The 42988-nt window shown below is 40.0% G+C and carries 36 protein-coding genes; 23 read left to right on the forward strand and 13 right to left on the reverse strand.

Features of this window, described 5'->3' with window-relative positions; translation table 11 throughout:
* Positions 1-1094 (reverse strand): asparagine--tRNA ligase (gene asnS / locus ACRCA4_RS13540; RefSeq protein ID WP_433189645.1); only part of this gene is annotated, 1094 nt, incomplete at its 3' end.
* Between the two features lie 102 nt (positions 1095-1196).
* On the opposite strand from asnS, the gene ACRCA4_RS13545 reads away from it, so the two are divergent.
* Positions 1197-1568: a hypothetical protein gene (locus ACRCA4_RS13545; protein ID WP_433189648.1), complete on the forward strand. Its 372-nt coding sequence runs from the start codon at positions 1197-1199 to the stop codon at positions 1566-1568.
* Positions 1569-1591: 23 nt separating this feature from the next.
* Here the strand turns inward: ACRCA4_RS13545 and bioA are convergent, their stop codons facing one another.
* On the reverse strand, positions 1592-2863 hold the full coding sequence (gene bioA / locus ACRCA4_RS13550) for an adenosylmethionine--8-amino-7-oxononanoate transaminase (protein WP_433189651.1): 1272 nt from the start codon (positions 2861-2863) through the stop codon (positions 1592-1594).
* A gap of 106 nt (positions 2864-2969) precedes the next feature.
* Between bioA and bioB the strand changes: the two genes are divergently transcribed.
* From bioB to htpX, 5 genes are all read left to right on the forward strand, one after another.
* Positions 2970-4010 (forward strand): biotin synthase BioB, encoded by a 1041-nt coding sequence (bioB, locus tag ACRCA4_RS13555; RefSeq protein WP_433189654.1) that lies wholly within the window; start codon positions 2970-2972, stop codon positions 4008-4010.
* 61 nt (positions 4011-4071) lie between these two features.
* On the forward strand, positions 4072-5244 hold the full coding sequence (locus ACRCA4_RS13560; RefSeq protein ID WP_433189657.1) for an aminotransferase class I/II-fold pyridoxal phosphate-dependent enzyme: 1173 nt from the start codon (positions 4072-4074) through the stop codon (positions 5242-5244).
* Positions 5228-6070 (forward strand): malonyl-ACP O-methyltransferase BioC, encoded by an 843-nt coding sequence (bioC, locus tag ACRCA4_RS13565; protein WP_433189660.1) that lies wholly within the window; start codon positions 5228-5230, stop codon positions 6068-6070. The genes ACRCA4_RS13560 and bioC overlap by 17 nt, the downstream gene beginning before the upstream one ends.
* Positions 6070-6810 (forward strand): dethiobiotin synthase, encoded by a 741-nt coding sequence (gene bioD, locus ACRCA4_RS13570; protein WP_433189663.1) that lies wholly within the window; start codon positions 6070-6072, stop codon positions 6808-6810. The genes bioC and bioD overlap by 1 nt, the downstream gene beginning before the upstream one ends.
* Before the next feature lie 103 nt (positions 6811-6913).
* A complete protein-coding gene (gene htpX / locus ACRCA4_RS13575) occupies positions 6914-7777 on the forward strand; it encodes a protease HtpX (protein WP_433189665.1) in 864 nt (287 codons plus the stop codon).
* Positions 7778-7867: 90 nt separating this feature from the next.
* On the opposite strand, the gene ACRCA4_RS13580 is transcribed toward htpX, so the two are convergent.
* The gene (locus ACRCA4_RS13580; protein WP_433189668.1) at positions 7868-8212 is read right to left on the reverse strand and encodes a zinc ribbon domain-containing protein YjdM; all 345 of its coding nucleotides are present in this window, start codon (positions 8210-8212) and stop codon (positions 7868-7870) included.
* 328 nt (positions 8213-8540) lie between these two features.
* Here ACRCA4_RS13580 and ACRCA4_RS13585 point away from each other — a divergent pair, with 328 nt between their 5' ends.
* Together ACRCA4_RS13585 and ACRCA4_RS13590 are read left to right on the forward strand one after the other, a co-directional pair.
* The gene (locus ACRCA4_RS13585) at positions 8541-11807 is read left to right on the forward strand and encodes a S41 family peptidase (protein WP_433189671.1); all 3267 of its coding nucleotides are present in this window, start codon (positions 8541-8543) and stop codon (positions 11805-11807) included.
* A 190-nt stretch (positions 11808-11997) separates the two neighbouring features.
* On the forward strand, positions 11998-12246 hold the full coding sequence (locus ACRCA4_RS13590; protein ID WP_433189674.1) for a TIGR02647 family protein: 249 nt from the start codon (positions 11998-12000) through the stop codon (positions 12244-12246).
* Here the strand turns inward: ACRCA4_RS13590 and ACRCA4_RS13595 are convergent.
* The 4 genes from ACRCA4_RS13595 to ACRCA4_RS13610 all read right to left on the reverse strand — a co-directional run bounded on the left by ACRCA4_RS13595 (position 12211) and on the right by ACRCA4_RS13610 (position 18627).
* Positions 12211-14175, reverse strand: a complete 1965-nt coding sequence (locus ACRCA4_RS13595) for a transglutaminaseTgpA domain-containing protein (protein ID WP_433189677.1) — start codon at positions 14173-14175, stop codon at positions 12211-12213. The genes ACRCA4_RS13590 and ACRCA4_RS13595 overlap by 36 nt on opposite strands.
* Entirely contained in the window at positions 14169-15128 is a 960-nt protein-coding gene (locus tag ACRCA4_RS13600) for a DUF58 domain-containing protein (RefSeq protein ID WP_433189680.1), read from the reverse strand. Before ACRCA4_RS13600 ends, ACRCA4_RS13595 begins: the two co-directional genes overlap by 7 nt.
* The gene (locus ACRCA4_RS13605; protein WP_433189683.1) at positions 15116-16021 is read right to left on the reverse strand and encodes an AAA family ATPase; all 906 of its coding nucleotides are present in this window, start codon (positions 16019-16021) and stop codon (positions 15116-15118) included. The genes ACRCA4_RS13600 and ACRCA4_RS13605 overlap by 13 nt, the downstream gene beginning before the upstream one ends.
* Before the next feature lie 125 nt (positions 16022-16146).
* Positions 16147-18627 carry a S8 family serine peptidase gene (locus tag ACRCA4_RS13610; protein WP_433189686.1) on the reverse strand — a complete coding sequence of 827 codons (2481 nt, stop codon included), beginning with the start codon at positions 18625-18627 and terminating at the stop codon, positions 16147-16149.
* Positions 18628-18908: 281 nt separating this feature from the next.
* Here ACRCA4_RS13610 and ACRCA4_RS13615 point away from each other — a divergent pair, with 281 nt between their 5' ends.
* From ACRCA4_RS13615 to ACRCA4_RS13635, 5 genes are read left to right on the forward strand one after another with little or no spacing between them, the layout of a single operon-like run.
* On the forward strand, positions 18909-19304 hold the full coding sequence (locus ACRCA4_RS13615) for a curlin subunit CsgB (RefSeq protein ID WP_433189689.1): 396 nt from the start codon (positions 18909-18911) through the stop codon (positions 19302-19304).
* 22 nt (positions 19305-19326) lie between these two features.
* Positions 19327-20808 carry a hypothetical protein gene (locus tag ACRCA4_RS13620; RefSeq protein WP_433189692.1) on the forward strand — a complete coding sequence of 494 codons (1482 nt, stop codon included), beginning with the start codon at positions 19327-19329 and terminating at the stop codon, positions 20806-20808.
* A gap of 60 nt (positions 20809-20868) precedes the next feature.
* A complete protein-coding gene (locus tag ACRCA4_RS13625; protein WP_433189695.1) occupies positions 20869-21261 on the forward strand; it encodes a curli production assembly/transport protein CsgE in 393 nt (130 codons plus the stop codon).
* A 1-nt stretch (position 21262) separates the two neighbouring features.
* On the forward strand, positions 21263-21649 hold the full coding sequence (locus ACRCA4_RS13630) for a curli assembly protein CsgF (RefSeq protein ID WP_433189698.1): 387 nt from the start codon (positions 21263-21265) through the stop codon (positions 21647-21649).
* A 1-nt stretch (position 21650) separates the two neighbouring features.
* Positions 21651-22409: a CsgG/HfaB family protein gene (locus ACRCA4_RS13635; protein WP_433189701.1), complete on the forward strand. Its 759-nt coding sequence runs from the start codon at positions 21651-21653 to the stop codon at positions 22407-22409.
* A gap of 55 nt (positions 22410-22464) precedes the next feature.
* On the opposite strand, the gene ACRCA4_RS13640 is transcribed toward ACRCA4_RS13635, so the two are convergent.
* A complete protein-coding gene (locus tag ACRCA4_RS13640) occupies positions 22465-23103 on the reverse strand; it encodes a response regulator transcription factor (RefSeq protein WP_433189704.1) in 639 nt (212 codons plus the stop codon).
* Between the two features lie 139 nt (positions 23104-23242).
* On the opposite strand from ACRCA4_RS13640, the gene ACRCA4_RS13645 reads away from it, so the two are divergent.
* Both ACRCA4_RS13645 and ACRCA4_RS13650 read left to right on the forward strand, forming a co-directional pair.
* A complete protein-coding gene (locus tag ACRCA4_RS13645) occupies positions 23243-23713 on the forward strand; it encodes a low molecular weight protein-tyrosine-phosphatase (protein WP_433189707.1) in 471 nt (156 codons plus the stop codon).
* Between the two features lie 134 nt (positions 23714-23847).
* Positions 23848-25197 (forward strand): class II 3-deoxy-7-phosphoheptulonate synthase, encoded by a 1350-nt coding sequence (locus ACRCA4_RS13650; RefSeq protein ID WP_433189710.1) that lies wholly within the window; start codon positions 23848-23850, stop codon positions 25195-25197.
* A 105-nt stretch (positions 25198-25302) separates the two neighbouring features.
* Here the strand turns inward: ACRCA4_RS13650 and ppsR are convergent, their stop codons facing one another.
* The gene (ppsR, locus tag ACRCA4_RS13655) at positions 25303-26112 is read right to left on the reverse strand and encodes a posphoenolpyruvate synthetase regulatory kinase/phosphorylase PpsR (protein WP_433189713.1); all 810 of its coding nucleotides are present in this window, start codon (positions 26110-26112) and stop codon (positions 25303-25305) included.
* Positions 26113-26250: 138 nt separating this feature from the next.
* On the opposite strand from ppsR, the gene ppsA reads away from it, so the two are divergent.
* Positions 26251-28626 carry a phosphoenolpyruvate synthase gene (ppsA, locus tag ACRCA4_RS13660; protein ID WP_433189716.1) on the forward strand — a complete coding sequence of 792 codons (2376 nt, stop codon included), beginning with the start codon at positions 26251-26253 and terminating at the stop codon, positions 28624-28626.
* 36 nt (positions 28627-28662) lie between these two features.
* Here ppsA and zapA read toward each other — a convergent pair whose 3' ends face one another.
* The gene (gene zapA / locus ACRCA4_RS13665; protein ID WP_433189719.1) at positions 28663-28956 is read right to left on the reverse strand and encodes a cell division protein ZapA; all 294 of its coding nucleotides are present in this window, start codon (positions 28954-28956) and stop codon (positions 28663-28665) included.
* Positions 28946-29158, reverse strand: a complete 213-nt coding sequence (locus ACRCA4_RS13670; protein WP_433189722.1) for a hypothetical protein — start codon at positions 29156-29158, stop codon at positions 28946-28948. The genes zapA and ACRCA4_RS13670 overlap by 11 nt, the downstream gene beginning before the upstream one ends.
* A 207-nt stretch (positions 29159-29365) precedes the next feature.
* Between ACRCA4_RS13670 and ACRCA4_RS13675 the strand changes: the two genes are divergently transcribed.
* Positions 29366-30868, forward strand: a complete 1503-nt coding sequence (locus ACRCA4_RS13675; protein WP_433189724.1) for an alanine/glycine:cation symporter family protein — start codon at positions 29366-29368, stop codon at positions 30866-30868.
* Between the two features lie 62 nt (positions 30869-30930).
* On the opposite strand, the gene ACRCA4_RS13680 is transcribed toward ACRCA4_RS13675, so the two are convergent.
* Positions 30931-32778, reverse strand: coding sequence for an ABC transporter ATP-binding protein (locus ACRCA4_RS13680; RefSeq protein ID WP_433189727.1), 1848 nt, complete (start codon positions 32776-32778; stop codon positions 30931-30933).
* 199 nt (positions 32779-32977) lie between these two features.
* Here ACRCA4_RS13680 and ACRCA4_RS13685 point away from each other — a divergent pair, with 199 nt between their 5' ends.
* From ACRCA4_RS13685 to ydiJ, 4 genes are all read left to right on the forward strand, one after another.
* Positions 32978-34834 carry a cation:proton antiporter gene (locus ACRCA4_RS13685; RefSeq protein ID WP_433189730.1) on the forward strand — a complete coding sequence of 619 codons (1857 nt, stop codon included), beginning with the start codon at positions 32978-32980 and terminating at the stop codon, positions 34832-34834.
* Between the two features lie 143 nt (positions 34835-34977).
* Entirely contained in the window at positions 34978-35559 is a 582-nt protein-coding gene (ribA, locus tag ACRCA4_RS13690; RefSeq protein WP_433189734.1) for a GTP cyclohydrolase II, read from the forward strand.
* 64 nt (positions 35560-35623) lie between these two features.
* Positions 35624-36082 carry a DUF1456 family protein gene (locus ACRCA4_RS13695; protein WP_433189737.1) on the forward strand — a complete coding sequence of 153 codons (459 nt, stop codon included), beginning with the start codon at positions 35624-35626 and terminating at the stop codon, positions 36080-36082.
* Positions 36083-36149: 67 nt separating this feature from the next.
* Positions 36150-39188 carry a D-2-hydroxyglutarate dehydrogenase YdiJ gene (gene ydiJ, locus ACRCA4_RS13700; protein ID WP_433189740.1) on the forward strand — a complete coding sequence of 1013 codons (3039 nt, stop codon included), beginning with the start codon at positions 36150-36152 and terminating at the stop codon, positions 39186-39188.
* A 109-nt stretch (positions 39189-39297) separates the two neighbouring features.
* Here the strand turns inward: ydiJ and ACRCA4_RS13705 are convergent, their stop codons facing one another.
* Positions 39298-41859, reverse strand: coding sequence for a TonB-dependent receptor plug domain-containing protein (locus ACRCA4_RS13705; RefSeq protein ID WP_433189743.1), 2562 nt, complete (start codon positions 41857-41859; stop codon positions 39298-39300).
* Between the two features lie 202 nt (positions 41860-42061).
* Here ACRCA4_RS13705 and ACRCA4_RS13710 point away from each other — a divergent pair, with 202 nt between their 5' ends.
* Positions 42062-42619 (forward strand): GNAT family N-acetyltransferase, encoded by a 558-nt coding sequence (locus ACRCA4_RS13710; protein ID WP_433189746.1) that lies wholly within the window; start codon positions 42062-42064, stop codon positions 42617-42619.
* A gap of 57 nt (positions 42620-42676) precedes the next feature.
* A partial coding sequence (locus tag ACRCA4_RS13715) for a LysE family translocator (protein ID WP_433189749.1) occupies positions 42677-42988 on the forward strand: 312 nt, incomplete at its 3' end.

Genomic DNA, 42988 nt, shown 5'->3' on the forward strand with positions numbered 1-42988 from the left:
GCTTTAATGTCTTTAGGGTAGTTTTGCATGATAATTGGCGCGCCAACATGCTCTTCAGCTAAATAACGCTCATGCTCAGATTGTAAATCTACCCCCCATTCCACTGGATAGGTAAATTTCTTGCCACAGTTTTTCAAGATTTCAATGGCGTCGGTGTAGTCCATGCGAACAAATTCTGAGTCAACTAATTGCTGTAAACGGCTAATGGCTGTTTTATCGATGCGCTCAGCAAAAAAGGCCATATCATCAGCACGCTCGGTTAATACTGCTTTACACACATACTTCAACATATCTTCTGCTAATTGCGCGATATCTTTTAATTCAGCAAAGGCAATTTCTGGCTCTATCATCCAAAACTCAGCTAAGTGACGGCTGGTATTAGAGTTTTCAGCACGGAAAGTTGGGCCAAAGGTATAGATTTTTGACATGGCACAGGCATAGGTTTCACCGTTAAGTTGGCCTGATACCGTTAAAAAGGTTTCTTTACCAAAGAAGTCTTCACTGTAATCTACTGCGCCTTTGTCTGTACGAGGTAGGTTTTCCATATCTAACGTACTAACACGGAACATTTCACCTGCACCTTCTGCATCTGAGCCGGTAATAATAGGTGTGCTGATCCAGTAGTAGCCTTGCTCATGAAAAAAGCGATGCACCGCTTGTGCTAAGCAATGACGAACGCGAGTAACAGCACCGGTAATATTAGTCCGTGGCCGTAAATGAGCAAATTCACGTAAATATTCCATACTATGCCGCTTAGGCGCCATAGGGTAGGTTTCAGGGTTTTCTACCCAGCCCACAACTTCTACATTATTAGCTTGAACTTCAAAGGCTTGACCTTGGCCTTCAGACTCTGCAATAACGCCACTCACAATTACAGAGCATCCAGACGTTAAATGTTTAACTTCTTCGTTATAATTAGGTAATTCAGCAGGGACAACGGCTTGCACTGCATCAAAACAGCTACCATCGTGAATGGCTAAAAAAGAAATGCCCGCTTTAGAATCGCGGCGTGTGCGGATCCAGCCTTTAACGGTGATTTGCTCACCTGCGGCATAGCGGCCTGCTAAAACATCTTTAATCACGGCGTGGGTCATGCAACAAACTCCAAAAGGTGTAAACTTAGCTAATAAAAGGAAAGATGTAATGATACTTAGCCATACGCTGAACACAAGTAAAAGTTGAAAAGGATAGCAAATTTGAAACTGCATACGCTAGACAATAAACAACCAGAGCGCCGGCAAGGGCCGGATCTAGTGCATCGGCTTTTTACATGGCTAGCCATTGTGGGTTGGCTGGTGTTTATGGTGTGTTTAATTATTACTCATTATGCCAGTCCTGAAATGGACTCAGGTTTAGTGCGATATTGGCATATTGATATTAGAACCTATTGGCGGCCGACACTTACCGCTTGGCTAGAATGGTTATTATGGTGCTGCGTGCTTTTAAGTAGCGTTAGCCTAGTGCTTAATTGGTTTCGTTTAAAACGCCGCAGCGACCATCTTCATATTAATATCATTTTGTTGTTAGTAACCAGTCTTGGCTTTTTACTCTATATCAATAGACAATAATTCCAAGCTAGAACCAAAGAAGCTTATTCTAAAACCACAGCAGCCATAGCTGCGGTTAATTGACTTAACTGGGCTGAACTAATAATAAAAGAGGGCATAACATAAATTAAGTTATTAAAAGGCCGGATCCACACCCCTAATTCAACAAAGCGTTGTTGCAGTTTGGCAACATCTACCTTGTTAACCATTTCGATAACGCCTATAGCTCCGAGTACTCTTACCTCTTTTACTCCTGGGCCTTGTTTGCATTGGGCTAATTCAGCCTTAAGTTGCTGCTCTATGGCTGCTACCTGCTGTTGCCATTGACCTGTGGCAATAATATCTAAGCTCGCGCTAGCAACCGCGCAAGCTAATGGGTTAGCCATAAAAGTAGGGCCATGCATTAAGCCTTTTGCATCACTTAAGCTAATGCCATCTGCCACTTCATCACTGCATAAAGTGGCTGCAAGGGTTATATAGCCGCCACTTAGGGCTTTACCTACACACATAATATCGGGCTGAATTTGGCTATGTTCGCAAGCAAACAACTTACCGGTGCGGCCAAAGCCGGTGGCAATTTCATCGCAAATTAACAAAACCTGGTATTGATCACATAAAGCTCTGGCTGCTTTTAGGTATTCAGGATGATAAAAACGCATGCCACCATAACCTTGAACTATAGGTTCTAAAATTAAGGCGGCTATTTGCTGGTGCTCTTGTTGTAGTAATTGCTGCAACGGCTGCATGGCTTTGCTATCAAAACTGGCACCAAAGGCAGACTCAGGTGCGGGTAAAAAGTAATGTTGGGCGAGCACATCGTTAAACATGCCATGCATACCATCTACAGGATCACAAACGGCCATGGCGGCAAAGGTATCGCCATGGTAGCCCTTGCGCAGGCTAATGAGCTTTTGTTTACTTTTGTTGCCTTTACCTTGCCAATATTGCAAGGCCATTTTTATTGCTACTTCAACAGCAATAGAGCCGCTGTCGGCTAAAAACACCTTAGTTAAATTAGTTGGCACCATGGCTAAGAGGCGCTGACAAAGGTTAACCGCACTAGGATGAGTAATACCGCCAAACATAACATGAGCCATTTTGCTAAGTTGTTCTGTAACGGCAGCATTGAGTGCAGGGTGGTTATAACCATGCACGGCAGACCACCAAGACGCCGTGCCATCAACTAATTTTTGGCCATTTTCAAGTTCAAGCTCGCAGCCGTTAGCGGCAACCACAGGATAAACAGGAAGTGGATCTATCATAGAAGTGTAGGGATGCCAGATGTGTTCACGATCAAATGCTAGATTTATGCTCATTTATTAACCTGTAGTAAAGTTTTGCTTGCTTGTTAGATTGACAACGGGGCGACGGGCGCTAGACTAGCGAAAAATAATCATAACCTCAATCTTAATAGGGATTTTTATGACAGCTACCGTGCGCCATGACTGGACACTTGAGCAAGTTAATGCACTTTATGCTTTGCCATTTAACGATTTATTATTTCAAGCCCAAAACGTTCATCGGCAACATTTTAATGCCAATGAAGTGCAAATAAGCACTTTGTTATCAATTAAAACGGGTGCATGTGCAGAAGACTGTAAATATTGTCCGCAAAGTGGCCACTATAATACTGGCTTAGAGCGCGAGCGTTTAATTGAAGTTGAAAAAGTGCTGCAACAGGCACAAGCTGCTAAAGACCAAGGTGCAAGCCGTTTTTGCATGGGGGCAGCTTGGACTAACCCTAAACAACGCGATATGCCCTATATTATTGAAATGGTTCGCGGTGTTAAAGCCTTAGGTTTAGAAACCTGTATGACCTTAGGTATGTTAACCGACGAACAAGCCGGTACCTTAGCAGAAGCAGGCTTAGATTATTACAACCATAACTTAGATACTTCGCCTGAGTTTTATGGTGAAATAATTACTACTCGCACTTATCAAGATAGATTAGACACCTTGACGCATGTGCGTAATGCCGGCATGAAAGTATGTTGTGGCGGTATTTTAGGCATGGGCGAAACAGCCAATGATCGCTCGGCGTTATTAATGCAATTGGCTAATTTACCTGAGCACCCGCAAAGTGTGCCTATTAATATGTTAGTTAAAGTAGCAGGTACACCGCTTGAAAATGTTGAAGACTTAGATGATTTTGAGTTTATTCGTACTATAGCCGTTGCCCGTATTATGTTACCGCAAAGCCATGTTCGTTTATCTGCTGGTCGCTCTGGTATGAATGAACAGATGCAGGCTTTATGCTTTTTAGCCGGCGCTAACTCTATTTTTTATGGCGATAAGTTACTGACAACAGATAACCCAGAATCTGATGCCGATATGCAATTATTTAAAAAGTTAGGCATTAATCCTGAGCGTCGCCATGATGTCTCTGATGAGGCACATTCGCTAGCCTTAGCAGATGCCATTAAAGAGCAGCATACTGCGCCTTTATATCACGCGGCGAAATAAGATGTGGCTAAAGCCTATGTTAGAGACTGCACCGGGTCATTGTTATGGGTAATTGTTATAAGTGAAGATAAAACTAGAACAATTACAGCAGGCGTTATTACAGCGAGAGGCTTTACAACTTAAGCGAACGCCTGTCACCTTAGCACGCTATCAGGGCCGTATGCTGACTGTTGCCAGTAAAGATTATTTAAACTTTTCTGGCAATGATTACTTAGGCTTAGCCAATGATCCTAAAGTATTGCAAGCTTATGCCGAGGGTGCTTTGCAATATGGCGCTGGCAGTACCGGCTCGCCGCTAATTACGGGTCAACATAGTATTCATCAGCAGTTGAATGATAGCTTATGTGACTGGTTAGGCTTTGAACGCACCTTGTTATTTTCATCTGGCTTTGCTGCTAATCAAGCAATGTTAATGACACTAACAGACAAAGATGATCTATTGCTATTAGATAGATTAAGCCATGCCTCATTAATTGATGGCGCAATACACAGTGAGGCAAGCTTTAAGCGTTTTGGTCATAATGATCTTGCAGCCTTAACTAAGCTATTGCAGCGTTATAACAGTGATCAGCAAAATACTATGGTAGTCACCGAAGGTGTGTTTAGTATGGATGGTGATACGCCAGATTTAGCGGCAATGGTACAACTTTGTCAGGATTATAATGCGGGCTTACTACTCGACGACGCTCATGGTTTAGGCGTATTAGGTGATCAAGGTCGTGGCAGTGCGGCCGCGCAAGGGGTGGCGCCTTCAGCTTTATTTTGCACTATGGCTAATTTTGGTAAGGCCATAGGGGTAGGCGGGGCCTTTATTGGTGCTAGCAAAACGGTTATAGATTATTTAGAGCAGTTTGCACGTCATTATGTTTATAGTACCGCCTTATCTCCCGCGCTTTGTGCCGCTGTATTGGCTAGCGTGAATTTATGCCGAACTGAACAGTGGCGGCGAGATAAGCTGCAGCAAAACATCCGGTTATTTCGGCAGTTAGCGTCAGACTTACCACTATTACCATCTGACACGGCTATTCAAGCGCTAGTAATCGGCGATGCCCAACAGGCTGTACAATTAAGTGAAACGCTAAAGCAAGAGCAAATCTGGCTAAGTGCTATTAGGCCGCCAACCGTGGCTAAAGGAAGTGCTAGGTTACGCGTTACGCTTAGTTGTCAGCATAAAACCGCGGATATATATCAATTAACTACCTTATTAAGACAGCATTATGACCGCCTTGCCTAACCTTATTAATCAGCCCATTTTTAAAGACTCTGCTGTAACCTGTGCTGCTGAGCCTGCGCTTAAGCGCATAGCCCAGTCTTTTGGTAAAGCTAGAGATAGCTATATTGGTGCTGCACGATTACAGCAAAAAGTGGCTTTAGATGCATTGGCGCTTTTAGCAAAAACAAGCCAAGGCCATTTAGTCGATCTGGGTTGCGGCCCTGGCTGGTTGCACCCTAAATTAAGTGACTATTGTCAGCAGTTTAGCGCGGTAGATTTAAGCCCCGATATGCTAGCAAAAGCGGCTGAACTTGGGTTAGCTAAAGCTTATATTCAAGCAGATGCAGCAACATTGCCATTACAAAGTGCCAGCGTAGATAAGCTTTTCTCCAGCTTAATGCTGCAATGGTGTAAAGATCCTGCTAGCGTATTAGGGCAAATAAAGCGGGTGTTAAAGGCCAAAGGGCAATTTGTTATTACCACGCTCGTTGACGGCTCTTTGGCCGAATTACGCAGTGCTTTTGCTACGCTTGATAACAATAATCACGTTAATAACTTTATGCCCGCAGAGCAGCTTATACAGCTTTGTCAGGCGATTTCAGGAATAGACTGGCAGTTTAAGCAGCAAAGTTATCCGCTTTATTATCCCGATGTGTTAAGCCTAGCGCGAGAGCTTAAGTCACTAGGAGCCAACCAAGTACAAGGCAAAAAACGGTTAGGCCTAACTGGTAAACAGTATTGGCAGCAGCTTAGTCAAGCGTATGAACAGCATCGTACTAGCGAAGGATTAAAAGCCAGTTATCAGGTGCTTTTTATCCAAGGCCAACTTAATGACGAAGACAAGTAATGAATAAGACAGCATGTAAATCGGTATTTATTACCGCAACAGATACCGATGCGGGCAAAACCTTTGTTAGCAGCTTATTACTTCAAGGCATTAAGCAATTAAAGCACACAGCGATAGGGGTAAAGCCCATTGCTGCTGGCGCGAATGCGCAGGGCCAAAATAGTGACGCGGTTTTATTAAGACAACACTCTAGTTACGCGTTACCGAATGTGACTGAAGCAAACTTGGCTAATAAACACCCTTATGCTTGGTATAATCCAATCCTGTTACAACAACCTGTCGCGCCGCATTTAGCTGCACAATTAACGGGCCAACAGATAAACGAAACTGACTTAAACCAAGCCTTACAAAGCTGGCAACAGCAAGAGGTTGATCTTTGTGTTATTGAAGGCGCAGGTGGCTGGCTATTACCTCTGAATAAACAGCGTTATTTATCTGACTGGGTAGTGGAGCATAAGCTGCCAGTTATTCTTGTTATTGGCATGAAATTAGGCTGTTTAAACCATGCCATGTTAACAATAAGAGAAATTGAACGCAGTGGTTGTCATATTATTGGCTGGGTGGCAAATTGTGTTGATCCTGATATGCAGTTACTTGGCCAAAATGTCGATGATTTACAACAACGAATTGCTTACCCTTGCTTAGCCGTACTGCCTTGGTATTCTGCATCGGCTAGTACTCGTGCAGATAAAACCAACCAAGCCGTGAAGTTAGCTCAATCGGTATTGGCTTTAATGTAATTGCGTTATTTTATTTATTAACTTAGTTGCACAGCATTTGAAATTGCCTTGGTCGCCCTCATATTAGCCTTAGTCTTAGTTTTAACGTTATAAGGTAATAAACGTGAAAAGAATCTTTTTATTTTTACTCACTAACTTAGCTGTTATTGCTGTATTAAGTATTGTGCTTAATGTGGTCTTTAGCGTGTTAGGAGTTGATCGCAGTAGTATTAGTGGTTTATTAGTTTTTGCCGCGATATTTGGCTTTGGTGGCTCTTTTATTTCATTGGCTATTTCAAAGTGGATGGCCAAGCGCTCAACGGGTGCTGTGGTGATAGAGCAGCCTCGTAATGCCACCGAGCAATGGTTAATTAATACAGTTTCGCGTCAGGCTAAAGCGGCCAATATTGGTATGCCTGAAGTGGCAATTTATGACTCTCCAGAGATGAATGCCTTTGCCACGGGGATGAACCGAAATAATGCCTTAGTGGCAGTGAGTACTGGTTTATTACGCAGCATGAGACAAGATGAGGTAGAAGCCGTTTTAGCCCATGAAATTTCACACGTGGCGAATGGCGACATGGTAACCTTAACCCTGATCCAAGGTGTGGTGAATACCTTTGTTATTTTCTTCGCTCGCTTAATTGCCGGTATGCTCAATAATAATGGTAACAACAATAACCAAGGCGGTGGCTTTGCTTATTACGCTACGGTATTTGCATTAGAGATGGTGTTTGGTATTGCCGCGAGTATTATTGTTATGTGGTTTTCTCGTCAACGTGAGTACCGAGCTGATGCTGGCGCTGCTAGGTTAGAAGGGCCGCAAAAGATGATTGCAGCATTAGAGCGGCTAAAGCATAACTCTGAAAGTCACTTAGAAGGCAGCATGATGGCTTTTGGTATTGCCAGTGGTGGTAAAAAATCTGAGCTATTTTTAAGCCATCCACCATTAGAAAAGCGGATCGCAGCGTTAAAAAACACCGTTTAATTTAAAACGGGTTATTTAAGTTAGTTATAAACATAAAGGTTTGCCTTGCTAAGTAATGGCTAAGGCAAACTTTTAACTTATCCAGCCTTATTATTCTTGAACCTTACGAACAAACTCCGACTTTAAGCTCATTTGACCAAAGCCATCAATTTTACAATCGATATCATGATCAGCATCGACTAAACGTATATTTTTCACTTTAGTACCAATTTTAACTACAGATGATGAGCCTTTAACTTTTAAATCTTTAATTACAGTTACAGTATCGCCATCTTGTAATTCGTTACCTGCAGAATCGCGGATAACCTTAGAATCACTTGTGGACTCAGCTGCATCAGCTGACCATTCATGGGCGCATTCTGGGCAAATTAATAAAGCACCATCTTCATAGGTATATTCAGATCCGCATTTCGGGCAGGCTGGTAAAGTAGACATAATTAATTTCCTAATTAAAATATTGATTAAAAACAATCAATAAGCTAGTTAAACCGCCATTATACCCGATAGATCGCCATTTTAGTGGCTCTAATTGTATTGAATGGCAATTTTGTTACTGCAATAGCTTTAACTAAATTAAATTCTTTGCCAAACCTTTACTGTTTTATATCGGTAAGTATTGCAATGGGTATTAAATAAGCAGTTAACGTTTCTTAATTTACTTATTAGCAAGTTAATTGCGCTATTTATCTCTTTTTATTGGCCAATTTTGCCGATTCTGGTAACTTAAAACAGCATTACTACAATAAATATAAAAGAGGCGATTATGAAATTGCGATATTCTTTACTAAGTTCAGCCTTATTAGCTTGTCTTATGGGGACAACACAAGCGTCTGAAGGCTATTACCGCTCTCCGACTTTACATAACAACCAAATTATTTTTACTGCCGAGGGTGATTTATGGCAGGCCAGTACCGATAAAGCAGATGCCCGTCGCGTGACGAGCCATTTAGCCGAAGAAACCCAATCAATCATTTCTCCTGATGGTAAGCAGGTTGCTTTTGTTGCTAATTACGAAGGCGCCAATGAAATTTATATTATGCCTTTAGCCGGCGGCAGTGCGAAACGTCTAAGTTTTGAAAACAGCAATGTTCGCATCCAGCAATGGTTAAGCGACGGTCGAATCTTATATAGCACCGATAATGCTATTGGCCCAACTCACTATTGGGTATTAAAAACAATCGATCCTAATACTTTAACGCAAGAAAACATTCCACTTGCTGATGCTTCAGCAGGTAGTGTAGATGAAAAAAATAATCAGCTGTTTTTTACTCGCTTTGGTGTCTCTTTGTATGGCGATAATACAAAAGTGTACCGCGGTGGTGCCATGGGTGAATTATGGCGCTGGAAAATGGGCTCGCAACAAGAGGCTGTACTGTTAAGTAAAAACCACGAAGGCAATATTAGTCAGCCAATGTATTATGATAATCGGGTTTACTTTGTTAGTGATGCCGATGGTAATAGCAATATATGGTCAGTAGATGCCCAAGGAACAGAGTTTCGCCAGCATAGCTTTCATAAAGACTGGCGTATAGGAAGAGCCAGTTTATCTGAAGGCAAAATTGTCTACCAGTTAGGCGCTGATCTTCATTTACTTGACCTGAGTGATAACAGCAGTCAGCCAGTGACTATTAAATTAGCTTCCGATGCAGTTCAACAACGAGAGCGTTGGGTAGATAAACCGCTAAACTATTTAACCAGTGCGCAATTTCAAAGCCAAGCTAAAGATAGCCAATCTGTGGTTATTACTGCTCGCGGCCAAATAGTGATTAGTGCAACGGGTAAACGTCGCTTAATTCAGGTTGACACACCTACTAATAGCCGATCTCGTGAAGCTATATTAAGTAAAGATGGCAAATGGGTTTACGCCATTAATGACGCCAGTGGTGAAAACGAGGTTTGGCGTTTTGCTGCGGATGGTAGTAAAAATCATAGTCAACTAACTAAAAATGGCAGCGGACATCGTTGGCAGTTGTCATTATCGCCTGATGGTCGTTATATTGCTCATGATGATAAAGCCGGTGATTTATGGCTATTAGATGTTAATAACAATAAAAACACTAAAATTTATGAAGGCGGTATAGGTTTACATGGTTACTCTGATCTGGTGTGGTCAGCTGATAGCCAACTATTAACTTTCACTTTTAATCCGGCGGATGCTGATCGTTCTCGTGTTGGTTTATATAGTTTAGCAGATAAGAAATCGCAACTAATAACGTCTGATAAATATAACTCATTTTCACCCACCCTAAGCCCAGATGGTCTATGGCTATATTTTGTTTCACAACGTAGGTTTTCAGCGACACCAGGACATCCTTGGGGCGATCGAAATATGGGCCCTATGTTCGACAAACGTAATGAAGTTTTTGCTGTGAGTTTAAAGCAACAAGCTTGCTTCGCGTTCAGACCTGAGCAAGAAATAGAAAGTTGTAATGATGAAGCTGCACTAGAAAGCAAGAAAGGTAAAAAAAGCCAGTTAGTTGACTGGGACGGGATTACACAGCGACTATGGCAAGTGCCTATTAGTGCGGGGAACTATTATAAGTTAGCTTTAAATGATTCTAGATTATATATGCTAGAAAGTGCAGGGCGTGATAATAGTTTAAAACAAGTTGAACTAAGCCGTGCTGGAGCAAAAGTGTCTACTTATGCAGATAAGGTTGCAGATTACCAATTATCAGCAGATGGTAAGACGTTATTTTTGCGAAAGCCAACCCAAGGTGGTCATGCCGATATGTTGGTTGTTGACGCAGGTGCAAAACTGCCTACAGATCTTAAAAATAACCATTTAAATATAAACAGTTGGCAGTTAGCTTTAACACCAAAAGATGAATGGCAACAAATGTTTTTAGATGCTTGGCGTATGCATCGTGATTTCTTGTTTGATAAAGGAATGCGTGGGCTTGATTGGGAAGCAAGTAAAACTAAATATCAACCTTTGGTTGATCGAGTTAGTGACCGATACGAGTTAGACGATGTATTTGGTCAAATGATGGGTGAACTTAATGCCTTGCATTCACAAGTGCGCGGTGGAGAATACCGCAAGCCGGCTATAAAGCCGAAAATGGCGAATTTAGGCGCACAATTTGTATCGGATAAAGCTGGACTTAAGGTTGAACATATTTACCACTCTGATCCTGAAGTGTTAACCATGCTTTCTCCTTTAGCTAAGCCGGGTGTTAATATTAGTGAAGGTGATATTATCACTGCGGTAAATGGCTTAGAAATAAAAAATGAAGCTGATTTAGTAAAACAACTGCGCAACCAAGCGGGCAAACAAGTTTTACTCAATGTAAAACGTGGTAAAAAATCTTGGCAAACGGTTGTCATGCCAACAGATTATGATACGCATCTGCGTTATCAAGATTGGGTTTGGCATAACCAGCAAAAGGTTGTTAAACAAAGCAATAATGAATTTGGTTATTTACATTTGTATGCGATGGGTCCCAATGACATAGCAAATTTTGCTCGCGAGTTTTATGCAAACTATGACAAAAAAGGCTTAGTGATTGATGTAAGACGTAACCGTGGTGGCAATATCGATAGCTGGATTATCGAGAAGTTATTACGTAAAGCCTGGGCATTTTGGCAGCCTACTCAAGGTGGGGCTTATACCAATATGCAACAAACGTTCCGTGGCCATTTAGTTGTGTTAACCGATCAGCTTACTTACTCAGATGGCGAAACCTTCTCTGCCGGTGTTAAAACCCTAGGTTTAGGTCCATTAGTTGGTAAGCGTACATCAGGAGCTGGGGTTTGGTTAACTGGTCGTAATAGTTTAAGTGATAACGGTATGGCGCGAGTTGCTGAAACAGCTCAGTATTCCATGGATGGCAGCTGGATCATAGAAGGCTATGGTGTTAGTCCTGATATTGAGGTGAATAATATGCCTTATGCTACTTATCAAGGTGAAGATGCTCAGCTACAAGCGGCATTAGACTACTTAAATAAAAAGTTATTCCAACAGCCGATAACGCCGTTAAAGGCAACATTGCCAAAAACAGGCATAGCCAGCGAAGTAAAACCTCTTTAAACCTTATATATAATTAACAAAAGCCCAGTTATTATAATGATGACTGGGCTTTTTATATTGGCTAGCACTAATAGGTAGTTTAATGCCTTATACACATAATGATTTTATTTCGCTAAAAAGCTCAGTAAAGCTTTTCTTTGTCTTTAATGCAGACTATGGTGAAGATTCTAACTAAACGGGGATGAGCATTATGTCAATAACACCTGATTTAACAGCAGAAATTCGTATTCTTACACTTTATAATTTAGACAGCGCAATGGAAGGTTTGAAGGTACACCAAAATGCTGGCGCTGAAGCTCAACGAGCAGCGCAACGTTTATTTGAAAAAGGCCTAATTGATCAACCGGATGGTGGTTATTTAACTGAATTAGGTATTCATTGTGCTGAGCATATTCAAGCGGCTTTACGTATTTTGGACCATAGTAAAGAAACGGCGTAATTGCTTTTTATTGCGGCGCAAATATTGACCTAACGCTAAAAGTGCCGCTTTATCTTGTTGATATAAAGCCTTGTTATATAATTTAATAACAGGGCTTATTAATTCAGTATGTTGCGGTTGTTCTACACAGAGTTGCTCTAAATAACAACTAATTGAAGTTGAGCTAGCTTTACTTTGCCATAACATTGGCAATTGTTGGTGTATTAACTGAGTTGCTTCAGCATAAGATTGGCGCTGCTTTTTTTGCCATAAAGTAAAAATAAGCACAATAATAGTAATGCCAAGTAAGACGATACTAATTAAGATATGCCAAATATAGCGTTTTAAACTTTGCCAAATTTCCATTTGCTGCTCACTATCAAAGCCTAGCACCCAAACTGTCCAATAATAATCAATATGTCTAAATTGCTGGCGCATATCGTTTAACCAGCTTAGCTGCTGCCAGCCTGATAATAATAAGCGTTGCTGATCGTCAGAAAGAGCAGCGTTTAAATCTTCTAGTATTCGTTCAGGTGCTACGGCAGCGGTAGGATCAAAGCGATACCAGTGATTACCATCTAAATACTCAACCCAAGCGTGTGCTTCTCGTTGAGTAACTTGTAGGTAATTTTGCTCAGAGTACCAATTTCCCCCTTGATAGCCGCCAACAACCCGGGCTGCTATACCTACACTACGTAATAAGAAAGCACTTGCTGATGCATAATGGCTACAAAAACCGGTTTGGCTAGCAAATAAAAATTGATCAATACTATTGGGGCCTAATTTAGGCGGCGTTAAGCTATAAAAGTAGGCTTGTTGATTAAAGTGTTTTTCTAATGCTTTAACAAAAGCCACCGGACTTGGGTTTTGTTTATATAACTGTTTAGCAAAAGCGTGACTTTGCTGGTTTTCATTCGTGATAACAAGATTTCTGTTGCGCTCTGCTGCTGATAATAGTGTTATGGGGTTATCAATACTCGTTAACTGATAGCGTAATCGCTGGCTAACGATATTGTCTGCTTCAACTAATCCAGTTGATAAAATTTGCACTGGCCCTTGGCTTTGGATTGGGCTTGCTAGCGCAAAAACGCTTTGTTGCTGACTAGGCTCAGCAAAAATGCGGTACGTTATACTTGAGCTTTGCTCGGCTAAGTTGGCTAGCAATGGCTGTTTCGCTAGAGGTTGTATTTGCGCTGTTTTTTCATCAATGTGCCAACTGCGACCATCGAAGTGTTCATAAAGCTTAGCTCGCCAATACAACTTATCTTGGCTTGGTCGCTGTTGGTCAAATTCAACTCTAAATGCAAGGCTGTCATTTTGAACGAGTTGCTCGATACTACCTGGATCTAAGCTATCACTTAAGCCTGTAGTGGCCATATTGGCATTAGGGATTTGCCAAAAAGGGGCTAGTCTTGGAAACAAGATAAAGCTACCTAACCATATAGGGATAATAATTATCAGGCTATGTAATAAAGCTCTTTGTTGGATCTTAGCTTTGGCTGGTGCAAATAAATGATAGTGCAGATATAAATTGATGATGATTAAACCAAAGATCAAAAAAGTCATCAGCATGGACTGATGCAAAATAAAGCAGCTAGCTATTAAAAAATATTGTACCCAAACGAGTTGTTGTTGCTCTGTTGGCTTTTTAAGCACAAATAAACGACAACTTGCTGCAAGTAATAATATTTGCAGCATTAAGTTTAATGCGCCAGCATTGCGCGCATTCGCTAACAGGCCAATAAGTATTAATGCTGCTGCTATATTGGCCTGTAATAAGCTTACTTGAAATTTGGCCGTACTATTTTGGTACAAATAACAGCCTAAACCTAAACTAATAACAAGCATAAACCATAAAGGTAAGGCGCTACTGAGGATCAGTGTTAGCAAGAACAATAATAGACTAAAGCCTAGGGCTTGCTTGGATTTAAATGACAATGAACCTAACATCTAAATAACGCCAAATGTTGTAAACAACGCTGTAAATGTTGTGACCCTGCAGACGGAGGGTAATTAATAGCGGGAGACGTTAAGCCGTATAATTGACCATTGGCTTCTAAGGCAATTAATTGTTCACAGGCAAGGCTTAAGGCATGCTCCAGTGCTGCACCAGTTAAGTCGGGAATTGTTACCCATTTAGGATCATGCTGTTGAACAGGCTGACGTAACCTGACTATAGGTTTGCTGCTATCTTTGGCTAAACGTTTCCATAATATTTGGTTTAAGCTATCGCCGGTTTGATATTGACGCAGGTTCTGGCTAATTTCTGTTTCGAGTGGCTGCTGTGCATTATTCGTGTGGCCATCAGGAATGCTAGTTGCTTTAATAGGCTTAGGATACACCCAGTATTGTTGGGCTAAAGCAATGTAACTCCAACTGCGCCATAAACCAAAAGGGTAATGGCTACTTATTTTTAGCCTTGGCAAGGAAAATTGGCCACGAGCTATAGCTGCTGTAGTCATAGTTAACACAGAATCTTCCGGATCTATGCAATCTTTTTTCAGTTGCTCTGCCATTGTCATAAACTGAAATTGCAGCATATAACGCGGGATCTTAGTGTGGCAGTGAATAGCAATAACTAAGTCTTGCTGAACAAAACCTTCATTATTGTCACTACAGCTAAGAGTTAAACCATTAAGATTGCGAAATGATAAAACAATACTGATTAAAAAAAGGCTTAATAAAAAATAACAAACTAACAAAATTAAATTATTTTGATAGTTTGTACCTAATAAATAAAGTAACAGGCAAAGTAAAGCAAACCAAAAACCATATGCAGTTGGTAAAATAAAAATATATCGCTGTTTTAAACTCACGCGCTCTGCGCTAGGCTGTCGTTTATCTAACCAACGGCTTAGCCAAGACCAGTAATATGAGTATAATTTAGCTTTTAGATTAAACATGGTGTTTGTTGTAATAACTGCTGGCTAAGTACGAGTTCGCGAGCATCTGAGCTAGGGTTAAGTCTATGCTCGGCAATATAAGGAAACACTTGCTGTATATCATCTGCACTGACAAAGCTGCGTTCATTGATAAAAGCAAAAGCTTTTGCCGCACGCAAAATGGCTTTAGATGCTCTTGGTGATAAAGGATGTAAATCTGAGCGCTGACGGCTTGTTGTAACTAAAGCTAATAAATAGTCTATTAATGGGTCCGCTGCACTGACAGCATTGACTTGCTGTTGTAATAATCTTACTTGTTCAACACTAAGTTGCTCAGTTAATAAATTTAATGGTGAAGTGTTTTCTTGCTTTAATAACTGATGCTCTGACGCATGATCAGGAAAACCTAAAGATAATCGAAACATAAAGCGATCTAATTGTGACTCAGGCAGTGCTGATGTTCCAGTATGAAACAAAGGATTTTGGGTTGCTATAACAAAAAATGGCTTAGGTAAGGCTCGTGTTTCACCATCGATAGAGACTTGCTTTTCTTCCATCGCTTCAAGTAAGGCGCTTTGAGTTTTAGGGCTAGCTCGGTTAATTTCATCGGCGAGTAATACTTGGCTAAAGACAGGGCCAGCCTGAAATTTAAATTCATGTGACCGTGCATCATAAATGTTAATGCCAGTAAGATCGGCAGGTAATAAGTCACTTGTAAACTGGACACGCCGATAACTTAAACCAAAACTATTAGCTAAAGCATGGGCGAGGGTGGTTTTACCCATGCCGGGCAAGTCTTCTAATAATAAGTGGCCTTCAGCTAATAAACAGCATAAGGCAAGGCGAATTTGCTTAGGTTTACCTAGAATAACGCGATTTAAATTTTGCTCTACTTTGTGTAACTGTGCTAACACTTGCACTCCTTACAACCAAAACAATGTTGTTGATTTATCTATCCATAGTAACCCTGCCTAAATTTAGTGCAAGTATTAAAAAAGCGGCCTAAACCGCTTTTATTTAAGTTTAATCTAAGGTTATCTTAAAAGTTAACACTTAGCGCATTTGAACATAAATCAGTTCCTGCAGTACATAAGGTGTAGGTAACTGTAGTGGCTTGTGAATTAAAACGATCACGATAACGGCCATTGTTATCTAAGGTGTCGATTAACTGTCCATCACGATATAAATCAAGATTATCAGTAGCCCCTGTCCAACGTAAGTCTACGATTGTTGACCCCGTACGAGTACGAATTGAACGTTTTAAGCTTAGCTCTATTGCTGTTTCAGCTACAGACACTTGTTTTTCAATTGTATGGCTTAAACCGGTTTCATCTGTGGCAGTTAATGAGACTACATAGTCTCCGCTGTTTGCATAGGTATGGGTTGGGTTAGTTTCTGTCGAAACATTACCATCGCCAAAGTTCCAGCTAAGCTGAGCAATATCATTGTTTACATCTGTTGATAAGTCTGTGAAGCTTACTGCTAATCCTGAAGAGCCATAACTAAAGTCAGCTACGGGGGCAACATCATCTGGTTGTGTATCTCCATCTGGTAAAGCTGTCAGCGTTAATGACCAACTATTTAAGGTTCCAGTATCAGCAGCTGCACTATCTGAAACAAATAATGTCCAATCACCTTGCATTTGTTCATTATTAAAGGTGTCTAAAGCCCATGATTGAATAATGTCATCCGCAGATCCTCCAGTGCGGTTATGTAACGTATGCTCAGTGCCTGTTGGTGAGGTTAACTTTACAATTAAATCACCAGACCAAGTATGATTAATATTTACCCCTACTTCTGTAGCGAAAATCATACCAGCTAGCGGTACTGAAATTATACTTGTAATGCCATTAGTATTGCTATCAGGGATACTGATTGGCGTAGTATTTTCATAAGTTCTATCTTGTAAACCTTGCGGTAACACACTCAGACTAGCATTAACTGATTTAACTAATTCATTAGTCTCAATATCAGTACCTGTTATAGTGAAATTATAATCACCCCAAGCTGTATCAACAGCCGTATTAACTTGTAAAGTAACGCTGTCACCCGGCTCAGCCGTAGTGGCTGATAAGCTAACATCAGCTAAAGCAGGGTTTGTTTCAACATTTAATGCAACTTGACCGGTCCAGTCAGCAAGGTTACTAATGTCTAATGTATACTCAGCGGCTTCTCCGGCTATAATTTCTTGGTTACGCGGTGAAATGGTCAGTTTAAACGATGGAATAGGGTTAGCTTCAACGACTGAATTAGCTAAATTTAATCGTTTACCCGATACCGTTTTACCTGTAAGTGCCGTTAAGCTATCACCTGTTTCCATTAAGATTGTTTTAACTTCTGCAGGCGTAAGATCAGGATTAATTGACCATAGCAATGCGGCTGCACCAGCAACGTGAGGCGATGCCATAGACGTACCAGAGTAACTAGCATAACTATTACCTGGAATAGTTGATAAAATAGCTGAGCCTGGCGCACCAATATCAACGCTAACAGCTCCGTAATTAGAACCGCCGCCACTAAAAACAGACAATGTATCGTTACGATCTGTTGATGCAACTGAGATTATACCCTCTAGATCATACGCAGCAGGGTACATCGGCGTAGTATCTGCGTCATAGCCATCGTTACCCGACGCGGCTACGAATAAAATTCCTGCATCATTGCTTGTCTGAATGGCTGCACGCAAAGCCTCTGAGTAGCCACCGCCACCCCAAGAGTTATTGGTTGCTTTAACATCTACGCCATAATTAAGCTTAAGATCAGTAAAATAGTTTATACATTCAATGGCACCTGCGGTACTACCACCTTGTGGCCCTAAAAATTGACAAGGGATAATTGTAACATCCCAGTTGACGCCGGTAACACCGACACCATTATTACCTGAAGCACCAATGGTTCCAGCGACATGAGTACCATGTGAGCCGCTATCCATAGGGTCAAGCGAAGCATTGGTAGCTGAATAACCATAGGTGCTACCAGGATAATCGCCATTATTCACCCATCGATTATCAATAAGATCTGGGTGGTTATAATCCATACCGGTATCAATTACACCAATAATAACATTACTACTACCTGTTGAAAGATCCCAAGCCTCAACGGCTTTGATATCAGCACCGGCAGTACCACCATTTTGCCCTGTATTTTGCATTGCCCATAATTCATTAAAACGAGAATCATCTGGGGTAACAAGAGCATGAAGAGGATAGTTTGGTTCTGCAACTTCTACACTTGGGTTTAACGAAAGCTTTTTAATAAGCTCATCACGGTTTACTCCCTTTGGTATCATAACTTTGACAATACGACCATCAGCAACATAACGCATTTTCATGTCGCGACCTTGAGCATCTAGCTGACGTAAGCTTAGACCTTGATTATTAATCAGGTTTACACGTTGTTGTTTTGATACGCCAGGCTTAAACATGACTAAAATTGAATCTTCTGAAGAAGCCTTCGCAAGGCTTGAGCCCGATATCAAAGCAGCTGTAATGGCAATAGCTAACAGATTTTTACGTTTCATAATTATACCCACGGTTAATTTAAGGTTAACTTTTATTTTTTTTGTTGCGTTATTATGGATAGCACAAATATTAAATAATGGTAAATATTTTGTTTTTTACAATCTTTAAATTTAACATTAATTTATTTATCACACCTTCATTATGTGTAGGTTATTGTTATTAAAGTAAAATGTGTTTTTATTGAAAATTGGTTAGTTTACAAATAGCCCATTTGTACTATTGTAAGTTTTTAAATCTGCTTTAGCCTAAAGTGGTAACTTAATTGATAAGGGGTTGTAATTTGCGTGTTGCCAAATGGTGTACATTGATTTTCTTGATGTTTTCAAGTGCAGTGTTTGCAGATATTTCTATTCAATTAACGGCGTTAATTGAACGACACGCTTTAGCAAATAACGTAGACGTTACTCAATTAGGTGATTTTAATGTTGCCGATGTCACGCAGTCGGGAAATGGTCATTATGCTGTTTTGCTACAACAAGGGGTCTTAAACACGCTGATTTTGCAACAGCAAGGTTTAGGAAATCGGGCTGAAATTCGCCAGTACGGTAGTAGTAATTCGGCGCAGATTATGCAAAACGGCACTGATAATTTAATTCGACTTGAGCAGTGGGGCAATCAGCAGTTCTCTATAGAGCAGTCTGGTATAGGTGCTGAAATTTCAATTCTTCAATACTAATAATAAATTAGGATAACCTTATATGAACATTGCGATTCCACGAAAACATATTTTAAGTTTAGCTATCACCATGATTGTCAGTGGCTCAGTTTTAGCGCAAGAGAATGAAGTCATGATTAACCAAACCTCTGTTGTTGGCGCTTTAGAGGGTAATACTGCACAGGTAATACAAAGTGGTGAGATTGGTTATGTGGCCGTTGTTCAATTTGGCATATTGAATGAAAGTAATGTCCAGCAAAATGGTGTTTGGTTAGAGGCTTATAACTTTGTAAATGGTCAAAGTAATATAACGAATATTGAGCAGCTAGAAGACTGGCATATTTCTTTTATTGATATTGTTGGTGATAGCAATAATGCGCAGACAAATCAAACCGGCTTTTACAATACAACGGAAGCAGTTATTAACGGCACTGACAATAACTTAGCCTCTGTACAAGCAGGAGAGTTTCATCAAGCCTTTATAGACTTATCCGGCAATGGTAATAGCGTTGCAATAGATCAGCTAGGTAACTCAAGCTGGAGTAAAGTAGATTTCTTTGGTAATGATAATAGTTTTATCAGCTTTCAAACAGGCGATAACCATGAATCAGGTTTATTTGAGTTAAACGGTGATCGTAATAGTTTTGAAGCTGAGCAACTAGGCAATGCTAACGTTGGTGGTGCAATAGGCCTGATAGGCAATGATAACAGTTTCTATATCTATCAAGATGGCAGCTCAAACGTATTTATTGCCAATAATATCACTGGTGATAATAACCTTGTGGATGTAATGCAAAATGGCAACGCTAATCAGTTTTTACTTGACCCACTTCAAGGTAATCAAAATTTATTGTTAGTTGAACAAAATGGTGACAATAACCTAGTGTCAATACCAGCGGGTTTAGTGGGTAATGATAATCAAATCGATACATTACAAACAGGCAATAATAATACAGCACAGCTTATGACAGAGGGTGACTTTCATAATGTTCAAGTTCAGCAAATTGGTGATAACAACCAAAGTGAGACCTTGTTAATTGGTTATAGTAACCAAGGTATTATTTATAGCGCAGGTAACGATAACAGTGCGGTGATTGTTATTGATGGCCAGAATAACCTTGTTGAGGGCGAACAGCTTGGTGATTCTAATATAGGCGAAGTAGCAATTATCGGTGTTGAAAATGAGGTTATCTACTTCCAAGCTGGTAATGATAACAACTTACTTATTACCAGTGATATCCCAGTTAACGCTAATAATATCAACATAGAACAGCAAGGTGATATTAACTTAGTTGATATTTTAGTCGCCGGAAATGCTAATACTTTAGACATTTTACAAAGTGGCTCAGGTAACTTTGTCGCCGGTGATAGTGGTTATTTTGCAATAGCAGGTGACAATGGCCAAGTTGCAATATTACAGCAAGGCAATGATAACTTAGTACTAGGTGGTCAATACGGTTCAACTAATATCATGTCTGTTACTCAAGTTGGTGATTATAACACAGCGACAGTAGTACAAAATTAGTGGTTATAGCAGCTCACAAGTTAAACATTAACAACTGAGCTGCTTTTTTTGGAACTGTCCATGAAGTTAATTGGCATTACATTTATTATCTTTTGCTCAGTTGCCCTTCGTGCAGCTGATATAGAGCTAGGCGGCCTAGTGCTAGATCGTACTATTTCTCGTTTTGGTAAAGACTTCTCTTTTTATTACTCTGGTTACTGGCGCGATATGCCAGCTACAGAAGGCGTAACTGTGGTTATTTATGAGCAAGTTTATCCGCAAGCCGGTACCGTTTTATGGGTTGAAATGAATCAGATTAAAATTTATCAAACTTATTTCGGTCGCCGCTATAACGATGTAAAGAAAATGGCAGAACAAGCTGTTTTATTGAGTATTAACGAGTTAGCTAATATTGAAACTAAAAAAATGCTTGAGCAGCCAACAACTGACCCATTATCAAAGGATATTCACTAATATGAAACTACCAATAATGTTTCTGTTGTTAGGTTGCTTTAGTGTGACTGCAACAGAATTGGTTTATACCCCCATCAACCCAAGCTTTGGTGGTAATGCATTAAATGGCAATTTTTTACTGCAAAAGGCACAAAGTCAAAATAGTCACACTGCTGATAAAGTGGGTTTGAGTTTTGTTGAAAAATTTCAGGATGCATTAGAGCGGAATATTATTAACTCGCTTACCCGCCGTATTGCCGATGGTGAATTAGTGGAAGGTATTTATAATACTGGCGAGTTTATTGTTGAGGTTACATCAGGTGCTGACGGTGCTGTTGTTGTGCATATTACAAATATTAATACCGGTGAAGTAACCATAATTACCATACCTTCACTTGGCGGGGGGTAAAATGAAACGGTTTTTATTAACTTTAAGTAGCATTGTTGTACTTTCTGGTTGTTCATTACTCCCTAAACCTGAAATTAATATTACTGCAGCCCAAATCGATATGGTAAGCCCTGTTATGCAAGAGCTACAAAAACAGAGTAAACCTCGTTCTCCTATACCCGTTTCTGTTTATGCTTTTAGAGATCAAACTGGGCAGTATAAACCACAAGCTAATGTTTCAAGTTTTTCTACTGCGGTGACGCAAGGTGCAACCTCTGTATTAACCCAGATTTTGCTTGAAAGTGGTTGGTTTGCACCATTAGAGCGTGAAGGCTTACAAAACTTACTGACGGAACGAAAAATACATGGCGCTAATAAAAATAACCCGGAATTACCGACGTTAAATCAAGCTAGGATCTTGTTTGAAGGCGGTATTATTGGTTATGAAACGAACTTAAGTACTGGCGGTATTGGTGCAGAGTATTTTGGCATTGGTTTTTCTGAGCTATATAGGGAAGATCAGGTAAGTGTCTATTTACGCGCTGTTGATGTGCACACCGGCCAGGTATTAATGTCCGTATCGAGCAATAAAAAAGTGTTTTCCCAAGAATTACGAGCGGGGTTATTTCGCTATGTATCATTAAACCGTTTAGCCGAAGCAGAAGGCGGCTACTCGACAAATGAGCCGGTACAATATTGTGTTAAACAGGCAATGGAAGCTGCTGTAGTTGAATTAATTGTACAAGGGCAGCAGCGAGGATATTGGCGAGCTGATAATTAAATTAATTAATAAGATTAAAAAATACAATTTATCACTACGCTGCTGCTTTGGTTTATTATTGAATACAACGCAGCAGCTCAACTCTGTTACGGGCATTGGTTTTACGAAAAATAGAAGACATATGTGCTTTTACGGTGTGGGCACTAATATTTAAATTTTCAGCAATTTCTTTATTTCGAGCGCCTTTTGCCACTAGCTCGACAATACGTTTTTCTTGTTTTGTTAACGTTTCTATATCAGAGGCGATTAACTGCTGCTGTTCTTTAAAGCGCTGCTGTGCAAGTAGGGTGTCAATAGATTCAGACATGACGGCTCTTGAATAATACAGTTGGCCACTCATCATAGTATTAATAGCGATTAATACCCGTTCAGGTTGCTCATCACGGAAAATAATGCCTCTAATTCCGGTATTGATGATCATCATAGGGTCGGTAACAATACGATTAGCTTGGTATAAGAATAAAGCTGCTTTATCTATATATAAGGCTAATTCAATGGGTAGACCAGATTCATTTATATTGTTGGATCCTATATCGGGATAAGCAACTAGCACCCCAGACTTTAACAGGTCAGAGTTTAAAGCTGTAGACGTAGTGACTTGCTGGGTAAGAATACCTTTAGATTGTGCTAATGAAGTTATATTTTGTTGCTGCTCGGTTTCCGAAATGATTAAAAGCTTATTAAACTTATCCATAAGTTCTACCTCTGAATACAACAAATTTTATATTAGTTAATGTAATTTATTTCTTATACTGTACCCTAGGTAACTGTATAGCAATAGCTTAATATTTTGTTTTTTAATAGGCTTTATTTTAAAAGATATTTGGAAGGTCATGATAAAAAAAGTACTTTTTGTATGTTTAGGTAATATTTGTCGCTCACCTACAGCCCATGCGGTGATGAGGGCTAAAGCGAATTTAGCTCAAATAAATATTGAAATTGACTCAGCTGGTACTAGTGGTTCTCATCGTGCTGAAGCCCCTGATAGCCGAAGTGTTCGTGAAGGCGAAAAACTAGGTTATGACTTTTCCAAAATATACTCAAGGCCCGTAGTCGAGGCTGATTTTGCTTATTACGATTTAATTTTAGCCATGGATCTGGATAATTTTGCTGTATTACAAAAACGCTGTCCTGAAGTGCATAAGCATAAGATCCAACTCTTTATGCAATACCATCCTAAGTTCGCTACAAATAAAGAAGTGCCAGATCCATATTATGGCGGTGCGCGAGGCTTTAGTTTAGTTTTAGACTTAATTGAAACCGGTTGTGAAGGCTTGTGTCAGTTTCTAAAACAAAGTAGCTAATAGAGGCTTGAATAATAACATCTAGCCATTAATAATATTTTTTTCAAAATGAGCATTTTTAATCTGGATTATGATTGAATTTACATCCAGAAGTCTATAACGTTCTATATAAGTTAACTAATAGGAATACCATAGTGAGTACTTGGACGCCGCACAGCTGGCGTAGTTTTCCGATCCAACAACAACCAAGTTACCAGGATCAGGAACTGCTACAAAAAGTTGAACAGCAACTGCATAGATATCCGCCACTAGTTTTTGCTCAAGAATCGCGTGAACTCTATAAGCAACTTGGCCAAGTGGCTGATGGCAAAGGTTTTTTATTACAAGGCGGCGATTGCGCCGAGAGTTTTAATGCTTTTAATGCGCCTAAAATACGTGACACTTTTAAAGTGTTATTACAAATGGCAGTGGTGTTAACCTTTGCTGGCAGTTTACCTGTTGTAAAAGTGGCACGGTTAGCCGGCCAATATGCGAAACCTCGTTCAAGTGATTTTGAAACGATTAATGGTGTGTCGTTGCCCAGTTATCGTGGTGATATTGTCAATAGCTTTGAATTTACCGAGGCTGCTCGTGAGCCCGATCCTAATCGATTAACTACGGCTTACCATCATTCTGCATCAACATTAAATTTATTACGAGCTTTCGCTCAGGGGGGCTTAGCTGATTTACATCAGGTTAGTAAATGGAATATGGGTTTTGTTGAATCTAACCCGCTTAAAGATCGCTACCATGATGTTGCCCAGCGAGTGCAGGAATCTTTACGCTTTATGGAAGTTTGCGGAATAAGCGCACAAACATCGCCGTCAATTCGTGAAACACAGATTTATACTTCACATGAAGCGCTTTTGTTAAATTATGAAGAAGCATTAACTCGTCGGGACTCTCTAACGGGTGATTGGTATGACTGTTCTGCCCATATGGTATGGATAGGTGAAAGAACACGACAGCTGGATCATGCACATATTGAATTTTTCCGCGGTATACATAATCCTGTAGGCGTAAAAATAGGCCCTAATATTAAGCCGGATGATTTAATTCGTTTAATTGACAGTTTAAACCCAAATAATGCTGCGGGTCGTTTAACGTTAATTACTCGAATGGGGGCTGACAAACTGGCTGAAAAACTGCCCGCTTTGGTTCGCAGAGTCAAGCAAGAAGGCCGTAAAGTAGTATGGAGTTCAGATCCTATGCACGGCAACACGGTTAAAGCGAGCAATGATTATAAAACACGCGATTTTGAAGCTATTTTGCGCGAAATTCGAAATTTCTTTGCTGTACACAAAGCAGAAGGCACCCATGCTGGCGGTATACACTTAGAAATGACAGGGGAGCATGTCACTGAATGTACAGGCGGGGCTTATGGTTTAAGTGAAAGTGACTTAAGCCAGCGTTACTTTACCCAGTGCGATCCACGCTTAAATGCAGATCAAGTTTTAGAGTTAGCCTTTCTAATAGCTGATACATTACGTACGGCACGAAAGTAGACTAGTCTTTCTTAATCTAGGCTATTTTCAGGTATCTTGTCTCTTATAAAGTAACAGTCGCCATGCTTTAAGTCTAAATGGCGACTGTTTTAATGCAATACACCTTTATATTTTGCGACGTTTTAATCCAGTAATAGCCAGTATTTTTGCCGAAATTTCTTCTATTGATAAATGGGTTGAATTTAAAAAGGGTATTTGTTGCTGGCGATATAGGTTTTCAACTTCATTTAGTTCAATCTGGCACTGACGTAAAGAGGCATAACGGCTATTTGCTTTACGCTGCTCTCTTATTTGGCTTAATCTCTCTGGGGTAATTGTTAAACCAAACAGCTTAGATTTATTCCGTTGTAGGGCTGGGGGTAGGCGTAACTGATCCATATCTTCTTCAACAAAAGGGTAATTAGCAGCTTTAATACCAAATTGCAGCGCTAAATAAAGGCTAGTAGGGGTTTTACCTGAACGGCTTACACCAACTAATATCACATCGGCTTTATCATAATCTTTTACATTAGCACCATCGTCATTGGCTAAAGCATAATTAACTGCATCTATTCTAAAGTCATAGGTTTTTTCATGGATACTATGGGTTCTATGCGTTTTAGGAACAGGTGCTATACCTAATTCTCGTTGGATAGGTTCAACAAATGAATTGATAAAGTCATAACAAACGCCATCACTGCTATTAATTATGTTACGTAATTTGTCATCAACAAAGGTTTGAAAAATTAATGGCTTACTTCCTGTAGTTTTATAACGATCATTTATTCGTTGTTTAACTTGTTCTGCCATATCTAAGGTTTCAACAAAAGGAATAGTTACATGCTCAAATTCTGCAGGAAATAGAGTAAGTAAAGCATGTCCGAACACCTCTGCTGTGATAGCTGTACCATCTGAAATATAATAAGCGGTGCGCAAAATTGACTCCTAATTGTTGTTATAAACTTACATTTTAAATTATGGTTTTAATTAATGGCTAGCACAGTGTAAAATAACTACGCCATGTAATGCTTTTAGTAAGCTTACACGCCATACGACAAAAATTGGAGACGAACTGTGCAAGAATTTGTGATTTGGTATGAAAAACTTGGAATGCATGATGTAGACCAAGTAGGTGGAAAAAATGCGTCACTAGGTGAAATGATCAGTAACCTTGCTAATGCAGGGGTGCAAGTTCCTGGTGGTTTTGCTACAACCTCTTTTGCTTTTAATCAATTTCTTGAACAAAGTGGCGTTAATGAAAGGATTTACCAATTATTAGATGGTTTAGATGTTGATGATGTTAATGCCTTAGCTAAAGCGGGTGCGCAAATCCGACAGTGGGTTATTGACACACCTTTCCAGCCAGAATTAGAACACGCGATCCGCGAAGCTTATCAACAATTACACCCAGACTTAAATCAAGATGTTTCTTTTGCTGTTCGTTCTTCTGCAACAGCTGAAGATATGCCAGATGCATCTTTTGCAGGCCAACAAGAAACTTTCTTAAACGTCCGTGGCTATGATGCGGTGATTGTTGCCATTAAACATGTATTTGCTTCGTTATTTAACGACCGTGCCATTTCATATCGTGTTCACCAAGGTTATGACCATCGTGGTGTTGCGCTTTCAGCCGGCATTCAAAAAATGGTTCGCTCAGATCTCGCTTCTTCTGGTGTTATGTTCTCAATAGACACAGAATCAGGTTTTGAAGATGTAGTATTTATTACTTCTTCTTATGGTTTAGGTGAAATGGTGGTGCAAGGCGCGGTTAACCCTGATGAATTTTATGTTCATAAACCAACCTTAGCGGCGGGGCGTCCTGCTGTTGTAAAACGCAGCATAGGTAGCAAAAAAATTGAAATGGTTTATTCACAACAACAAGACCATGGCAAACAAGTACAAATTATTGATGTTGCACCAGAGCGCAGTAATGTATTTTCACTAACCGATGCTGAAGTTGAAGAACTAGCGAAGCAAGCGGTTATTATTGCTGAGCACTATGGCCGGCCTATGGATATTGAGTGGGCAAAAGACGGTAATGACGGCAAGTTATATATTGTTCAAGCTCGCCCCGAAACGGTAAAAAGCCGTGAAGATAGCAATACAATGGAGCGCTTTCAATTACAAGGTACAGCACCAACACTAGTTGAAGGCCGGGCTATTGGTCAGCGCATTGGTAGCGGTGTAGCTAAAGTGCTCAAAGGCATTGAGCAAATGGACCAAATTCAACCAGGTGATGTCTTAGTAACTGATATGACGGATCCTGATTGGGAGCCTATTATGAAGCGGGCCTCTGCGATTGTAACAAATCGGGGAGGTCGTACTTGCCATGCGGCTATTATCGCGCGTGAGTTAGGCATTCCGGCTGTGGTAGGTTGTGGCGATGCAACAGATAAAATTACAACTGGCCAAGCGGTGACTGTATCTTGCGCTGAAGGTGATACTGGCTTTATTTACGATGGTATTTTAGAGCATAAAGTGGTTAGTAGTCGTATTGATGAAATGCCTGCTTTAGATTTAAAAATCATGATGAACGTGGGTAATCCAGAGCGTGCCTTTTCATTTGCTAAATTACCGCATGCGGGTGTAGGTTTGGCTCGGTTAGAGTTTATTATTAACCGTATGATAGGGGTGCATCCAAAGGCGTTAATTAATTTTGATAGTCAAACAGATGAACTAAAAGCCACCATTAGCCAAATGATTGCAGGCTATGAAAGCCCGGTTGAATATTATATTGCTAAACTGACTGAAGGTATTGCTACTTTAGCTTGTGCCTTTGCGCCACAAAAAGTGATTGTGCGTATGTCTGACTTTAAGTCGAATGAATATGCTAACTTAGTGGGTGGTCGTCAGTACGAGCCTCATGAAGAAAACCCGATGATTGGTTTCCGTGGTGCTGCGCGCTATATTTCAGAGTCTTTCCGTGATTGTTTTGCATTAGAAGTTGAAGCATTAAAACGGGTACGCAATGAGATGGGCTTCACCAATGTTGAAGTGATGATCCCCTTTGTTCGCACCTTAGAAGAAGCCAGTGCAGTTATTGACTTATTAGCTGAGCATGGTTTAAAACGTGGTGAAAATGGCTTACGCGTTATTATGATGTGTGAACTGCCTTCAAATGCGTTATTAGCTGAAGAATTTTTACAGTACTTTGACGGTTTCTCTATTGGCTCTAATGATTTAACTCAGTTAACTTTAGGTTTAGATAGAGATAGTGGTTTAATTGCTCACTTATTTGATGAGCGAAACCCTGCTATTTATAAGTTACTAGAAATGGCAATTAAAACCTGTAAGGCACAAGGTAAATATATTGGTATTTGTGGCCAAGGCCCATCAGATCATGAAGATTTTGCTGCATGGTTGATGCAGCAAGGTATTGATAGTGTGTCGCTAAACCCAGATACGGTATTAGAAACCTGGTTATATTTAGCCGAGAAGTACGGTAAGTAACTAGATATAAATAAGCCCTGCAACTGCGGGGCTTATTTATTTTGGCTGACGGTTATTAATTTGCTGCTGTAATATCCCGACTAACTGTTGTAATTGTTGCTGCTCAGATTTCTGCTGTTCTAGTAACTGATCTTCACGTTGTAGGGCATTTAATGCGACTAATACTAAGAGTTCATCACGGCCGAATTGTGGGGCTTGTTTAGCGAGTTGATTTAACTGCTCATCTAATTTAACAGCCAGTGACTCTAATAAAGACGTAGCACCTTGTGGTACTTTGATATTGTAATAACGATTAAGAACATTTACTTGAACAGATTGCTTACTCGACATTCGCAGCGTTGTCGTTAGTTAACTTTAATAATGAGCTTAAACGGTCATTGATGATTTGTTGTTGCTCATCTTTTTCCATTAACTCTAATTGCAGGTTTTCATTTTGTTCTTGTAAAGTAGCTAATTCAGTTTTCAAAGCTGTGTTATCTTGTATTAAGCGCTGGATACCAGCTTCTAATTCAGTTAATAATGAACTGTTCATGGTGTTACCTCTAATGTTAGGGGGGCAAAAGATAGCCAAAATTAAACAGAAACACCAGTTAAACTCAATAAAACCGCGCTGTTTGGTTAATGTTTCAGCAGATAAGTCTGATTTATTATTAAAGCGACTTGCAGCAGGTTAACTCAGGTGTCAAAGTATTTAAGATTTATATAAAACCAAAAATAATAACATCAAAAAGGAAGAGTAATGGAAGCGTTTATTACGGCCTTAAATGGCCTAATTTGGAGTGATGCACTGATTTACTTGTGCCTCGGTGCGGGATTGTTTTACTCCATTCTGACTCGTTTTGGCCAAGTTCGTCACTTCAAAGAAATGTGCAAGTTGCTACTCAGTGGCAATAATTCTGATAAAGGTATTTCCTCATTTCAAGCTTTAGCAGTTTCACTTTCTGGACGGGTTGGTGTTGGTAATATTGCGGGGGTTGCAGCGGCTATAGGTTTTGGTGGCCCAGGTGCTATTTTTTGGATGTGGGTTGTGGCCTTTTTAGGTGCAAGTACAGCTTATGTTGAATCAACTTTAGGCCAGTTATATAAGGTTGAAGAAGAAGGTGAGTATCGTGGTGGCCCTGCTTATTATTTTGAGCGCTGCTTAGGCTGGCGTTGGTTAGGCATTATTTTTGCTATCTCTGCCATTATCGCCTGTGGTGTTTTCTTACCAGGCGTTCAGGCTAATGCTGTTGGAAATGCGGTTACTCAAATCTTTGGAGATGGTGACTTAGTTATTACTTCTTTTGGTGAAGTTGGTACTCATAAACTTATCGCTTTAGCTGTGATCTTACTGGTTCTTGGCTTTATTATCTTTGGCGGTATTAAGCGGATTGCTTCATTTACCCAAATTGTGGTGCCTTTTATGGCGTTGGGTTACATTATTATGGCGCTAATCGTGGTGTTTTTGAATATGGATAAGGTTCCTAGCATATTTGGCTTAATATTTAGTGATGCATTCACAGCCCAAGCAGGTTTTGGTGCTGCTATAGGCTGGGGGGTTAAGCGAGGTATTTATTCTAACGAAGCAGGCCAAGGTACTGGTCCTCATGCGGCTTCTGCAGCAGAGGTTGATCATCCGTCACAACAAGGTTTGGTTCAGGCTTTTTCTGTCTACGTTGATACCTTATTTGTCTGTACCGCAACAGCCTTAATGATTTTAATTACTCAACAGTATAATGTGGTCGGCGAATTAACAGATGGCAGTTTTATTGTGCAAAACATAGCCGCTTCAACAGAAATTGGCTCTGCGGCTTTTACCCAGATGGCACTCTTTAGTGTTTTTGGTCAATTTGGTCAAGTATTTGTTGGTATTGCTTTGTTTTTCTTCGCCTTTACCACAATTTTAGCTTACTACTATATTACCGAAACAAATATTGTTTATTTAAACCGTATTTTCAAAAATAAGTTGCCAACCATTATATTTAAGGTGTTGCTAATGTTTATGGTGGCTTATGGTACGGTTAATAGTGCAGGGTATATTTGGAACCTAGGTGATATTGGTGTTGGCCTTATGGCTTGGATTAATATTGTCGGTATTATTGCTATCTTTTTAATGTACAAACCCACTATGCGCTGCTTAAAAGATTATGAAGATCAGAAAAGTGCCGGCGGGGAGATTACATTTGACCCGGTTAAACTAGGTATTAAAAATGCGACTTTCTGGGAGAAGCGGTTAGCGAATAAGAACAACCAAACTGAATAAATTTACATTGTACTAGTAAAAAAACGCCCCTATTAAGGGGCGTTTTTTATTCAACAACGATTTTATTCAACACCAATAAAGCCACCGGTTTGGTGTGCCCAAAGCTGAGCATAGATGCCCTCAGATTTAATTAACTCAGCATGGCTGCCTTGTTCTACTATTTTACCTTGATCTAGTACTATCAGCCTATCCATTTGGGCAATAGTTGACAGGCGGTGGGCAATTGCTATAACTGTTTTACCTTGCATTAACTTGTCTAAACTGGCTTGAATTGCCGCTTCTACTTCAGAGTCTAGTGCAGAGGTCGCTTCGTCTAAAATAAGGATAGGCGCATTTTTTAATAATACTCTGGCAATAGCAATACGTTGACGTTGGCCACCAGAGAGTTTAACGCCTCGTTCACCCACTTGGGCATCAAAGCCGGTATTACCTTTAGCGTCGGTTAAAGATTGAATAAAGGGTAGGGCTTCTGCTTGCTCTGCCGCTGCAATTAGCTGGGCTTCGGTTGCATCGGGTTTACCATATAAAATATTATCTCTAACCGAGCGATGCAGTAAAGAGGTATCTTGGGTAACCATAGCAATATGTTGACGCAAGCTTTCTTGAGTCACTTGGCTAATATCTTGGCCATCAATCTTAATTTGACCAGTTTCTATATCATAAAAACGTAAAAGTAAGTTAACTAAGGTCGATTTACCCGCACCAGAGCGGCCCACTAAGCCCACTTTTTCACCTGGTTTAATGGTAAGGTTTAGCTGAGCTAATATATTATTAGTAGTTAAATCAGAGTTTGTTTTGCCGTAATTGAAATTCACTTGTTTAAATTCAATAAGCCCTTGGCTAACATTTAATGGTTTCGCATTGGGCTTGTCTTCTATAGCTATGGGCTGCGAAAGCGTGGTAATACCGTCAGTAACCGTGCCAATATTCTCAAATAAGCTACTAATCTCCCACATTATCCATTGCGCCATACCATTTAAGCGTAGCGATAAGCTAACAGCGATAGCAATAGCACCAACACTAATAGCGCTGGCTGACCACAACCAAATAGACAAGGCCGCGACAGCAAAGACTAAAATATAGTTTAATGACTGGATAGATACACTTAAGCCTGTAGCTAAACGCATTTGTCGATAAACGGGACGTAAAAACAGTTCCATACTGTCACGGCTATAGGCTTCTTCACGGTGTGTATGTGAAAACAGTTTAATAGTACTAATATTGGTATAGCTATCAACAATTCGTCCTGTCATTTCTGAGCGCGCATCAGCTTGATGCGTTGCGGCTTGTTTTAATCTAGGCACAAAGTAAAACTGTAAACCAATATATATTGCTAACCAAACCAACATGGGAATAATCAATCGTACATCAGCATCAGCGACAAAATAGAGCATTGAGCTAAAGTAGACTAAAATATAAACCAACACATCTAGCAGCTTCATTACGGTTTCGCGCACCGCAAGTGAGGTTTGCATGACCTTAGTCGCAATACGTCCAGCAAAATCATTTTGATAAAAACTTACACTTTGCCGTAATAAGTAGCGATGTGATAACCAACGTATCGACATTGGGAAGTTACCCAATAATGTTTGATGTAAGATGGCCGCATGAAAAAAGCTTAATGCCGGTAAAAAGACCACAGTTACTAAGGCCATTTTAATTAAGGTAGCACTTTGAGTGGAAAATAAATTTTCCCGCTCAGTTTGACTTAACCAGTCGACTAATTGGCCCATAAAACTAAATAGTGACACTTCAAGAATAGCTAAAAGCGCAGTACTAATAGACATTAATAATAATGGCCATTCCATGCCTTTACTATAATAGCGACAAAAGGCATATAAAGTTTTTGGTGGTTGACTAGGCTCAGTCGTAGGGAAGGGTTTAATAATTCGTTCAAAAAAGCTGAGCATTCAAGATCCTGATTAATAAAGCAGAGCAGTTACATTTGCTAATATTGTACCTTAATCTGCTTAAATTGCATGATAGTCATAACAGTCTTAGCTTATTTATGCTTATAATTGCTGTGATTTTGTCGATGGCTGTGTATCATAAATATATTGATTTGATTTAAATAACAGTTAAAACTTTTAATACTGGTAAAGGAACTTCATGGAAAAAATTTCTGCCACTTTGGCCCTGTTGGGTATTTTATCGCTGTTTTGCCAATGGTTAGGCTGGAAGTTACGTTTACCAGCTATCTTGCCTTTATTAATTGCCGGATTATTACTTGGCCCTGGTTTTAATGTTCTAGATCCTGATGCCTTATTTGGTGATTTATTATTTCCACTTATTTCTCTTGGTGTTGCGGTTATTTTATTTGAAGGCGCTTTAACCCTTAATTTTAAAGAAATTAAAGACCATGGTCGAATGGTGACTAACTTAGTGTCTATAGGGGCGCTTATCACCTGGGGGATCTGTGCTGTAGCATCACATTACTTTATTGGTTTTAGCTGGGAAATATCACTCTTATTCGGCGCATTGATTTGCGTAACCGGGCCAACGGTAATTGTGCCTATGCTGCGTACGGTAAGACCTACAGCTAAGTTGGCCAGTATACTGCGCTGGGAAGGTATTGTTATAGATCCTTTAGGCGCTTTATTTGCAGTATTAGTTTTTGAATATATTGCGGTTGCTTCTGACTCAACCAGCCATATGTTGACAGCATTAGGCTTAATGTTATCTATAGGCTTAGGGATAGGCGCTATAACGGGTTATTTGGTTGGTATTATTTTACGTCGCAATTTATTACCGCATTACTTACAGAACACAGCTGTGCTCACTATTATGTTGGGTGTCTTTGTTGGCTCTAATTTATTACAAGAAGAAAGTGGCTTATTAACTGTAACCGTAATGGGGATTTGGCTAACGAATATGCGCGGTGTCGATATTGGTGAAATTTTAGAGTTTAAAGAAACCCTCACCGTACTGCTTATTTCTGCCTTATTTATTTTACTTGCTGCCCGCTTAGACTCTGTAGCCATGTTAAGTTTAGGCTGGGGGGGCTTAGTCGTATTACTTGTAGTAATGTTTATCGCTAGACCCATTAGTATCTGGTTCTCTGCTATTGGCACTTCTTTGCAAAGCAAAGAGAAATGGTTTTTAAGTTGGGTTGCGCCACGAGGGATTGTTGCAGCGGCGGTGTCATCTTTATTCGCTATTAAGTTAGAAGCTTTAGGCTATGAAGGTGCAGCGCAAATTGTGCCTTTAGTGTTTCTGGTTATTATTGGCACTGTTGTAATTCAAAGTTTAACCGCAGCCACTTGGGCTAGAAAGTTAGGTGTTGCAGCGGGATCTAATCAAGGGGTACTTATTTTTGGTGCGTCTAAGTTCGCCCGAGAATTGGCTAAAGTATTATTAGCTCGGCAGTTTCGCGTTGTTTTAGCTGATAGTAACTGGGATAACATTCGTTTAGCGCGTATGGATAGTATTCCGGTGTACTTTGGTAATCCGGCCTCAGAGCATGCTGAAAACTACTTAGATTTAACCGGTGTTGGTAAGGTGTTTATTATTTCACCCTATCGGCAAATGAACCCGCTAGTTAGCTTCCATTTTCAGGATATTTATGGCGTTGATAAGGTATTTGGCTTAAACAGTGCAGAAGCTGTAAGTGCCCGACACCAAATGTCAGAAACCTATGTTAAGCGTTTAAGCCTATTTGGCGAACATATGTCTTATGCTAAATTATCCAGTATGGTTGCTCGTGGTGCTGTGATTAAAACTACCAATATTACTGAAAGTTTTACCTTTGAGCACTTTGTTAAGCGCTATGGCGATGGTGCACTGCCTTTGCTTTATATAAAAGGTAAAAAACTGCACGTTATTACAGGTAACACTGATAATATAATACCGCATGATGTTGAATTAATTAGCTTAATTTCTGCGCATGCCTTGCTAGAGGCAAAAGGAGCAGATGCACTAGGCCAGTCACAAGCTGTAAAAGAACAAACTGAAGTGACCGATAGTTAATATAAAGATAGTGTTATATTATATCAATTGTGTTTGGTTGCCTGTATAATCCGCCCCAACTTTTTCTTAAGCTGGGGCGGTTTCTGATATAATACCCGCCATCCAAAATAATGCAGATAGCTTGCGACTTTGAGATTAAATTAATGACAGTAAAACTAGTTACGGCAACGGTATTGCCTACCCCTTTTGCAGAGTTTCGTTTACACGGTTTTATAGCAGATAATGGTAAAGAGCATGTGGCACTTACTTTAGGTGATATCACAACTGATGCCCCAGTTTTAACTAGAGTACACTCAGAATGTTTAACTGGGGATGCCTTATTTAGTCTTCGCTGTGACTGCGGCCCGCAGTTAGAAGCCGCTATGCAGAAAATTGCTGATGAAGGGCGTGGTGTTATTTTATATTTACGTCAAGAAGGCAGAGGTATTGGGTTAATTAATAAAATTCGCGCCTATGCTGAACAAGATAAAGGGTTAGACACTGTTGAAGCCAATGAAATTTTAGGTTTTTTACCTGATATTCGTGAGTACGATATTGCTGCTGAAATGTTTCAACAACTTGGTGTGCATAAAATTCGTTTATTAACCAATAACCCAAGAAAAGTGACTAAGCTAACGGATGCTGGCATTAATGTTGTCGAACGAGTGCAACACCGTGTGAAAATGTCGACCTATAATCAGCGTTATTTAGCCACTAAGGCAGATAAACTAGGCCATTTACCTTAAACTTTGTTAGACACTAAGTTTTAGCAGTGCCTTTAATAAAATCATTTAGCCACAGGATTTACTTTTGACCAATAATGATGTGTTACGTAGCTTACGCTATAGTTTAAATATTAATAATCAATCTATGATTGATATTTTCGCTTTAACCGATATCTTGGTAACTAAGCAACAAGTAATAGACTGGCTTGTTAAAGAAGAAGAGCCTGGCTATCAAGTTATTTCTGATGTCATGATGGCAAGTTTTTTAAATGGCCTAATTATTTCACGCCGTGGTAAAAAAGATGGCGTTATTCCGCCGCCTGAAACTAAGTTAAATCACAATATTATTTTACGTAAATTAAAAATAGCCTTTGATTTAAAAGATGATGATATTTTAGCGTTATTAGCTAAGTCTGAGTTTAGATTAGGCAAGCATGAATTAAGCGCCTTTTTCCGTCGGCCTGATCATAAACATTACCGTGAATGCCATGACCAGGTATTACGATATTTTTTACGTGGCTTACAATTGACCCATAGACCCTAAAAGCCATTAAACCTTAAGTCGACTTAATGTTATACTACTGCCACTTTTAGTTGAGTGTCAGTAGTCTATGATCCCTAAGCTTGTACCAGAACAGGCACTAGATGCCAGTGTTGTTGCCTATACCCAGGCTTTGAAAGCCGCAGGGTTTTCCGGTGATATTGAAACCACCTATGCCAGTCGGTTAGCTGTGGCGACCGATAACAGTGTTTATCAAGTCTTACCGCAAGCGGTGTTGTTACCCAGAACCACTGAAGATTTAGTGATTCTATCTTCGCTTGGTCAAACCTCTACTTTTTCGCATATTAAATTTAGCCCACGCGGCGGTGGTACTGGCACTAATGGCCAGTCTTTAACTGAGCATGTGGTGGTAGATATTTCTCGCCATATGCGCAACATTTTAGAAATTAATGTTGAGGAACGCTGGGTTAAAGTTCAGGCGGGTGTTATTAAAGACCAACTGAATGCTTTTTTAAAGCCTTATGGCTTTTTCTTTGCACCAGACTTATCTACCTCAAATCGCGCCACCATAGGCGGTATGATTAACACTGATGCTTCAGGTCAGGGCTCTTTAGTTTATGGTAAAACCAGCAATCATGTTTTAGCGCTTAAAACAGTTTTAATTAATGGCCAAGTGTTATCTAGCTATGCCATGCCAACTGAACAAGCTGAAGCCTTAGCTGAACAAGAAAATACCATTGGTCGCTTATACCGTCAGGTGCTACGCAGCTGTCGGGATAACCGGCAACAAATACTCGACACTTTCCCACGCTTAAATCGGTTTTTAACCGGCTATGATTTAGAGAATGTGTTTAACGATGATTTAAGCCAATTTGACTTATCTCGGGTTATTACTGGCTCTGAAGGCTCGCTTGGTTTTGTGGTTGAAGCCAAATTAAATATTACGCCTATCGCTAAGCACAAGTGCTTGGTAAACGTTAAGTATGATAGTTTTAATAGCGCTTTACGAAATGCGCCTTTTTTAGTGCAAGCACAAGCAACTTCTGTTGAAACGGTTGATAGTAAAGTATTGAATTTAGCCCGTGCCGATATTATTTGGCATCAAGTAAAAGACTATATAACCGATGTTGCCGATAGCGAAATGTTGGGCTTAAACATGGTTGAATATAATAGTGAAAGCCAACAGGATATTGAGCAGAAAATTGCGCAATTAAGCCAACGCTTAGATGCCGCTGTAGCCACTAAGCAAGATGGCATTATTGGCTATCAAGTTACTTATGATAGCCAAGCGATTAACTCTATTTATGCTATGCGTAAAAAAGCGGTGGGCTTATTAGGCAACACTAAAGGCCGACAAAAGCCCATTGCCTTTGCTGAAGATACTGCTGTTCCACCGGAAAATTTAGCCGATTTTATTCAAGAGTTTCGCAGCCTATTAGATCAGCATGGCTTACAATACGGCATGTTTGGTCATGTTGATGCTGGCGTATTACACGTAAGGCCAGCTTTAGATTTGTGTGATCCAGAGCAAGAGCAATTAATGCGTACTATCTCTGATCAAGTCGTTGCTCTTACCGCAAAATATGGCGGCTTAATGTGGGGCGAGCATGGCAAAGGTTACCGTAGTGAATATGGTCCAGCCTTTTTTGGCGAGACATTATTTACCGAGCTGCGAAAAATAAAAGCTGCTTTTGATCCTAATAATCGCTTAAACCCAGGCAAAATTTGTACTCCATACCAAAGCGTTGAACACTTAGTCAGCGTTGATGGCCAAAAACGTGCCTACTTCGATAGACAAATTCCTATTACCGTAAAAGATAGTTTTAATAGCAGCCTAGACTGTAACGGTAATGGTTTATGTTTTAATTATGAAGCCAGCTCCCCTATGTGTCCGTCGAGTAAAATTACTAAAGATCGCCGGCATAGTCCTAAAGGGCGGGCAGGGCTAATGCGTGAGTGGCTACGCTTAACTGAGTTACAAGGGGTCGATGTTTTAGCAAAAGAAGCGCAGTTACAAGCTAATCGCAGCAGCATTAAAGATTTATGGCCACGGTTTAAAAACACCTTAGCTAAGCGCAATGGTGAAGCAGACTTTTCACATGAAGTTATGGAAGCGATGGAAGGGTGTTTGGCTTGTAAAGCTTGTGCTGGGCAATGCCCAATTAAAGTGGATGTGCCGTCATTTAGAGCACGTTTCTTACAGCTTTATCACAGCCGTTATTTACGACCGGCAAAAGACTATATAGTCGCTAATATTGAACGTACAGCGCCTTTCTTAGCGAAAGCACCCAGGCTGGTCAATTTTGTTTTAAAGCGGGATCTAACAGCAGCTTTATTAAAACGCAGTGTCGGTTATGTTGATACGCCTTTGCTTTCTGTGCCTAGCTTGGCTCAGCGGGTTCAAAAAGACTATCAATTTAATTTACAGCAATTGCAACAACTAGACGAGCAGCAACGGCAGAAAACCGTGTTGCTAGTACAGGATCCTTTTACTAGTTTTTATGAAGCAGAATTAGTTGAAGATGCGCTGCGTTTAATAGAAAAGCTTGGCTTTAATCCGGTATTGCTCCCCTTTATGCCTAATGGTAAACCACAACACGTTAAAGGTTTTTTACGTGACTTTGCTAGAACAGCTAAGAATGCAGCACAGTTTTTAAACCAACTACATAAACTAGCTATACCTATGGTGGGGTTAGATGCCTCTTTAGTTTTAGTTTATCGTGACGAGTACAACAAAGTGCTTACTGATAATCGAGGCGATTTTGCGGTGCAATTGCTGCATGAGTGGTTAGTTAAACAGAGCTTACCTAAAATTGCGCAAAATCATGAGTATGCGTTATTGGCGCACTGCACTGAAAAAACTGCGTTACCAGCTACAGAAAAGGCCTGGCAAGATATTTTTAGTCGCATGGGGTTAAGTTTACAGCCGGTTAGCGTAGGGTGTTGCGGCATGGCAGGAACCTATGGTCATGAAGCGCAAAATTTAGATAACAGCAAAGCGTTATTCGACTTAAGCTGGCGAGCACCAATTGAAAAATATGGTGTTAATCAACTTGCTGTTACAGGTTTTTCCTGTCGGAGCCAAGTTAAAAGGTTAGTAGGGGATAAACCTAAGCATCCATTACAGCTATTATTGTCAGCATTGTAAAATACTGACAAATAAAAAAGTCACCAGCAACTAAGCGGTGACTTTTTTGTTTACTTAACACAAATTTGAAAGCCTTATTTAACGACAAAGCTAAATAAGGTTTCTAGATTTAAAACTTATAGGTTCCTTTTAAGTACCAATAACCGCCATTAATTCCCATAGGTGACGTTTCATAGTATTTAGCACCTAAAATTTGGCTACCTTCAGCATTTAGTTTTTCTGCTTCATTATCTAGTAGGTTTTGGGCACCCGCAGAAACTATAAAGTTATCATTTATAAAGTAATTAACTTCGACATCAAATGTCACTTTAGCAGATGCATTGGTTGTAAGAGTTGAGTCATCAGCATGTACGCCCTGGTATTCACCATAATAATTACTACGAAGTAACACTGACCAGTCATCCCAGCTTTGTGCCCATGTTAATGTTGCACGGTGGTTGGGCAAGTCATTTTCTAACCGTGATACACGGAAGTCACCTGTGATCTCACTAAAACGAACGACTTCGGTATCATTCCAGTTATAGGCTAATGCAAAATTACTTTGGCCATTAAATAACTCAGTCGAGTAATTAGCTACAATATCAATACCTTGAGTTCTTGTATCAAAGTCATTAGTTAAGTAAGTAATACTGGTTAAGGAGTCTATCCCAGTTACGCCTGCCGCTTTTAATGCAGCAATATCTTCAGGCGTAACATCAAAGTTAGTAGACTGACTAATACGATCATCTACATCAATTAAATAATAATCGGCTGTTAGAAAGAAACCATAGCCTGTATAAACCATACCAAATGCGTAGCTAGTTGACTCTTCAGGTGTTAATACTGTGGCACCTTTTAAAATAGCAACTGGGTTAGTAGCAGGAATAACACCAATATCAATTAATTCGCCTTGATCAGCTTCAGTACGAACATTTGTTACGTTAGCTTGACCTACTGTAGGAGCACGGAAGCCACTGCTTGTTGAAGCGCGCAGCGCCCAATCATCAGTTAAACGAAACTGTGAGGTTAATTTATAGTTGGTTGTAGTGCCAAAGCTATCATAATCTTCAAAACGTAATGCAGCTGCGGCCATAAAACGCTCAGTGAATTCTGCATTCACATCGATATAAGCGGCATAGTTACGACGAGTTGAAGTACCGGCTGTTTGAGGTTGGAAACCCGGGAAGCCGTTAGAGCCGTTACTTAGCCCTTGACTAACATAGGGACCAATTTTCCATGAGCTTTCTTCGCCCGCTACAATTTCAAAGCTTTCCTCTGTCCATTGCGTACCAAAAGCAAAGGTAAGATCTTGATATAAACCGGCAGGGATATATTTAACAAAATCGGCTGTAAATGTTTTTTCAAGTTGAATATATTTACCCGCATCAAAGTTGGTTGGCGTATCAGGGCCTAATGACGCATTTACAGAGTTAAATAATTGGAATGTTGACTCGTTGCGACCAACAACACCACTGAAATCATAATTAATGCCTTCGAAGATGCCTTTTTTAACTTCGCCTTTCATCCCCATAGCTAAAGACGTATCGGTTATGTTACCACCAAAATTAGGGGTAAACCCGCCTGGGAACATAGAAAAGAAAGTGAAACAGTTCTCTGGTAGCGCATTCACTTTAGCGCTAATTTCATCATGATTTAAGCCAACAATACCTATATTGCTACAGCCACCATCACCTGTTGTATCAACAACTTGAAGTGTTTCACCACCATCATTTGAGAAAACCTGGCCACGATTATGAGGATTGCGATAGTAAAAGCCACCTCTAATATCACGCTCAGAGTAATTACCAAACATATAAGCTTGGCCACCATTATCTAAATCAATACCGGCATTTAAAAATACAGTTATATCATCTTTAATTTCAGGTGAGCCCCACACTTGGACAGGGTTGGCAATAAAGGGGTTACCCTGGTCAGCAATTTCTTGAGCATCGCCACGCTGTACACTCCGACTAGTCGCATCAGAGTTTTTATATTGCATACTTAAATTTACAAAACCCTCTTTAGTTAATGCCATACCAACGTTAGCGGCAATCTCTGTAGAGGTACCATCACCTTCGTAATACTCGCCACGTTTCACTTCTATCGTGCCGCCTTCGGCTGCATCTTTTAATACAAAGTTAATTACACCAGCTATCGCATCAGAGCCATATTGGGCTGCTGCACCATCACGAAGTACTTCAACTTGCTTTAATGCAATGCCGGGTATAACAGAGATATCGGGGCCTTGGGCACCATCATTGATACCGCCACCTAAAAATGAAATCACAGAAGCACGGTGGCGACGCTTGCCATTTAATAAGACTAAGGTACTGTCAGAAGATAAGCCGCGTAAATTTATAGGTCTAATTAACGAGGCAGCATCACTGATCGGCTGTGCATGTACGTTTAATGATGGCACTGTTGTACTAATTAAGTTCAACATATCGCTATTGCCACCTTTACTTAATTCATCTCCGCCAATGATATCAATTGGAACAGGGGAGTCGCTAACAGAGCGTGGCGCTGAGCGACTTCCAACAATAGCTATTTTTTCAATTTGTTGTTCTTTTTGCTTGGTTTCTACCATTTCCTCTTGCGCTACAGCAATGCTATTAACACCTAATGATAATGAAGCAGCAAGACTTAACTTTATCGCCCAGGCTATTTTATTATATTTATTATTTTCTCTCACAGGGTGCCCCTTAGATTTATTAACAATTAATTAGATTAAAAGTTTCGTATTTAACAATATGGCAAAAACGATTAGTTGTCCATCGTGTATTTATGATGATTCGTCTATTTTTATGTTTTTTATAAGGAAAGAAAAATATTTGCTTGTGCACAATAGCTGTTTTATAACGACTATATAGTTTTTAGTTTTTCAGGACATAAATGTGCAAATAGTCCCCTTTGAATCAGAGCATTTTTCTGCTGTAGTGCAAGTTGCAAATCAGATCCATGGCGATAATTACGCGAATTTAGATGCCGTAGTTCAGATGCATAAACAAGGAAATAAAAAGGGTATTAATGCCAGTTTTGTTGCTTTAGACTCACAACAAAATGTAGTGGGGTATAGAATTAGTTTTGCCGCAGGAAATTGGCGAGCAGATCAGTGGTGTAGTCAGGAAATATGGCCGGTATCATTATCTGAGATGGCCTACTTTAAATCTGTTGCTGTTTTAGCATCGAAACAAGGCCAAGGCATAGGCAGTAAAATGCTTGCAGCATCAACCAGAGCACTTAAAAAACAAGGTGCAAAAGCTGGATTAGCCCATATATGGCGTGAAAGTCCTGGTAATTCAGCAGAGCGTTATTTTATTGGTGCAGGTGGACGGCTGTTAGTTGTACATCCAAATAGGTGGCAGCATCTATCTGAAACCGCAGCTTACTCTTGTCCTTTGTGTGATAAATTATGCCGATGTAGTGCCGGTGAAATGGTACTAACTTTCTGATTGTTTTATTGTTATCGAATTAAGCCATTTAGATTAAGCATTTATAAGTGAGAAAATATGAGTTTTGGGCCTGAGTTTCTTATTATCGCCTCTGTTCATTTAATGGCGGTAGCCAGTCCAGGCCCAGACTTTGCCATTGTTTTAAGATATGCCGTACGCTATGGCGTTAAAGCTGCACTTGCTGCCAGTATTGGCATAGGCAGTGCTATTTTATTACATGTGGCATATTCATTAATTGGTATAGGGGTACTTATTCAAACGACTCCTTGGTTATTTACAGCGTTAAGTCTTGCCGCTGCAGTTTATCTTGGCTTTATAGGCATCCAAGCGTTAACAGCTAAGCCCCCAGTTAAGACAAATAATCTGAAT

The organism is Rheinheimera sp. WS51 (genome assembly GCF_050936095.1).
Classification (GTDB): Bacteria; Pseudomonadota; Gammaproteobacteria; order Enterobacterales; family Alteromonadaceae; genus Alishewanella.

Bases quoted from the DNA above. Each gene is read 5' to 3' on its own strand.
- bioA (WP_433189651.1), bottom strand. From the start codon at position 2,863: ATGAGCATAAATCTAGCATTTGATCGTGAACACATCTGGCATCCCTAC.
- bioB (WP_433189654.1), top strand. From the start codon at position 2,970: ATGACAGCTACCGTGCGCCATGACTGGACACTTGAGCAAGTTAATGCA.
- bioC (WP_433189660.1), top strand. From the start codon at position 5,228: ATGACCGCCTTGCCTAACCTTATTAATCAGCCCATTTTTAAAGACTCT.
- bioD (WP_433189663.1), top strand. From the start codon at position 6,070: ATGAATAAGACAGCATGTAAATCGGTATTTATTACCGCAACAGATACC.
- ACRCA4_RS13580 (WP_433189668.1), bottom strand. From the start codon at position 8,212: ATGTCTACTTTACCAGCCTGCCCGAAATGCGGATCTGAATATACCTAT.
- ACRCA4_RS13585 (WP_433189671.1), top strand. From the start codon at position 8,541: ATGAAATTGCGATATTCTTTACTAAGTTCAGCCTTATTAGCTTGTCTT.
- ACRCA4_RS13590 (WP_433189674.1), top strand. From the start codon at position 11,998: ATGTCAATAACACCTGATTTAACAGCAGAAATTCGTATTCTTACACTT.
- ACRCA4_RS13595 (WP_433189677.1), bottom strand. From the start codon at position 14,175: ATGTTAGGTTCATTGTCATTTAAATCCAAGCAAGCCCTAGGCTTTAGT.
- ACRCA4_RS13600 (WP_433189680.1), bottom strand. From the start codon at position 15,128: ATGTTTAATCTAAAAGCTAAATTATACTCATATTACTGGTCTTGGCTA.
- ACRCA4_RS13610 (WP_433189686.1), bottom strand. From the start codon at position 18,627: ATGAAACGTAAAAATCTGTTAGCTATTGCCATTACAGCTGCTTTGATA.
- ACRCA4_RS13620 (WP_433189692.1), top strand. From the start codon at position 19,327: ATGAACATTGCGATTCCACGAAAACATATTTTAAGTTTAGCTATCACC.
- ACRCA4_RS13625 (WP_433189695.1), top strand. From the start codon at position 20,869: ATGAAGTTAATTGGCATTACATTTATTATCTTTTGCTCAGTTGCCCTT.
- ACRCA4_RS13630 (WP_433189698.1), top strand. From the start codon at position 21,263: ATGAAACTACCAATAATGTTTCTGTTGTTAGGTTGCTTTAGTGTGACT.
- ACRCA4_RS13635 (WP_433189701.1), top strand. From the start codon at position 21,651: ATGAAACGGTTTTTATTAACTTTAAGTAGCATTGTTGTACTTTCTGGT.
- ACRCA4_RS13640 (WP_433189704.1), bottom strand. From the start codon at position 23,103: ATGGATAAGTTTAATAAGCTTTTAATCATTTCGGAAACCGAGCAGCAA.
- ACRCA4_RS13645 (WP_433189707.1), top strand. From the start codon at position 23,243: ATGATAAAAAAAGTACTTTTTGTATGTTTAGGTAATATTTGTCGCTCA.
- zapA (WP_433189719.1), bottom strand. From the start codon at position 28,956: ATGTCGAGTAAGCAATCTGTTCAAGTAAATGTTCTTAATCGTTATTAC.
- ACRCA4_RS13670 (WP_433189722.1), bottom strand. From the start codon at position 29,158: ATGAACAGTTCATTATTAACTGAATTAGAAGCTGGTATCCAGCGCTTA.
- ACRCA4_RS13675 (WP_433189724.1), top strand. From the start codon at position 29,366: ATGGAAGCGTTTATTACGGCCTTAAATGGCCTAATTTGGAGTGATGCA.
- ACRCA4_RS13680 (WP_433189727.1), bottom strand. From the start codon at position 32,778: ATGCTCAGCTTTTTTGAACGAATTATTAAACCCTTCCCTACGACTGAG.
- ACRCA4_RS13685 (WP_433189730.1), top strand. From the start codon at position 32,978: ATGGAAAAAATTTCTGCCACTTTGGCCCTGTTGGGTATTTTATCGCTG.
- ribA (WP_433189734.1), top strand. From the start codon at position 34,978: ATGACAGTAAAACTAGTTACGGCAACGGTATTGCCTACCCCTTTTGCA.
- ydiJ (WP_433189740.1), top strand. From the start codon at position 36,150: ATGATCCCTAAGCTTGTACCAGAACAGGCACTAGATGCCAGTGTTGTT.